This is a genomic window from Polymorphospora sp. NPDC051019 (genome assembly GCF_040683055.1).
In the GTDB taxonomy this organism is placed as follows: Bacteria; Actinomycetota; Actinomycetes; order Mycobacteriales; family Micromonosporaceae; genus Polymorphospora; species Polymorphospora lycopeni.
This window is the reverse complement of the sequence record NZ_JBFBCH010000006.1, coordinates 287,436-342,390: the sequence shown is the minus strand read 5'-3', so window position 1 is coordinate 342,390 and position 54,955 is coordinate 287,436. Positions and strand designations below refer to the sequence as shown.

Sequence of the window (54,955 nt, the reverse complement as noted above, 5' to 3'; positions counted from 1 at the left end):
CTCACGTCGACACAGGCCGGCACCGTCCACCTGGCTCCCGACCCGCGGGCCGCCGACGACCTGCTGGGCCTCGACGGCCTGGTGGAGAGCGTCTACGCGGTGATCGAGCTCCCCACCTCCGCGACGGTCGGGACCGGCACCCCGCCGGACCTGACCCCGCCGCCGGACCCGGTCGGCCTGGCCAACGACCGGCTCGCCCTGGCCGACGCCGACCCCAGCGCGGTCGCCCTGCACCGGGCCATCTCGACCGGGGGCGACGCGGCGGTCCGCGCGGATCCCCACCCGCCGGACAACGGGGCGGCGGCACCGCCGCCGCCCACCACGGCACCGGTCCGGCTGCCCGAGGTCACGCCCCTGGACCTGGTCGGCGCCGCCGCCGGCCGGGTCTCGGCCAGCGACCTCGCCCCCGGCCTGCGCCTCGGGCAACTCGCCGACATCCTCGCGTACGCCGGCGGCCACCGGGCCACCACCACCGCACTGGACACCCTGTCCCGGCACCCGCTCCACCCGTCGCTGTGGTGCCTGGTCAACCAGGTGGACGGGCTGCCGCCCGGCGCCTACCGGTACGACCCGCGACAGCACCTGCTGTGGCCATCGGCCGGCACCGGGCCGCAGGCCCCGACCACCAACGTGGTCGACCGCCGGATGGCGACCGCCGGCGTCACCGTCTTCGTCGTCGCCGGGGGAGACCCGCCGGTGGCCGACCTGACACCCGCGGCGTTCCGCCAGCTCCACCTGCTCACCGGTGCCGTCGTACAACTGACCGCCCTGGCCTGCCAGGCGGTCGGCGCGGCGGCCCGCCCGATCGGCGGGTTCTCGGCCCGCGACGCCGCCGAACAACTGGGACTGCCCCACGGACACACCCCCGTGGTGCAACTCCTGCTCGGTGCGCCGAAACCGCGCGCCGGACTGCTGGCCGTGGCACTCACGGAAGGAACCTCGGATGCATGACGACCAGATACCGGTGCTGACCGGCCAACCGGCACCGGACACGGTCCTGGCGACCCTGGCCCGACACGGCGCGGCACTGCTGCGCGACGGCGGCTGGCGGCGCGAGACGTTCGTACGGCTCGGCGACGCGTTGATGACGCCACTGCCGTACGACGGTGCGTTCCACGACGAGCGGGACGTCGTCGGTGACGACCCGACCACGACCACGGTCACCCGGGGCACCCGGGGAATGCCGCTGCACCGCGAGGCGTCGTACGCCCCGGGCTCACCCGACCTGCTGACCTTCCTGTGTGAACGACCGGCGGCCGACGGCGGCGGCACGACGCTCTGCGACGGGGTCGCGCTGCTGGCCGCCCTGCCCGAGCCGGTGCGTGAGCGGTTCGAACAGATGGAGATCACCTGGGAGAGCCGGATGTCGACCGCCGCCTGGCAACAGATGTTCGGAACCACCGACCGGGCCACGGCGCAAGGCTTGCTGCGGCGGTGGGAGCCGTACCTGCGGCCGTGGGAGTCGATCCACGTCGACTTCACCGACGAGGTGATGACGACCGGCTTCGGCACCCGCTGCACCCCGCCGACCAGGTTCGGCGCCGTCCCCGCCTTCTGCAACTCCCTGTTCATCAGCCGGCCGCGCGACGACGAGTACCGGGACCAGCGGCTGCGGGTGCGGACCCCGGCCGGGACACCCGTCGACGACGATCTCGTCGCCACCGCCGCCGCGGCGGCCGCGGACCTCACCGTCACCGTGCCCTGGCAGGCGGGCGACATCCTGCTCGTCGACAACTCCCGGTACCTGCACGGCCGCCAGGCATTCCAGGACACCGGACGCGCCGTCCTCGTCCGGATGGGCATGCTCGACCGGGCGGCGGTGACGGCATGAGAGCCAAGCTGCGCGACGACCTGATGTACGTGGCGACCGACGCCGGCGTCTACCTCGAGACGGGCACGACCAGCACCGAGATCAGCGGCGGGGCCGCGTACGGACTGATCCGACGGATCGCCCCGCACCTGGACGGCAGCCGGACCGTCGCGGAACTGACCGAAAGCCTGCCCGCCAACCAACAGCGGCTGGTCACCGACCTGGTCGCCATGCTCGTCCACCGTGGCATCGCCCGTGACCTGGACCGGGAGCCGCCACACCGGCTACAGGACTGGGAACTGAGCCGATACCGGCAGGCGATCTCCTTCGCCGAACACACTGCCGACGCCCCGCTGCACCGCTTCGAATCCTTCCGCAACAGCCGGGTCCTGCTCATCGGCGCCGGACCGGGCCTGGCCGCACTGGTCCAGACCCTCTTCGACCTCGGACTGCGGACGGCCACCCTGGTCGAAACCGCCGAGTCGCCGACCGAACAGGCGGCCTGCCAGCGGATCCTCGACCGCTGCCGGGCCGATGACCCGACCGTCGAGCTGAGTCTGCGCCCGGAACTCGCCGACGGCGCCGCGCTCGCCGCCGTGGTCGGTGAATACGACGCCGTACTGCACTGCACCGACCGGCTGATGGCCGGCCGGGCGCTGACCCTGAACCGGGTGGCCCGCGCACACGGGGTACCGGTGCTGCACGCCCTCGCCACCGCCGGCAGCGCCTGGGTCGGCCCCACCGGCGGTGGAGCTGTCGGCGGCTGCTGGGAATGCGCGGTCCGGAGCCTGCACGGCACCAGCCCGTCCGGCGAGGCACCGTTGGAAACGGACCACCCGGACGCCGTCGCGGAATACCTCACCGCTCCGGTGGGCGCACTCATCGGAACGGCGCTCGGATTCGGCTACTTCCGGCACGCCGTCGGCGCCGAGACCACCGCCACCAACCGCATGACCCACATCGACCTGGAATCGGCGGTCACCAGCGAACACCTGCTCGGCGTCCATCCCCGCTGCCGCGCCTGCCGCGGTTCCGTACCGGCGGAACCGCTTGCCGAGCGGATCGCGGTGATGGCCCGCCGGACCCCGGTCGACGCCGAGACGTTCGCGACCCGGGTGGCCACGCTGATCGATCCTCGGCTGGGGCCGATCCTCGACATCGGTACCGGCCGGCAGTCACAGATGTCGGTGAGCTGCATCGAGGCGACCGTCGCCGACGTGGCCGGCACCGGGACCGGACCGACGACCGTCACCGCCATCGGTAACAGTCGCCGGCAGGCTCTGAGCCGTGCGGCGGTGGCCGCGGTGGAGTCGCTCGCCGAGCGGGCCCCCACGGTGACCGACACCGCGCCGGCCGGCACCACCGACCTGCCCCACTGGTGGGACCCGGCCACCGGCGAGGTCGTCCCGGCGGAGCCCACGGGACCGCTGGTGGCCGCCGGGTTCACCTGGGCGGAGGCCCAGGGCCGGGCGCTGCTCAGGCTACGCCGTTCGGCGGCGACGGCACCGGACGCCGGCCACCTGCCCGGCCCTCCCGACCCGGCCGGCTCCACACCCGACCCGGCGGTTTCGGTCGGCTCCACACTCGACCCGGCCCACTGGCCCGAACCGGTCCGGACCATGGCGGCGGACATGAGCGTCCTCGGGCACGACCTGCACGCCTGGCGCGACGCGTCCAGCACCCCGACGGTCTTCGTCGGAACCGCCTCCGGCTGGCTCGCCCACACCACCGCCCCGGACACCGACACCGCCCTCGGACAGGCGATGCAGGCGGCGGTAGCCGGCCTCACCGGTCGCAGCCCGGCCGGCGCGGACGTCGGTCCGGATCTCGGCGCGGGAGACTGGGACAGCTGGCTCGCCCCACTGCTGAAGGAGCTGACCGACTCCGGGCAGCGGCTGCTCCTGCGGCCGGTCGACCATCTCCCCGACACCCACGTGCTCCCGTTCCTTGTCGAAGCCATGCTGGCACCCGGACCCGGGAGTATCGGATGACCGAGACGATGACCGCGCCGACACCGGCCGTTCAGGTCCACGGGGACGGCCTCCTGTTCCAGGCCGTGGCGGCGGCGACGGACCGGTTCCGGACCGACCACGGCCGCGCCGTCGACCTGTTCGTCGTCGACGGCGTCGACCAGGCCGACCAGGTGTTGGACGCGGCCCGCGCGGCCTATCAGGGCGGGCGGGACTTCCTGCCGGTCTACCCGACCCCGCGTGGCGTCCGGATCGGTCCGCACACCGTCGCCGGGCAACCCGGATGCCACCACTGCGTACGGGTCCGCGAAGGCCGGGCGCGGGTCACCGGAACACTTCAGCGGTCGGCTCTCTGGCAGGGCCTGTACGAGGGATCCGTCACCGCGCCGGCTCCCGTTCTCGGCCCGCCGGTGCTCACCACCGTGGCCGCGTTGGTGACCGATGAGCTGGCGCGCGTGGCGCGCGGTGCCACACCCCGCTGCGCCGACGCGGTACTTGAGGTCACCACCGCCACCCTCGCGGTCAGCCGGCACCGGTTCATCGCCGACCCCGAATGTCCGATGTGTTCGACCCTGCCCGACGACGGTCCCGAGGCCGGCACCTTCACCCTGATGTCCCGGCCGAAACAGGCTCCCGACAACTACCGCGCCCGCAGTCTCGCCGCCGAGCACGAGCGGCTGCTGGAAACCATGGTCGACGTCGAGACCGGACTGATCTCGTCGATGACCATCCACCACAACCACCCCATGATCCTGGCCGCGGCCATCGGCGGACCGGCGTGCTGCACCGACCTGTCCGGCTACGGGCGCACGTTCAGCTATCCCGCCAGTGTGTCGGTCGCCATCGCCGAGGCGCTGGAGCGGCTGGGCGGCACCCTGCCCCGGTCCCGCCGGACCCGGGTAACCGCCACATTCGCCGAACTCGGCCCCGAGCGTGCGGTCGAACCGCCGACCCTGGGACTACCCGACGCCCCGCCGCACGAACACGCCGTGCGCTACCACCCAAACCTGCCGGTGGAGTGGGTGTACGGCTACTCCTTCCGCCGGGGCGGCCCGGTCCTGGTCCCGGAGAGTTCGGCCTACTACGGCTCCCATGCGACGGCCTTCGGGCTGGAGAGCTCCAACGGCTGCGCGCTCGGCGGAAACCTGGAAGAGGCCATCCTGCACGGCATCTTCGAGGTGGCCGAACGCGACGCCTTCCTGGCCACCTGGTTCGCCCGGCTGCCGGTCCCACGGGTCGACCCGCTGACCTCCGCGGACCCGATGACCCGGCTGCTGGTGCGCTGGCTGGAACGGTCCACCGGAAGTCGGCTGCACGTCTTCGATATCACGATGCCGGAGGGGGTTCCCGCGCTCTGGTTGATGCTGGTGGACGAGACAGGCCGTCCGGGTCAACCCAAGGCGTTCTGTGGCGCGGGTGCGCACCTCGACCCCGAGCGGGCGCTGTGGTCCGGGCTGATCGAACTGGCCAGTGTCGCCGACGCCACGAAGGAGATGGTGGCCGGCGACACCACGGCACCGGGGTTGGTCGCCGACTCCGACCTGGTCCGGTCGATGGAGGACCACGCGCTGGTCGCCGCCTCTCCGGACAGTTGGGACCGGTTCGGCTTCCTCTACCGACGCGACGAGATCGTCTCGATGGAGACCGCGTTCCCGCACTCGAAGCGTTACCGGCCGGCCACCGATCTGCTCGCGGATCTGCGTTGGATCGTGGACCGGTATCTCGACAGCGGTCTGGACGTGGTCGTCGTCGAGCAGACAGCCCGGGAACAGGCCGCCGTCGACCTCACCTGCGTCAAGGTCATCATTCCGGGCACGCTGCCGATGGTCTTCGGGCACCGGAACCGGCGGGTCGACCTGCCCCGGCTGCGGGAGCTTCCGGTACGGCTGGGGTACCGGTCCACACCACTGCCCCCCGAAGAGATCAACCCCTATCCGCATCCATTCCCCTGACTTCCGTCCTGAACCCAGGGTGGGTGCGTCGCCGGCTGGACCACGACGTCGCACCCACCCTGCCGGGGATCGTTTCTGGGTCGGCGTCAGAAGAGCGGTCCCGCACAGGCCGCCATACTGTCGCTCATGAGCCTGGCCGTGCGCACCGACGACAACTGCCGGCTGTGGGTCGAACAGGCCGGCACCGGGCGGCGACCTCGCCGTATGGCGCCCAAGGCCATGACTCGAACAGCCTGGGCGGGGCCACGCAGGCTTTGCGCGGCCCCGTCGGAACCTACGCCAGCGGGGTGGTGCGGGTGCCGTGGCGACGGCGGCGGGTGAGCACCAGCAGGGTGGCGCCGACCAGGACCACACCGGCGCCGGCACCGGTCAGCAGGGCGGTGTTCCCGCCGGTCACCGGCAGGCCGCCACCGCCACCGGAATCCACCGCGGTGAACACGGTGAACGTGTCGGTGTTGTCGCTCGGATCCCGGTCCGGCGCAGCCTCCGGGTCGGCACGTACCGGGCTCGCCTGCTGAGGCAGTTCGGCGGGGACGTTCCGGGGGGTCTCCTCGTCGACCAGCGCCCGCACCTCCAGCCGTCCGCCTGGCAGGTGCGCCGGGGCGGGCGCGGACTTCGCCACCCGTACCGGGAACCGGAACCGCAGCCCCGAATACCGGTCGTCGTTCGGGTCGGTGTCGTCCTTGGCCGGGATGAGTGACAGGCCACGGTAGACGCAGGTGGCCTCGCGGCGGCCGGCGCCGTAGTCGCACCCGGACACGTCGCCCTCGAAACTGACGTGCTCGGGCAGCCGGACTGTCAACTCGATCTCGCGGACCACTGTCCTGCCCTGGTTGCCGATCTCGAACCGCAGGTCCCCCCGCCCACCCGGGACGACCGTGCCGACCCGCCCGGAGGCGTCGGCTGGTACGTCCCGGGCCAACGCGTACAGATCCGCGCCGACGACCGCGTCGCTGCCGGTGAGCCGGCTGAACACGCTGTTGTTGGCCGGCACCGGATCGGTCCCCGCGTGCCAGACGTATGTGGTGAACTCACCGAACGTGGCGATCACACCCCCGCCGAAGATCGGGAACGCCATGTCGAGGGTCAGCGACCGGCCCGGCCCCAGGTCCGGCAGGTCGCACTCCGTGCCGACGGGCACCAGACGGTGGCCGGGCGGGATCGTCGGCATCGGCGACGTCACCGGCCCGGGCCGGTCACACCAGGTGATCTCGCCCGCGTCGGTGGATTCGCCGTCGACCCAGCCGACCAGCCGCAGCCGGATGCCGGTGGCGGTGGCCGGGCCGTGGTTGGTGACCTTCAGAGTGGCGATCTTGCGTTTCACGGGGTTGGTGACCGTAAGGCCGCGGGCGGTGACCGACAGGTCGGCCGAACCGCTCGACACGGCGGTCGCGGTGCCGGCCGTTCCAGCCGGGGGCGCGGTGTCCGTCGTCGCGGTGTCGGCCGTCCCGCCCGGCGTGGGGTCGGCCGGTGCGCCCGGTGGGGACCCGGGGGCCGCCGAGGCGGCGCTCGCGGCTCCGGCGACCAGGCCGGCGAGGAGCAGCATCGCGGCTCCGGCGCGGTGGAACAGGGGACGGGTGTCACTCATGAATACGCACTGTAACCAAGATCGTACGGTGGCGTTGTCCCGTGCCGGCCGCTGCGTAATCTCCCATCTGCGGGCGTCGGCTTGCCGATGGTTGCCGAGGCCCGGCAACGAGCGGACCTGGTTGTTGACCGGGAGTCGCCCCTGTCGACCGGGGTGACTCCCGGCGCACGCTGGTGGTTCCATGCGCTGTTCCCGACTCCGTCAGGAGGCGGTGGACACCCGCCGTCCGGTGGTCCAGCGTTCGCACAAGGAGAGATGAGATGCCCGCCACCACGTCCGGCAACCCCGCACCGCGACACGTTGCCGTCATCGGCGCGGGAATGGTCGGCCTGGCCACCGCATGGTTCCTGCAGGAGCGGGGGATCGAGGTCACCGTTCTCGATCGGGACGACGTGGCCGCCGGCGCCTCGTGGGGCAATGCCGGCTGGCTGACACCCGGCATCACCACTCCGCTACCGGAACCGGCGGTGCTCCGTTACGGTCTGCGCGCCCTGCTGAGCCCGGCATCGCCGGTTTACGTTCCGCCCCGTGCGGATCCGCACCTGCTGCGTTTCCTGGCCGGGTTCGCGCGGCACAGCACCGCCGGCCGGTGGAAAACCGCGATGCGCGCCTACATCCCGATCAACCGACGCGCGTTCGAGGGCTTCGACGCCCTGGAGGCCGGCGGGGTCGCGTCGACGGTCAACGAGGCGAAGTCCTTCATCGCCGCATACCGGACCGAGACCGAACGGTCGAACCTGCTGGACGAGTTGGAACACATCCGCTCCGCCGGACAGGAGATCGAATTCGACGTCCTGACCGGCGCCGGGGCACGCGAGCTGGAGCCGGCACTGTCCGATGACATCGGCGCCGCCATCCGCCTCCACGGCCAGCGATTCGTCGACCCGGGGCACTACGTTCACGCGCTCGCGGCCTCGGTCCGGGCCCGGGGCGGCTCGCTGATGCCGAAGACGGACGTCGTGGAGATTCGCGATGACAGGCCGGGGGTGCGGGTCGTGACCGGGGCCGGCCCATCTGACAGATATGACGCGGTGGTACTGGCCGGTGGTGCGTGGATCGGCAAGCTGGCACGCCGTTTCGGGGTCCGGACGACCGTACAGGCCGGTCGTGGATACAGCTTCAGCGTCGGGATCGAACATCTCCCGGCCGGCCCGGTCTACTTTCCCGCGCAACGGGTGGCGTGCACTCCGCTGGGAGACCGCCTCCGGGTAGCCGGGATGATGGAATTCCGTTCGGCCGACGCGCCCCTCGATCCGCGACGCATCGCGGCCATCGCCGACGCGGCACGCCCGCTGCTGAGGAACGCCGACCTGAACGCCCGCACCGACGAGTGGGTCGGCGCCCGTCCCTGCACCCCTGACGGAATGCCCCTGATCGGTCCGACCAGGTCACCGCGGGTCTACCTGGCGGGCGGCCACGGCATGTGGGGTATCACCCTCGGCCCGATCACCGGCAAGCTGCTGGCCGAGCAGATCGCCACCGGCAGACAACCCGCCGAGACCCGCCCTTTCACCCCGCTCCGGTGAGGCCTGTCCCGTCGAGGCCACCTGTTCGAGTTGCCGGCCGTCGACAATGCGCACGGTGGTTCGCGGACGGATCCGGCGATGGCCGGACGGGGGGCGTGGGCGGTTACCGACCGCTGGTCGTCGCGGACGTCACCGGAGCAGAAAGGTTCAGGCATTCGAGTACGAACCGCAGTCGGTTGCGCGGGTCGACGCGAGGCAGTTCGATCAGCTGGTAGCCGCGCCGGCTGTAGGCCTCGACGATCGCCTCGGAGGTCTGCCGCGCCTCCACGAGGGTCTGGCGTCGCTCGGCATCGTTGCGGTAGATCTCGGGCCACCACGGCGCGAGGAAGACCTGAGGCCGGTACCGGAAGGCCGCGATCGCGGCCTCGACGTGTGGGGGTACCGGGCCTGAGGCCAGCCGGTAGTGGGCCGCCAGGCTCGGCAGCGCGTGGTCGAAGAACACCGGCTCCGGCTGGTTGAGCGCCCAGCGGTAGGAGCGCAGATCCCAGCACAGGTTCAGTTCGGCGCGTAGCGCCGGGTCGGCCACGGCCGGCCCACCGATTGCGGTCTGATCTTGGATGATCGCCCGCCCGGCCTCCGGTGCGGTGGCGAACCCAGCCTCGTGCAGCAGGCTGATCAGAGTGGTCTTGCCGGATCCGGGACCGCCGGTGATGACGACCAGGCCGTTCTGGGGAGAGGTCACGATGCTTCCGTTCTCGCGGGTGGGATCCGCGCGGCGGCATGCCAGCGGGAGGGGCGACGTTCGCGGCAGGGAGGAAACGCCAGCGGGGGACGGGTCCACAGAGAGCTGACCGGCCGATCTGCGCGGCGATGAAGGTCGATCGCCAGCGTGAGGCAGAGGCCCAAGTCCCGACGGCGACGAGCACACGCCGTCATTCACCAACTTGCCATACCCGGAGAATTCTACCGCCACCGACGGATGGCACTCGTCGCGGTCATCGCAAGGTATGGATGGGGTTGTATATTTCCGCCATGGCTTCTCGGGTGCGCCTCGTGGTCCTTGCCGTACTTGGTGTGATGGCGGTGGTGTTCGGTGCCGCACCGGCGAGCGCGGTGCCGGCGGACGAGCCGCCACTGTTGTGCCTCGTCACGACCTCGACGGTCGCGTGGGACGGCGGCTACCAGGTGGACGTCACGATCAAGAACATCAGCTCCGGCCGGATCACGTGGCGGGGCAAGGTCGCGCCGCCGACCGGGACCATCACCGGGTGGGGCGCCACGTTCAACGGGGTCGGCGGCCAGCACACCATCGACCCACCCGCCCACGCCCCCGTACTCGGATCCAATGCCATCTCCAAGTTCGGCTACACCGGTACGGGCAGCAGCGTGGCCCTGCCCACGATCACCTGCAAGACGTCCGCCTGAGACCAGCGGTTCAACTGCCCGGACTTCGCCCACCCCGGTCGCGATGGACCGATGTTGTCGCTGGCATCGACCGATGTCAAGGTGATCCCGGGGCGTCATCCCGCGTCTGCGCGGCAGGCAAAAGTGGCGACGGCCCGTGGCAGCCCCCTCGTCGGGTGCCGCCACGGGCCGTGTGCGGGCGTCGGATCAGCCGGCGTTCGCCGCGCTCTCCGATGCGTTGTACAGGCTGTCGCCCTGGTAGCGGGCGGTCACCGGCTGGTCGAGGCCGCCGCTGACCGTGCCCTTGAACTGGGCGACCCCGTTACGGACCGGCGCGGAGCCGAGGTACGTGTCGCCGGCGTAGAAGTCGACCTTGCCGGACGGCGCGCGGTCACTGACCGTCACAGAGTCGACCTCGGCGGTCGCGGTGACCTTGGTACGGTGCGAGTTGCCGGCCGGGGTGCTGTCGACGTCCAGGCTCGTGGTGGTGGTACGGAACGCCACGGTACGCAGGTAGTCGTTGAGCATCTGCCGCCAGATGTCCCAGACGTGCACACCGTCGACGTTGTGCTCGGTTACCTCGATGCCGGCCGCGCGCCAGGCCTCGGTCCGGGCGACCGAGTTCGGGGCGATGTTCGCCAGCCAGTCCTGCAGGCCGGTGCCGACGTGGATGCCGCCGGGCACCGCCTTCAGCCGGTCGACCTGCTCCTGCGTCGGCGTCACCGCGCCGCCGGCGGCACCCCAGGCGGCGTGGTAGCCGACCAGGTCGGTGTTGTCGTAGAGGAGCGTGAGGGCGCGGGCGCCGCCCGCCGAGAGTCCACCGAAGGCGCGGTCGACGGCGCGGGTGGAGACGTTGTAGTTCTGCTCGACGAAGGGGATGACGTTGTCGCGCAGCTCGTCGACGTAGCCCTGGTTGCCGTTCGGCAGGCCGTTGAAGTCGGTGGAGACGATGACCATCTGCTGGGCCGCGCCGTCCCGTACGGCGTTCTCCAGGATCTGGTGGGCCACGCCCTCGACGGTCCAGTCGGTGGCGTTACCGCCGCCGCCGTGGCTGAGGTACAGCGTCGGGTACGGGGTCGAGCGCTTCGGGTCGTAGCCGTGCGGCAGGTAGACGACGACGTCGTGCTTGCCCGCCGGGCTGGTCGACAGCGGGGAGTCGTACCAGCGCTGCTCCAGCTTGCCCGCCTTGTTGGCGGCGACCGGTGCCTGGTAGTCGTTGTCGTAGCTGGGGAAACGCTTGCTGTTCGGGACGTAGACGCGGCTGAGCAGTGCGCCGGTGGCCTCGTCGTGGGGCAGCACCTCGAGCGGGTTGGCCGGGTCGGGGTGCAGGGTGCAGCCGCTGGCGGTGGGGCTGCTGCAGTCGTGCGTGAACGCGTACCGGAAGGTGCCGGACGGCAGCGGCGTGGTGAACGTCCACACGCCGTCCGCGCCCTTCTCCATCGGCAGGGTGCGCCACGGGTCGGCCACGATGTCACCCGGCTGCCACTGGGCGCCGGGCCGGGCGTCACCGCAACCCTGGCAGGTGACGCTCTCCGCCTTGGAGAACCACCACTCGCCGTAGATCTGGACCGACTCGACGCCGGCCGGGGCCTGGTATCTGAAGGTGACCGAGTTGCCGGTCGGTGCCTGGTTGGTCTGGACGACCTTCGGCCCGAGATCCGAGGCCGGTGCGGCGGTCGCGGCGGGGGCGGCGAGGGCGCCGGCGGCGGCCGTCAGGCCGGCGGCGAGCGACACGGTCAGTCCTCGCCGGAGTCGGCGTGCCGGCGCTGGTTGTGGGTGTGTAACGGGCATGTGCCTTCCCTTCATCGGCTGGTCGACCGAAGCGTTCGGGGGATGCCGCTCCGGGGACCGGTGGTGGACGTGGCGAGGTGACGGTTCGCCCCGGCCGCGGGTGAGCCCGTCCACATCGTTCGGTGTGGGCGTGGGCGGCCATGGCCGTCGGACCCGTCGCGGTGCGCGGTCGCGTCGGGTCGTCGGGCGTCGTCCACCTGGTGGTTGGCATGATCGTCACACAAAGGTGTTACCTTTGTAAATAGAAAGGTAACACCTTTGAGAAGGCTGGGGCCGGTCGCCGGACCGGGCCGCGGCGGCCGCCCGCTAACCTCTTCGCAGGACGGAGTGATCGGGGATCCCTTGATGGCCGAGGCGAGTCGCGACGCGGCGCGGGCCGCGGCGCCGGTGATGCACGGCGCTGTGCTCGATGCCCTCGGGCTGGAAATCACCGGCGGGCAGCACGCCCCCGGTACCGCACTCACCCTGGAACACCTGCAACAGCGCTTCGGCGTCTCGCGCACCGTGATGCGGGAGGTGATGCGCATCCTCGAATCGCTGAACCTGGTCGCATCCCGCCGCCGTGTCGGCCTGGTGGTGCAGCCGATGCACCGGTGGCGGGTGCTCGACCCACGGGTCATCCGCTGGCGTCTCGACGGCCCCGGCCGCGCCGACCAGCTACGTACCCTCACCGACCTGCGGGTGGCCGTCGAGCCACTCGCCGCCGCGGGCGCCGCCCGGCACGCCACCGCCGACGTGCGCGAGCGGCTGTGCACGTTGGCCACACGGATGCGGCAACTCGGCGAGGCGGGCGAACTCGACGCGTTCCTGGCCGCCGATGTCGAGTTCCACGCGCTGCTGCTGCAGGCGTGCCTCAACGAGATGTTCACCGCGCTGACCGGCGTGATCGCCGAGGTGCTCGCCGGACGGACCGAGCACGGCCTGATGCCGAAATGTCCCCGGCCGGTGGCGCTCGACCTGCACGACCGGGTCGCGGACTGCGTTGCGGCCGGCGACGCCTGGGGCGCCGAGACCGCGATGCGCGAGCTGGTCGAAGAGGTGCGCGACGCGATCAGCACCACCCCGGAAGCCGCCGCCGGCTGACCGGTCGGCTTCCTACGGGCTCATCCCGGACGCGGACCAGTCACCCGCCTCACCGGCCTTCGTCGAGCGTCTGCCGCAGGGTCACGGCGAACGCGTCCGGCTCGCCCGCCCAGCCGAACTCCCCGCCGAGGAAACCGCCGTGGTGGCTGGGGAAGACCACCGCCTTCGTGCCGAGCCGGTCGGCGACGGCGAGCCCGCTGCGGTGGGCCATCTCGCCCTCCGACTCGGCCCCGACGCCGACCACGATCCGGGTCGACGCCGCCCGCAGCGCCTCGAAGTCGTGTTCGTGGTGCGTGCAGGTGACGAGGTTCTGCCGGAACATCACGTCGTCACGGGAGCCGTCGTCGTCGGTGGGCAGGCCGAACGCGGCCGGATCGGGCGCCGGCCGGCCGGTGTAGTCGGCCGGGATCTCGCCCCGGAAGCCGCTGAGCGCCATGAACCTCGCCATTCCCGCACCGAAGCCGTCCTGTTCGTATGCCCGACGGACGTCGGTGATCGCGGCCAGCGCCGGCTCCCGATCCGGCAGCACCTGGGCGGCGGGAGGCTCGTGCGCCACCAGGAGGCGCACCTGCTCCGGGTGCCGGGCCACCAGCACGAGCGCGTTGACGGCACCGCCGCTGCTGGCGAAGATGTCGACCGGGCCGCCACCGAGGGCCTCGATCACCCGGTGCAGGTCGTCTGCGTGCTGCTCGGGTGTGGACTCGCCGCCGGTTTCGACGCGCGTGCTGCGTCCGGCCCCGCGCGGGTCGACGGTCACCACCGTACGGTCCGGGAAGTGGGCGGCGAGGCTGGTGAAGCCGGTGGCGTCCATCGGGGACCCGATCATCAGCAGCGTCGGTGCCGCAGCCGCCGTGCCCTCGCGGACGTCGTAGTGCAGAGTCGCCCCCGGCACGTCCAGGGTGTGGGTGCTTGCCTCGGTCATGGTGCGGCCTTCCATATACGTGAAGATGATGGGACGGTCGGCTTGGCCCGCGACGGGACCCGCAGGACGCGGTCGAGCGATTCGACGCGAAGCTATCACCCGCCACCGACGGAAACCGCGCTGTTCGACGGCTTCCACCCACGGGGCGACCCCTTCCCGGGCCGCCGGGGCGGGCCGCCGTCGGCATCCGGTGGGTTACGACGAGCCAGTCGGCTGGGGCTGCTTCGCCGCGTCGGGGGCGGTCGTCGCCGGTGCGGTGCAGCGCCGGAACTCGGGCAGCGCGAGCGCGATCAGGGCGGTTCCGGCGACGACCGCCGACCCGCCGATGAAGGCACTGGCGGCGGGGGAGACGAGCGAGGCGACCGCGCCGGCCCGGAAGTTGCCCAAATGCGGCACGCCGGCGCCGACGACGAACTCGGCCGCGCCGACCCGGCCGCGGTAGTTGTCCGGGGTGGCGAGTTGGACCAGCGCGGTCTGCATGATGACACTGAGTACGTCGGCCACCCCGGCGACGACGAGCAGGGCGAGCGCCAGCCACAGGTAAGTCGTCAGCCCGAAGCAGGCCAGGCTCGCCCCCCACACCGCGGCGGCGACGAGGATGCCCCGGCCCGGCCGTCTGATCCGGCCGATCGGCCCGGACAACAGCGCCCCGATGACGCCGCCGACCGCTGGCGCCGCGGTGAGCAGTCCGAGCGTCTGCGGGCTGCCCCCGAAGTGGGCGGCGTTGATCGCCGGGAACAGGGCGAACGGCATGCCGAGCAGGGTGGCGTTGATGTCGGTGAGGAACGCGCCGGCAATCACCCGGCTGCGGCGGATGAAGGTCAGCCCTTCCCCGATGGCGCGCAGGTTCGGTCGCGCGGTCTCGCCCTCCGGCTGCATCGGCGGCAGCCGGAGCAGGCCGTCGAACGCGGCCACGAACGTCAGCAGGTGGACGAGGTAGGCGACCGTGATGCCCCACCCGGCGACCAGCGCGCCCGCGACCATCGGGCCGGTGGTGAGGCTGGCGTGCATGGCGAGCATGTTGAGGGCCGCGCCGGCGGGGACCAGGCGGGGGGCGAGCAGCCGGGCCAGGAACGTTCGCCGGACCGGTCCGCCGACCGCGTTGACCGTCGCGCCGGCCGCCACCAGCAGGTACAACAACCAGAGCTGCTCCAGGCCGGCGATCGCCTGCGCGACGAGCCCGGCGGCGATGACCGCCTGGGCCACGCAGGCGACGAGCGCCAGCCGCCGGCGGTCCATGCTGTCGGCGATCGCCCCGCCGACAAGACCGAACAGGATCGCCGGCCCGGCGACGGCGAGGCCGACGGCACCGACCGCGAGCGAGGATTCGGTGAGGGTCCAGACCTGGAACGCGACCGTGAAGCTGGTCATCTGGCTGCCGAAAGCCGACAGCGTCGACCCGATCCACAGCCGGCGGAAGGCCGGTGCCTCCCGCAGCGGCGCCAGGTCGATCATGATCCGTCGCCACGTCATCGATCGCTACCGCCAGTTCCCGATCGTCGGGCCGCGGCCCGGGGAGATGTCCGGGAGACATGGTGGCGGTCGGACGGACCGAGATCCACGGATTTTCCGCCGCCGGAGCGGGAGCGGCCGGCGGCGATCGCCCTGCGTGCGGTCGCCGCGCGGTCCGATGTCGACGGTTCCGATCCCGGCGCGGTGGCGTCGACGAAGTGGCGCACAGGGCACGAAGATATTGATAAACTTGCATGTATTGCCGCTCCTCGTGTAGTAAGGCGGGAAGCACGTCTGGGTGCTGGTTTCCTGGAGAGGAGCGACGATGAACCTTGCCTTACGCCGCCTGCGAACGGCATCGGTGGCGCTCGCCGCCTGCACGCTCGGGCTGAGTCTGCTGCCGGTATCCGCCGCCGCCGAGGAGTACCCGGCCGCACCTCTTGCGCCGCAGTCACAGCGGGCACCCGAATCGGACCAGTTCTCGGCCGAGGGTGTCACCACGATCGGTGAACTACGCATCGTCGACGGCACACTGTCCGCCGCCGGGGACAGCCGGACACAGCTCATCCAGCACCCCGGCGCGACGTACATCAAGGTGCACTTCAGCTCTCTGCAACTGGCTGACGGCGACTACGTCACCGTGTCGAGCCCCGATGGCAAGGAGAGCTACCGGTACGACCGCCACCTGAACCGGGCGACCGGCTCGGACTACACCACCGACGGGCAGCCGGGCTTCTGGGCGATGTCGGTGGAGGGTGACACCGCGGTGGTGACGCTGCACAGCAGCCGCCCCTCCCGTGGCAACGTGGCGACCGTCGACCGGTTCTGGCGCGGCTACGACCGCGCGGAGATCGCCCGGCACAACCCTTCCACGCAGTCTGTGTGCAGCACCGACGCCCGCCGCGACGCGGTCTGCTACCAGAGCAGTCACCCCACCGAATACGCTCGCGGCCGGGCGGTGGCGCGACTGCTGATCAGCGGCGGTGGGCTGTGCACCACCTGGCGGATCGGCAACACCAACCGCATGCTGACCAACAAGCACTGCTTCTCGACGCAGGCCCAGGTCAGCGGCAGTGAAATGCAGTTCAACTACCAGTGCGCCACCTGCGGCGGCGCGAACCCGGGCGCCGGCACCAAGGTGAGTGGCGCCACCCTCTACAAGGTGAGCAGCGGCGGATCGAACCAGCTGGACTACACCCTGTACTCCGTGAACAACTTCGCCAGCATCCAGAGCTTCGGCACGCTCTACCTGGCGACGACCGCCACCACCACCGGCACGCGGATCTACATCCCCGGGCACGGCGACGGCAGCCCGAAGCGGCTGTCGATCTACGAGGACAGCCAGGGCGGCCCGACGTGCACCGTGCGGAACGCGAACTACAACACCTGGAACATCAGCTACAGCTGTGACACCTCCGGCGGAAACTCCGGCTCGCCGGTGCTGAACGCCAACCACCAGGTCATCGCCCTGCACCACCTCGGCGGTTGCCCGTCGAACCAGGGCGCGAAGGCACACCTGATCTACAACGAGATCGCCAGCCTGATCGACAACGGCTGACGCCGGCCGGCCGCCACGCCTTCCGTGTCGGCGTGACGCCCCGCCACCCTTGCCGGGGTGGCGGGGCTGTCGCCGGCCGGGCTCAGCCCGCGTCGGCCACCTCGTCCCAGAATCCGCACTGGTGCGCGGCCCGGACGTCGATCGGAACGACGCCGCCCGGCCCGGGGGCCAGCCGCAGCGCGTTGGCCCGGGCCGGGTCGTGGCGTGACCAGCGCGGGGCGTCCCGGTGGTTCGGGTCGCCCCGCTGGGCGTACCCGGTCCAGTAGTCGACCATCAGCGTGGAGAGCGCCTTCTGCTGCGGCGTGAAGGCTGCGGGGAGGCCGAAGCTGGCATCCGTCATCCGCAGGTACGGCAGCTCCGCGCCGTAGGTGGGGCCGGCCGGCGTGACTGGACCACCTACGGCGAGGAGATCGACCTCGACACGGCCGCGCACGAACTCGTCGTCGCCTTCCACCTCGCCACCCGGCGCGACCCCGGCGACCACTGGGCTTGCCCGCCACCCACGGTGCCGGTCGGGCGTCTGTCCCAGACGGTTCTGTCGGTGGCGGGCCATGCGGCGGCGGGGATGCTCAGAGGACCGCGCCGGTGACGATCAGCAGACCGAGGACGCCCACGACGGCATTCCCGACCAGCACGGTGACCCGCTGCGCGCCCTGTCCGGTGTGCGTCTTGAGAGTGCTCCCGACGGCGACGAGCAGGATCTGCCAGGCGACGGACGCGAGGCCGACACCGACGATGAACGCCGTGGACGTCGCGCGCGTCTGCGACACGGTGCCGAGCCCGGTGGTGATCGCCGCGAAGTAGACGAGGGTTGCCGGGTTGATCATCGTCAGGGCGAGGAACGCCGTGAACCTCCGTCGCGGACCCGGGGAACGGTCGGGCGCCGCGGGCGCTGCCGTGCTGGAGAGTCCACGGACGAGTCCACGGGCGGCGATGCCGACGAGGGCGAGGCCGCCCACGACGGCGGGCCAGGGCGCGAGCCCGGTGACGACAGGGGCGGTGACCGCTCCGAAGAGGACCGCGACGGTGCAGTAGACGACGTCGGCGGCGGCGACCCCCGCTGCCGCGGTCCAGGCCCGGCGGATGCCGTGCTGGACACCCTCCTTGAGCAGCAGGACGCCGATGGCGCCCAGGGGGACGGCGACGGCGAGGCCGGCGAGGATGCCGCCGAGGAACGCCTTACTGATCTCCATACCGGGCAACGATCGGCCATCCCGCCGGAAGCGGCAGAGATTTTCGCGGTGTGACGGCTAGATTTGTGGTGTGGATGCGGTGGACGAGCAGATTCTCAGTATCTTGCGGGCAGACGGTCGCGCATCGTTCACCGCGATCGGTCGCGAGGTGGGGCTGAGCACGAATGCCGTCGCGGCCCGGGTCCGCCGCCTGCGAACGGTGGGGGTGATCGCCGGATTCACGGTCGTGCTCGCCGACGCGCAGCCGGATCCGGCAGTGGGGATGGAGGCGTTCATCGACGTACGGCTGCATCAGGACCGGGACTCCGAGGAGTTCCTGACCTGGGTGAGACGTGTCTCGAGCGTGGTGGACGCCGTCCACGTGACCGGCCCCTACGACTACCTGCTGCGCGTCCGGGTGCGGGACATGCCCGCGCTGGACCGGCTGTTACGCGCGCTCAAGCGCGACGGCGGCGTCATGCAGACACAGACGAGGATGGCGCTGCGCTGACGTCGGTCGGTGCTGCCGACCCGCCCGGGGCCCCCTTCACCGGCTGACCGCCATGGGGATGGCGTCCGACAGCGCACCGGGGCACACTGCGTACGTGCCCGGTGCGCGGCACCGTGGAACCACTCCCGTCCGTGGTGCCACACCGCCCGCTTCACGTGCGGGCACCGACCGTCCCGCCAGGCCCGGTACCGCCGCCGAGGAGTTACCGTGAACGAGCCCCGTACCCCCGCCCGGTACAGCGAGATCTTCCGCCTCGACGGCGTCGCCGACCCGTTCCCCGCTTACGCCGACCTGCGGCAGCGGGCACCGGTGCACCGGCTCGTCCAGCCCGACGGGGTGGAAACCTGGTTCGTGTGCCGGTACGAGGAGGCACGGGCGGCGCTGACCGACCCCCGGTTGGCCCATCACCTGAGCCACGCCCGTACGGCCCTCGAGTCCGCCGGTATCGAACTGACCGAGGAGCGGATCGAGTTCGGCGCCGCGCACCTGCTGCACAGCGATCCGCCGGACCATACGCGACTGCGCGGCGTGGTGAAACGCGCCTTCACCCCCGCGGCCATCGAGCGGCTGCGCCCCCGTGTCCAGCAGATCACGGACGATCTCCTCGACGGCATCGCCGACCGGGCCGGCGCCGATCTCGTGGAAACGCTGGCCCATCCGCTGCCGGTCCTGGTCATCTGCGAACTGCTCGGGGTGCCGGTAGCCGACCGGGACAGGTTCCGGGTCTGGGCGGAGGCGGCACTGACCCCGTCGTACGTCGAAAACCGGCCGATGACCAGGGCCGCGGGAGACGCGGCACTACGCGAATACCTCACCGAACTGGTCGAGCGAACCCGCCGCGACGCGACCGTGGACGACGCCGCCTTCGATGACCGTCCGGACCTTCTCCGGACGTTGATCACCGCCCGGGACGAGCAGGGCCTGCTCGCCGAGCGAGAGGTCGTCGCGATGCTCTACCTGCTGCTGGTCGCCGGCTTCGAAAGCACCACCAATTTTCTCGGCAACACCATTCTGCGCCTGCTCCTGGAGCGGGTCAGCCTGGACCGTCTCCGTGACGATCCGGCGCTGCTGCACGCCGCGGTCGAGGAGTCGCTGCGGCTGGACGGACCGGTCCAGCGCAGCACCCTGCGGACAGCCGTCCAGGATCTGACCATCGGCGGGGTGGCCGTACCCGAGGGGAGCGTCGTCAGTATCGGTCTGGCGTCGGCCAACCGGGACCGGACCCGCTTCGCCGACGCGGACGCCTTCCACCCCGACCGGTCCGACCAGGCACATCTGGCGTTCGGTCACGGTCGGCACTTCTGCCTCGGCGCGCCGCTGGCCAGACTGGAGGGCGAGATCGCGCTCAGCTCGCTGCTGCGCCGCTACACCACCATTCGGCTGGCCGTCCGACCGGAAGAACTCAGGTGGCGACATACGTTCCTCCGGGGGCTCACCACACTGCCCGTCGTGTTCACGGCGGATTGACGGGCACGGCAACCGCGTTCGCTCCATGGCTGGCCGCTGCCGACGTCACGACATGGCGGCCTCGATGCCCTCGGGTTTCGGATGACATCGCGCCGGCTCGTCGTCGTTTCCGTACAAGACCGCCACGGTGGGCGCCGCCTAACCTGCCGTCAGTGCTGCGCCACGCCAGGTCAGGGTGGGGCAGCGGCCGATTGCCGATCTACCCGGCGACCCCGTCGCCCGGTTGCGAGGAGTACAACCATGCGTGATCTCGTTTATACCGCGTTCGTCTCGCTCGACGGCGTTGTGGACTCCCCGGGCGGTGGGCCGGGCGAGGAACACCGCAGCGGAGGCTGGGTGGTCAAGGACATCGAATTCCTGCCCGAGGCGTTCTCGCTCAAGGGCGAGGAACTGGAGCAGACCACGGCACTGATGTTCGGCCGCCGAAGCTACGAGGCGTTCGCGCCGATCTGGCGTGACTCGGACGACCACCTCGCCTACAAGGAACTGCCCAAGTTCGTGGTTTCGACCACGCTGCCCGAGGAAGCCCTCGTCGAGGGATGGGGTCGGACGACGATTCTGCGCTCGGTCGATGACGTCGCCGCGCTCAAGCGAAGCGAGGGCGGCGCGATATTCATTCACGGCAGCGCGGAACTCGCCCGCCGACTGTCGGAGGCGAAACTCATCGACCGGTACCACCTTCTCCTTTTCCCCGTGCTGCTCGGATCCGGCAAGTAGGTCCGACCGGGACAAGCAGATGCTGACCCTCCGGTCGTCCGCCGCCTATCCCAACGGCGTCATGAAGCTCATCTACGACGTCGTCGGATGATCCAGATCCAAGGCGATCGCACCACCGGTGCCCGTACGCAGATCTCGGGCCGTACGCCCGACGTACCGGCGTAGCGCACGGGCCAGGTGGGGCTCGTCGAAGTATCCGAGCCTGACGACGACATCGGCGACCGGGACGCCGGCGGCCAGGATCGCCGCCGCCCGGCGTGCGCGCTCGATCTGTCGCACGGCGCCCCGGGTGAGCCCGGTCGCCGCCCGGAACCGGCGTTCGACCGTGCGCCCCGAGACCGCTGGACGGTGGGCCCGGCGGACCTCGGCGACGAGTGGGTCACGGACCACGGACCCGGAGCGGACCAGACGGTCGACCAAGGTCTCGGCGTCGTCGGCGCGGGGCGTCTCCCAGCGGACGCCGTCGAGCCGAAAGGTCCCGCGCGTGACCTCCGGAAGTTCGACGCCGCCGTCGACCAGGGCCGCCGTGGGCACGGCCCGCAGCGACGTGCCCACGGCGAATTCGATGCCGACGAACGTCGCGCCCTCCGGTACCGGTGCGGGCGCGGCAATGTCGCGCACCGATGAGAAGATCGCAGCACCGCCTACGGCGACGGCGCACGAGGCACGACGACCGGCGCTGCAAGCCTGTCGGATCGCGAACGCCGGTGGAACGCATGGAACCTCCCGGTTCGGGAACAGACGGACACGACGTTCGGGACTGAGAAGCCGGAAGCGGGTGGCAAACGTGACGACAAATGTCAAGCACGACGTGGTCGATCTCCTGGTCGACCAGCACGGTCAGATCAAGAGCCTGTTCGGCCAACTCGCGCGCGCCGGGGGAACACAGAAGCGTGAACTGTTCGAGGACCTCGTCCGGCTGCTCGCGGTGCACGAGAGCGCCGAGGAGATCGTCGTACATCCGAGCGCCCGGCGCCGGATCGACGGGGGCGACTCGGTCACCGAGCGGCTCCGCCACGAGGAAGACCAGGCCAAGCACGAACTCCACGCCCTATACGAACTTGGGGTCGACCACCCCGACTTCGACGCGCGGCTGGCGAAACTCTCCGACGCGGTCATCGCGCACGCGACGCGGGAGGAGACCGAGGAGTTCCCGTCGCTACGGAAGAGCCTGTCCTCGGCCCAGTTGAGCCGGATGGCCGGCGCGTTGCGCGTGGCCGAGGCGACGGCCCCGACCCGGCCCCACCCGCATACGGGTGAATCCGCCGCGGCGAACCTGGTGGCCGGCCCGCCGCTGGCCGTCTTCGACCGGGTCCGGGACGCCGTACGCGACTGGCGCGAGAAGCACCGCGACCAGGAGGACTGACGCTCGCACCGGCAAGGCGGTGCCCCGGGGTAGGGCTAGAGCAGGCCGGCGCTGCCGGCGAGTGCCGCGGCCTCGGCACGGCTGGAGACCCTGAGCTTGCGCAACAGCGCGGCGGTCAACCGTTTCACGCTCCGTTCGGAGATGTGCAGCGTGTCGGCGATCTGCAACGTGCCGCTGCCCTGTGCGATCAGCCGCAGCAGCGCCCGCTCCTGGTCGTCGAGGATCGCCGCGACCGGACGGCCGGTCCGCGCCGGCGCGACGACCGCCGCCAACAGGTCCATGGGCAGCACCGACCATCCTTCGAGGGCGGCGAGAAGAGGCGGTAGAAGATCTTCGGGCTCGCTGCTCTTGGGCAGGTAGCCCTCGGCCCCCGCCCGCAGCGCCGCCACCGCGGTGTCGGTGTCGTCGATGCCGGACATCGCGAGGATCCGCAGGCCGGGACTGGTACGCCGGATCGCCATGATGGCACGGACCCCGCCGGGAGCAGGCATGTGCAGATCGACCAGGGCCAGATCGGGCAGGCATCCCCGGACGAGTGCGGCCGCCGTCGCGGCGTCGCTCGTCGTGCCCGCCACCTGGATCCGGCCGTTGCTGGTGGTGGGCAGCAGCAGTTCGAGTCCTCGGACGAACAGGGCGTGGTCGTCGACGAGCGCGATACGGATCGTCGCCGGGCCCGACATCCCGCGACGTTACCCCGGACGGGACTGACCATGCCGTCACGGCGGGCGGTCGGCGCCGTTGTCGCTCGGCTGCGGGGCCTCCGGGGCGCGAGCGTCGACGCCCGGCCCACCGACGGTGCGGACGCGCTGATGCTACGGGCGCTGTGCCACGAGTTACGAACCCCCATCAGCGCCCTCACGTCGTTGACGCGGGCACTCACCGACGATTCGCGACGGTTCACTGCCCAGGACCGGCAGGCGCTCCTGCGCTTGGCCAGAGATCAGGCCGCGCATCTCGACGGCGTGTGGCAACAGGCAGCTGCCCTGGCACGGGACGCCACGACCGGCGACGACGGCGCTCGGATCCCGCTGACCCAGGTCCTGCACGCGGTCCTCGCCACCGTGCCGTCAGAACGGGCCCGGCTGCATCTCAGCCCGCGCGCAGCAGACCGGCTGGTCGACGGCCAGCGCGTACGCCAGATCCTGATCAATCTTGTCGACAACGCCCTGCGGCACGGACCGGCGGGCGGACAGGTGTCGATCTCCGCCCGGATCCCCGCCGACGACCTGGTGATCGTGGTCGCCGACGAAGGTACGTCCTGCGCGGCCGTGCGCGCGATGCTGCGCCGGCGCGAGCCCTCGGCCGGCATGTCCGGTCTGGGGCTGTGGATCGTCGGGTGCCTGGTGGCCGCGCAGGGTGGACGTGTCCGGGCCTATCCACTGCGGCCGCGGGGCGTGGCGGTCGAGGTGGTCCTGCGTCACGGTCCCCGGGGCGGGCGGGTCCGACGATGGCCCCGGTGGGCCGCCGGTTGGCCCCGCCGGGCCAGCGAGATGGGAATGAGCCTGGTGTCTGCGATCCGTCACCGAGGAGGACACCATGTTCAGTCACGTCAAGGACCTGCAGTTCGAGGCCAAGCCGGACGCCCCTGACGCCGAATTCGCCAACCGTCTCCAGGAGGTGCTGGGGGGCAAATGGGGTGAGATGACGGTGGCCAACCAGTACCTGTTCCAGGGCTGGAGCTGCCGGTTGCCGGGCAAGTACAAGGACCTGCTGCTCGACGTGGGCACCGAGGAGATGGGGCACGTCGAGATGATCTGCACGATGATCGCCAGACTGCTGGACAGCGCGCCGCTGTCGGCCCAGGAGGCGGCGGCCGAGGACAACCCGATGCTCACCGCGATCTACAGCGGCTCGAACCCAGCGCACTTCATCCACGCCGGTGGCGGACCGCTGCCGGTCGACAGCAACGGCGTGCCGTGGAACGGCGCCTTCATCACCGCCAGCGGCAATCTGCTCGCCGATTTCCAGCTCAACGTCACCGCAGAGGCCCAGGGCCGGCTTCAGGTCGCGCGACTGTTCAACATGACCGACGACCCCGGCGTGAAGCAGATGCTGCGCTTCCTCCTGGCCCGCGACACCATGCACCAAAACATGTGGCTCGCCGCGATCGAGCAGCTCAAGCAGGACGGACTGGAAGAGATGCCGGTACCGGAGGCGTTCCCCGACGCCGAACAGGAGAACCGGTTCTCCTACCAGTACATCAATTTCTCCGAAGGGGAGGAAGCGGCCGAGGGCCGCTGGGCTTCCGGCCCCAGCCCGGACGGCAAGGGCGAGTTCAGCTACCAGGCGACGCCGACCGCGCACGCCCCCGCGCCGGTGCTCGCCCCGGCGGATCCGCGGCTGCACGGGACTCCGCCGCCCGCCCCCGTCGGTTCGTCCGGCGGTCGCCACTGACGCCGGCCGTGCCCGGCCCGGTGGACCACCGGGCCCGGCACGGCCCCGACCGGAGGGGGGCCGATGATGGTCGAGCTTGTGGTCCGCCCGCTCGCGGACGCGTTCATGCAGGTCGGCGTGTACGTCGCCGTCCTGGTGGCGGTGTTCGGATGGCTGCGGTGGCGGTACGGCGATCGTGTCACCGACGGCCTCACCCGCCGTCCCCGAATCGGGCCGCTGGTCGGCGCGCTGCTCGGGGTCAGCCCCGGCTGCGGCGGCGCGATCATCCTGATGCCCCTCTACGCCCGGGGCAAGGTCTCGTTCGGTACGGTCGTCGCGGCCCTGACAGCGACGATGGGCGACTCGTCCTGGGTGGTCATCGCGGCGAACCCCGTCTTCGCACTGAAGATCCACGCACTGCTGTTCGTCGTGGGTCTGGCCACCGGATACGTGGTCGACCTGCTCGGAATCGATCCGGCGAAGGCTCTCGACGACCGTCCCGCCAAACACCCGATCAAGGAAACTCCCGCTCCGGCACAGCCGACGGGCGCGCTCGCCGTCCTGGCCGACACGGTTCCCAGGCGGACCCGCCTGATGTCGGCCGCGTTCTGGGCGCTGACGATCCCGGGGTTCGTCGTGTCCGTACCCGTGGTCTTCCATGCCGTCGACCCGTCGCTCCTGGCCACCGCACTGGCTGGGATCGACCCGTACCTCGTCATCGGCTGCTGCGGAACCCTCGCCGCCGCGTTGATCTTTATGGCTGGCCGGGGACGCTTCGCCGACGACACCGTGGAGACCGCCGAGCCGCGCAGTGCCCGTGCCGCCCTGCGGCACAGTGCCCACGAAGCCTCCTTCATCACGGTCTGGGTCGCCGTCGCCTACCTCGGTTGGCAGGTGCTGAGCACGACGACCGGCTTCGACGGGACCCAGTTGGCCCTCACCGGAGTCCTCGGCGTGCTGCTCGGCGCCGTTGTAGGACTCATTCCCGGGTGCGCGGTACAGATCGTCTTCACCGGGCTGTACGTCAGCGGTGGGCTACCACTGCCGACCCTGGTCGCGAACGCGGTCAGCCAGGACGGGGACGCGCTCATCCCACTGGCCGTACTCCGCCGCAGATCCGCGGTGATGGCCACCCTCATCACCACCGTTCCGGCCGTCACCGTCGGCCTCGCCGTCCTGTGGCTCCTGTGAGGCGGCCTTGTGGTGGCTGCGGCGATGAACGAGAAGAGGTGCCCGATGCCCAGAACCGGCCCAACGACCGACGGTGGATCGATCCCGGTGGCCAAGCTCAGGTTCAAGCTCTGCGTACCGGTCGTCCTGTCGATCATGACGGCGCTTGCCGGATTCCCGTTGTGGTGGCAGGTCGGACTGCTGACGTCCGCGGCGATGATTGCCGCGGTGGCGGCGGCGCAGGGCGGACGTTCCCTGCTACGTCGCCTGCTGATGGGAGGGCTCGGGCCGATCCGCTCCACGAGCCGCGCCGGCGCCGTCCCGGCGCCGGTGTTCGGTGCTCGGCCCACGCGTCGTCCGCCCGAACCCAGCCCTGATCCCTTGGCCCGGTCGGAAGAACAGGTCAGGCCTTGACGGCCGCCATCGCCCGCTGCAACGCCCGCGGCGCCGTCGGCTTGCGGGGAGCCTTCTTCTTCAGCTCGACCATCCGGGCGCCGATGTCCTGCAACTGCTCGCGGCTGAGACCCTCACGAACCGTCGGGAACCATTCCTGCTCCTCCTCATCAAGGTGGTGGGTCACCGACTCGATGAGGACCATCGTCTTGGCCTCGAAGTTCTCGTCGTCGGGGTCCATCATGGCCAGTTCGAAGCTGAGGACGTCCGCCACGTGGTGTTCCTCGTACGACTCCAGGATCTCCTCGTCGAGGTCGGGCAGAAGCCGGCGCGTCTCCGGGTACATGCACTCGTTCTCGATGTAGGTGTGCACCGTGAGCGCCTCGAGAATCTGACCGACCAGCTTCACCTTCTTCGTCATGTCGTCCCCGGCGGCCTGGAACTCCTGGAACATGCGCCGCATCTGCTGGTGGTCGTTGGTCAGCAACTCGATGGCGTCGGTAGACACTGATATACACCTCTGACTGGTTGGTCGGTCCAGATCGTCATGCCGGCAGGATGAGGCGGCGAGGCCGGTAGTGCCCGGAAAGGCCTCGACCTCGCCCCCGTGCCTGCCCCACAGCTCCCGCCCGTCACGTTTTCCGAGGATGAGCGAACCATGGCCGACGGTCAGTCGTCAGGCGTATTCGGTGCTGTCGACGTGGAAAGGCACCCGGCTGCGCGGTGTGCCGGCCGGCCCTAGTGTCGGAGATCGGTCCGGCTCTGTCGCACCTCGTCCTGGAGGTGGTGGGCCGCCGTCGTGCCCTGGTCGCGTACCGTCGAGGCGCCGCGTGTAGCCGCGCCCTTAACCGCGTCGGCTGCCTGCTGCGCGGGCTGGCGCAGGTTCTCCTGCACCTGGTGTGCCATCCCACCGACCTGCTGTTTGACCTCGTCCGCGTGCTCCGAAGCCTTCCGCTTCGCCTGACCGGCCACATGCTGTTCCTGTTGGCTGGGTGGGATGAGCGCCGAGACGAGCAGCCCGACGCCGAAGGCGATAAGGCCGGCGGCCAGCGGGCTGCCCTCAGCGCGGTGCAACGTCTCCGCCGGGACCCGCCGAGCCTGGCCGGCGGCCGAGGACGCGGCATGGGACGCCTGGTGGGCCAGGTTGGAGGCGAGGTCGGACGTGTCGTGCGCCGCTTCACCCGCCATGCCCGACGCATGGTGCGCCGCACCGGAGACCCGGTGGGCGGCGTCCTGTGCCGCGCCCGAGACGCGCTGTGTCGCCGCGGAGGCCCGGTGACCGGCAGAGTCCTGGGCGTGGCCGGCGGTGCCCATCACCTTCTCCCTGATCATGGCGAGCCGGCCGCGGGCGCGGTGTACCGGTTCCGCCGCCATTCGTTTCGGGTTCACCTTGTAGGTGAGCGCGTCGACATCGCTGCTCAGTTCGTCCCTGGTGGTTTCGATGTCCCGGCGAATACGGTCCGGATCATTGGACATGTCGATCCCTCTCTGCTGGTCAGCGGCCCCTGACCGCGTCCGGTATCTCCCGGGCGGTCTGCTTCGTGCGCGGCAGGGTGTGCATCTTCCTCATCCGGTCGCGGGCTCTGCTGAGCAGGACGCTTCCGATCAGCGCCCAGATCACCGCGACGATCAGCGCCGCCCACCCCTGGTCCATGACGTTGGAAAGGCCCCACCACAGCGCGCAGGACAGGAAGAACAGGGTCAGCAGTACCGCCAGTGCCGCGCCGCCGAACATCGCACCGACCGTGCCGGCGGAACGTACCTCTTCGCGGAGTTCGGCCTTGGCCAGGTCGGCCTCCTGCCGCAGCAACGTCGAGAAGTCCCGGCTGACCTCGCCGATCAACTCGCCGATCGACGCTTCGGACCGTTCGGCGGTGTGGCTGGAACCCTGGCGAGCAGAGTCGCTCATCAACCCGCCTCCCCGCCGGTGACGCCGGTGGTCGTCTGCGCTCCGCCGGTCACCCGCGGTCGCGCGTGCGGGCCCTCGGTCCGCTGCCCGACGGGTGGCTGGTGGTCCGGGGAGGGTTGCCGGCCGGCGCCGTCGTCACCGGAGGTGAGTGCCCGACCGAACCGGCCGACGATCAACCCCGCCACCGTGGCGCCGGCGAGAAAGACGCCGGGATGCCGTCGCGCGTAGTCGCGTACCTCCTGTACCAGGGCACCGGGCTCACGGTCCTCCAGCCAACCCGCGGCCTGGTTCGCGGCATCGGCTCCCCGACGGACCACCTCGCTGGCCACGCCGTCCTGCCCGCTGCTGTTCGCCATCGACTCGAGTTGTGTCCCGAGCGCCCGGAGCCCTCCCGCGGCCCTCTTCTGCTGCTGTTCCGCCTGCTCCCGCATCTGTTCGGTGGCTTCCCGGGCGAGGTTGCGGGTCTGCCGTCGGGTCTCGGCGACAACCTGCCCGCCCTGATCCGCCGCCTGCTGGGCGACCTCCCGCCCGGTGTGCGCCGCCTCGTGGCCGACCTGGGTGGCCTCGTCCTGGGCCTGGTGGTATTTCTGGGTCGCCGGACCGGGCGGCGATCCCGAGCCACTTCGCGTCGTCATCCAAACTCCTCCATGTCGGGTCCGTTCAGGCGTCGCCGCGGCGACGGCAGCGTCTACCCGAACGCACCGGAGGCATTCACCCCGCCGAGGAGCCGGAATCGGGCACCACCGACAGGACGGGACAGGAGATGCCAAGAAGCAGTACGAGGGCGGCATTCCGCGGAATGACCGCCATGCCGTTCCGCGACGCTGTTACTGATCAGCCTGGTCGGTGCGGTGCAGTGGGCCCCACTCGTCGGAGTGCTGCTCCTGGATGACCAGTTCCGCCTCGTGCAGTGCCTTCTCGCCGACGCGGGCGATCGGCCGGCGGCATTGCACCAGCGGCTCGTTGTCGGGCCCGCGCCCGCACCGTTCTCCGACGAAGACCCAGGGGAAGGTGCCGGCTCCGCGAAGTTCCCGCATGTGGCAGTAGTCGTACAGGCGGCGGGCGACCCACAGGCGGATGGACCGATCGCCCCACCACGGCTCGGGTCGCAGCGGATTGGCCGACAGACCGGGCAGCGGCACCCCGGTCAGCCCGTCCCGGCTGGTCTGCGTCTGCTCCCCACCACCGACACCGTCCGCGACCGGCCCGTGCGACCACCGCACGTACAACTCCTGATCCTGGCGTCGAACCAACTCGGCCAACTGGTCGAGATCATCAAGGCGGTCCATGCCCACTTCTTCGGCCCCGTGATCCATTCCGTCATCTTCCCCCGGCCCGACCGGCCTCAATCCCCGTTCGCCGACCCGGATCCGGCCGGCGTACGCGGCCCCGACGGTGTTTCGCGGCGCTCTGACCAGGGCACATTCGCCGGGAGGAGACTGCTGTCCGGCCCGTGACGTCACGGCGGGACGAAGAAGGTGAGCAGCATGACACGTTAAGTGCCGGCGAAGGAGCCGGTGTTACCAGGTGGACCACGCTCCGGCGGTCATCGTCGCGGCCCGGTGGACGGCGGACCGCCGTTCCGCAAGCCCCGCTGGTCGAAGGCGTACGCGTTCGGGCTCGTCACCGGGGCGATGTTCCTGTTCGCATGGGCCGGCCAGTTCGTCTTCCAGTTGATGGCCGAGACCAGTCAGGCGGAGCAGCACGGCCAGTCGTTCTCCTGGGGTGACTTCCTGGCACAGTTCCTGGCGTCCACCTTCGAGAACTGGCAGTCCGAATTCCTGCAACTGGTCTGGCAGGCTGCCGGCCTCGCCATCTTCTACTACTGGGGCTCGTCGCAGTCGCGGGAATCCGACGAGCGGATCGAGGCCAAACTCGACGCGTTGCTACGAGACCGGAACATCGACCCGGCTCGACCTTGACCACACCGCACCGCACGCTGGTACACCCAGTTGTTCCGGTAAGCGGCCCGTCCCCGTAGGACGGGCAGGACGGGCAGGACGGGCCGCCGCGCAAAAGGGTGGACCGGCGAGGAACGGTCAGATGTTGAAGCCGCCGTCGACGTTGACGGTCGCGCCGGTGATGTAACGGCCGTCCGGGCTGGCGAGGAACGCCACCGTGGCGGCCACGTCGGCCGGCCTCGCGTAGTGGCCGAGGGCGGTGAAGCCGTTGATCGTATCGGCGTTGGGGCCGTCGGCCGGGTTCAGTTCGGTGTCGGTGGCCCCCGGATTCACCAGATTCACGGTGATCGCCCTGCCACCGAGTTCGCGTCCGAGTGCCTTGGTCAGGCCGATCAGCGCGGCCTTGCTCATCGCGTACAGCGAGAAGCCGGGAAAGACCACCCGCTCGGCCATGTTGCTGCCGATGTTGATGATCCGCCCACCGGCCGACATGTGGCACACCGCTGCCTGTGCGGCGACGAACGGGGCCCGGACATTGACCGCGACGGTCTGCTCGAACTCTTCCAGGCTCAGTTGCTCCAGCGGCCCGAGCAGGAACGCCCCGGCGTTGTTGACCAGGATGTCCAGCCGGCCCAGCTCACCGGCGGCCCGATCGACCGCGGCAACCACCGCCGCCGGGTCGGCACTGTCCGCCTGTACGGCGACCGCCCGCCGCCCCGTGGCCTTGATCTGTTCCACCACGTCGTCGGCGCGTTGCTGGTTTCGCTGGAACGTGAACGCCACATCGGCGCCCTCCTGAGCCAGACGCAACGCCACCGCGGCGCCGATGCCGCGACCACCACCGGTGACCAGAGCCACCTTGCCATCAAGCACGTCGTTCATGACCGAAAGCCTGCTCGACAAGCGCCGGAGGGTCTGGCGGTAATCGGACGACGCATTCGCCACCGGCCACAGCGGTCCGCGAGCCCGGCAGCAAGGTGAGCCCGGCCACCCTGCACCGGCGCTTCCGGGCGCAACTGGGCACGACGCCGCTGGCGTGGCTGACCCGCGAACGCCTCTCTCTGGCAGCCCGACTGATCGAGCGAGGTGAGTCACGCTTCGAGATTGTCGCCCGGCATAGCGGCCTGGGCACCGCCGCCAACCTACGTGCCCTGCTGCGCCGCGAGACGGGGCTCGCCCCATCGGCGTACCGGCGCCGCTTCGGCCCCGGGCCGGCCGACGACCCGCGGAACACCGACTGACCGGTGGTGCCCGCACCGATCCGGGATGCGTCGGACAAGCGGCAGACTGCGGTAGCGTCCGCAACAGTCGGTCAAGATCGCCGACATGTATCCCAGCCCCACCGTTTCCTCCGCCGAAGTGCGCCCCGGCCGGATCTGGTACCTCGTCGCCGCCCTGATCGTCCTCATCGGACTGGTCGCCGGCCCGGTGTTCTTCCTGGTCGGCATCTACAGCGCCAACGAGCGGACCGATGGCCTGGCCGACAACCTCGTGGCCGACCAGGTCTTCCAAACCGGTGACACCGTACGGGTCGACCTCGACGACGCCGGGAAGCTCGTCTGGGTCGACGCCTCCGCCGCCGGAAGCGACCCGACCTGCGAGGCACACCCGGTGTCGGGCGTCGAACCGGCCCGGGTGATTGTGTCCGCGACCATATGGAACCTGACCAACGCGGCCGGCGAATGGCGGAGTGTCTACAACATCTCCACCGGCACCGCCGGCAGCTACGAGTTGACCTGCCGTGCGGACGGCGACGGAACACCGGTCGCGCTCGCGCTCGGCGACGCGCCCACGGCGGGCGATACGCTCGGATCTCTCGGCGCGATGGCCGCCGGGGTCGGTGCCCTGAACCTGTTGCCCTGCCTCGGTGTGGTCGCCGGAGCTGTCCTGGCCATGGCGGTCGCTCTCTACCGCAACTCGCACCGCAAGCGTCTTCTGCGGGAGCGGGCGGCGGCCCAGGGCTACGGGTACGGTCCGCTCCGGTAGCGATCATGCGGGTATCACCGCTCGCCCGGGGACGTCGGGGCGTGCGAGGCGGCAGCGGACGGCGCCGTGACCGGCGCCGCCGCTTCAGTTCGGCACCGGCTCGGGCTCCCCGCCCCGACTGATCTTCAGGGTCAGAACGTCGGTGCGGACCGTGATGTGCCCGTGGAAGAGAGCCGCGCCGCTCGCTCCGTAGCCGATCTGGGTCGCGGTGACCAGCGGATGCCCGACCGCCACGTCGAGCCGGGTGGTGGCCTCCTCGTCGGCGAGTACGGCGGCGAGTTCGATCTCCGCCCGCCGTACCGGCATGCCGGTCGCACTGGCCAGGAACTCGAACATGTCCAGGTCGATGCTGACCAGTCCGGACGGGTCGAGGTCGCGGCCGTCGAAGCGCAGCGGCAGGTGGTCGCGGATCCAGGCCGCCGCGACGCCGTCCACGGCGAAGAGCCGGTCGACCCGCCACACCAGCGAGTCGGGTTCCACCCCGAGCACCTTGGCGCAGTCAGCCGGGCATCTTGCCCGGCTGACCGCCGCGTCCTGGAGGGTCGGCCGGTGGCCGGAGGCGGTGATCCGGTCGCGCAGGGCGGTGACGTCACCGATCGACACCGGCACCCGCTCGGCGCCGCCGTGCACGAAGGTGCCGATGCCCCAGGTGCGGGTCACCACGCCCTCGACGGCGAGCCGGCCCAGCACCTCGCGTACGGTGGCCCGGCTGACCTCCAGCCGGTCGGCCAGGTCCCGTTCGTTGGGCAGCTTGTCGCCCGACCGGAACTCACTGCTGATCAGTTGCCGTAGCCGACCGTGTGCGGTCTGTAGCGCGGTTTCGCGCCGAGCCATCCGCCCTCACCTCATCGCTCCCGCCGCTGTCAGCGGCGTACGGAGTGTAGTTCGTCGGTGCCCGATCGGCCGATCGGCCGGAAGGGCATTACCAGACCTGCTCGAGCACCCGGATGGTGTTCCCGCCGATGACCTTGGCGATCTCGTCGTCCGAGTAGCCGTGCTTGACCAGCCAGCCGACGATGTTCCCGAACGCCTCGCCCGGGTTCTCCAGCCCGGACACGTACTCCACCCGGGGGTGCTCGGGCCGGTTGCCGGCGTCGTGGGCGTAGTTGCCGGCGTACGTGTTGTGCACCCCGACGTGGTCACCGAACATCGTGTCCGGACCGAACGTGACGTGGTCGATGCCGACCAGGTCGACGCAGTACTGGAAGTGGTCCATCACCGACTCGATCGAGTGGTGCTTGTGCGTCTCGGAGAGGGTGGTGTGCGGAGCGGCCTCGATACCGATGACGCCACCGCGTTCGGCGCAGGCCCGGATCACCTCGTCCGGCTTCATCCGGGAGGTGTCCCAGACCGAGCGGGCGCCGGCGTGGGTGATGAACACCGGTACCCGGCTGGCCTCGATCACGTCCAGCGAGGTCTGGTCGCCGGAGTGCGAGATGTCGATGGCGATGCCGAGCTTGTTCATCCGGTCCACCGCACGCCGGCCGAAGTGGGTCAGCCCACCGTCGTGCCGCTCGGAGAGACCACCGCCGAGCATGTTCGCCTGGCTGTACGCGATCCCGAGCTGGCGGACGCCGAAGCCGTAGAGGATGTCGATGCGGTCCAGCTCGTTCTCGATCGGGCTGCAGCACTCCAGCCCGGCGACCAGGGCCAGCCGGCCGTCCTGCTTGGCGGCGCGGATGTCGGCCAGTGACGTGGCCAGGAAGACGTGGTCCTGCTTGTAGAGGTCACTCATCCGCATCCCGAGGGCGTAGATGAGGTCGTTCCACTTCCAGCCGTTCTCACTGGTCACACAGGAGGCACCGGCCATGAAGTTGTCGAAGACCGCGGTCAGGCCGGAGCGGGCGAGCCCTTCGTAGCCGGTGCGCTGGCGCGCGGTGCGGTTGTAGGTCCGTAGCTCGCGGACGTCCTCGGGCAGGATCACCGGGTGCTCGTGCAGGGAGATCGCGGTGTGCTCGGTGAGCAGCCGGGTGACCCGCGCGCGCTGGTCGCCGGTCAGGCCGAGGTCGTGCTCCGGTACCCGGCCGACCTCCTTGGCCAGGTCGAACACCCGGTAGTCCGAGTGCGGCTCCAGGTACGAGTACGACCGGTGGCCCTTGTAGCGGGCAGCGGGTTCTTGCAGCAAGGCACCTTCTCCTTTTGGGGCGGATCGCCGGGCCCTATGCGGCCAGCGGGTAGTGGCAGGCGACCGGATGTTCACCGGCGGCCAGCGGCGGTTCGGTGGTGGCGCAGGTGTCGGTCGCCTGCCAGCAGCGGGTCCGGAACCGGCAGCCCGACGGCGGGTTGACCGGGCTGGGCGGGTCACCGGCGAGCAGGATCCGCTTGCGTTCCCGGCGTCCGACCGGATCGGGCACCGGTACGGCGGACAGCAGCGCGCTGGTGTACGGGTGTCGCGGCGACTCGTAGAGGCTCTGCTCGGGGCCGGTCTCCACCAGCTTGCCGAGGTACATCACGGCGACGCGGTCGGAGATGTGCCGCACCACGGACAGGTCGTGGGCGATGAAGACGTACGCCACGCCGAGCTCGTCCTGGAGCCGCTCCAGCAGGTTGACCACCTGCGCCTGGACCGACACGTCGAGCGCGGAGACCGGCTCGTCGCAGACGATCACGTCGGGGTTCAACGCGAGCGCCCGGGCGATGCCGATGCGCTGGCGCTGCCCGCCGGAGAACTGGTGCGGGTAGCGGTCCAGGTGCAGGCTGGCGTCGAGGCCGACCAGGTCGAGCAGTTCCTTCACCCGCTCGATCCGGCGCTTGCGGTCCAGCACGTCCGGGTGGATCTCGAAGGGCTGGAGCAGGATCTCCCGGATGGTGCGGCGCGGGTTCAGCGAGGTGTACGGGTCCTGCAGCACGATCTGGATCCGCCGGCGCAGCGCCCGCAGCTCCCGCCCCTTGGCCCGGTGCACCACCGACTCGCCGAAGCGCACCGCGCCGGAGGTCGGCTGTTCGAGGCCGACCAGCATGCGGGCCAGGGTGGTCTTGCCGCAGCCCGACTCGCCCACCACACCGAGCGTCTCGCCCCGGCGCAGGTCGAACGAGACCCCGTCGACGGCCTTGACCACGCCGCCGGAGGTGAACGGGATCCGCCCCTTGAGCGGGAAGTGCTTGACCAGGTTCTCGACCCGTAGCACCACGTCATCGTTGGGTGGCACCGAGCACCTCCTCGTAATGGTGGCAGGCGCTGCTCCGGTTGGCCGGAACGGCCCGCAGCGGCGGCAGGGTCACCAGGCATTCGTCGGTGGCCCGGGGACAACGCAGGTGGAACGGGCAGCCGGCGGGGAGCCGGGCCGGGTTGGGCGGGGCGCCCGGGATCGCGTAGAGCTGCTCGTCGCGCCGGTCCACCCGGGGCATCGAGGCGAGCAGCCCTTCGGTGTACGGGTGCGCCGGACCGGCGAAGATCTGCTCGACCGTGCCCCGCTCGACGATCCGGCCGGCGTACATCACCGCCACGTCGTCGGCGACCTCGGCCACCACGCCGAGGTCGTGGGTGATCAGCAGCAGACCCATCCCGCTGTCCCGCTGGATCTCCGCGAGCAGTTCCATCACCTGGGCCTGCACGGTCACGTCCAGGGCGGTGGTGGGCTCGTCGGCGATCAGCAGGTCCGGTTCCAGCGAGATGGCCAGCGCGATCATGATGCGCTGGCGCATACCGCCGGAGAACTGGTGCGGGTAGTCGCGGATCCGGTCCTTGGCGGCCGGGATCCGGACCCGGTCGACGAGTTCGATCGCGCGGCGGCGGGCATCGGCCTTGGACATGCCCCGACGGACCCGGAGCACCTCCGTGATCTGGTCCCCGACGGTGAAGACCGGGTTGAGCGCGGCCATCGCATCCTGGAACACCATGCCGATCTCTTCGCCGCTGACCCGGTCGCGCTGCTTACGCGGCAGGGTCAGCAGCTCCCGGCCGCGTAGCCGTACCGAACCCGTGATCTTCGCCGGCGGGACGTCGAGGATGCCCATCACCGCCTGCGCGGTGACGCTCTTGCCGGAGCCGGACTCGCCGAGGATGGCCAGGGTCTGCCCGGAGTCGACCTTGAGCGACACCCCGTTGACCGCGTTCACCGGCCCGGACGGGCCGGGGAACGCGACCCGCAGGTCGGCGATCTCCAGCAGTGTCATCGCAGCACTCCGGCTCTGCCGAGGAAGTCCCGCACGACCCGCTGGAACTTCTCCGGCTCCTCCAACTGCGGCGAGTGGCCGGACTTCTCGAAGACCACCAGCTCACCGTCGGGGACCAGGTCCGCGATCACCTGTGAGGCCTCGACCGGGGTACGCCAGTCGTGCCGGCCCACGGTGACCAGGGTCGGGCAGGTGATCGACGGCAGCTTCGGCTTGAGGTCGTACCTGGGCATGTTCTGGCCGAAGGCCGCGTTGTGGGTCCGGTAGTGGAAGCGGGTGGCGGCCAGCCGCGCCTCGTCCTTGGCCGGGTCGTGCTGGTGGTCGTACAGCGGCAGGATGGCCCGCCAGTAGTCCCGCAACTGCTCGTTGCTCTCGAACCGACCGGTGCCGATCCGGTCGATGACCCACTCCGGAATCACCGAACGGTCGGTGTTGCGCGCCCGCTCGACCGCGAGGTGGTCGTGTGCGGTGTCCGCCGCGGTGTCCCGCAGCACCAGCGCGGAGACCCGGTCCGGGTGCGCGATCGCGTACTCCAGGGCGATGAACCCGCCGTACGACCCGCCGGCCATGACGATCTTCTCGTAGCCGAAGTGCTCCCGGATCGCGTCCACGTCGGCCACCCACTGCTCGTGGGTGAACGGCTCGTCGTCGCTGGATTCGCCGGATCCGCGGGCGTCGAAGACGATGACCCGCATCCGGTCGGAGAACGGACCGAAGGAGCGCTTCGGCTCGCTGCGCGAGCCCAGGCCGGGCGCGCCGTGGTGCACGATCATCGCCGGCGCGTCGGTCGGGCCGAATGCCTCGACGACCAGTTCCGCTCCGTTGATCTTCATCGGACCCCCTCGATGACGTTGGATGCCAGGTCGCGTGGGTAGCCGGTGAGCCGGCGCGGGCCGGTCTCCTCCACCAGGACCGTGTCGGAAATGCGGTAGCCGGCGTGGCCGGGAACGTAGACACCGGGCTCGCTGGAGAGCAGCATCCCGGGGGCGAGCACGGTGTCGTCGCCGTCCTCGACCCACGGCGCCTCGTGGTTCTGCAGCCCGATGCCGTGCCCCTGCCGGTGCCGGATGTAGTCGCCCAGTCCCTGCTCCCGCAGCACGTCCAGGCAGATCTTGTTCACCTCGGCGCAGGTACGGCCGGCGGTCATCGCCCGGGTACCGACCTCCTGCGCCTCCCGGTCGGCCTCGTAGTAGCGCACCTGCTCGGCGGTGGGCTCACCGATGATGAAGGTGCGTTCGCTCTCCACGAACCGGCTGGCCACCGCGGCACCGAGGGAGAGGATCAGCGTGTCGCCCGCCTGGATCCGCCGACGCGTCGGCAGGCCGTGCGGCAGCGCCGAGTTCGGGCCGGCGTAGACCAGCCCGCCGGCCAGCTTGGTGGTGTAGACGACCATGTCGTACTCGGCGTACATCCGGTCGGTGCCGTAGCCGATCACGTGCCGGGCGATCTCGTCCTCGCGGGGGAGTGGCCCGCCGCTGGCCAGCGCCTCCTCGATCAGCGCCCGGCCGGCACCGAGCATCTCGTCGCAGATCCGGGCGGCGGCCTCGTGGAACGGGATCTCCTCGGGGAACTTGCGCAGCCGCAACTTCGCCACCGCGTCGGTGGTCTCCAGCGTCGCCCCGGCGATGGCCCGCGACAGCGCCTTGAACGCGCCGACCGACACCCCGGCGCCCACCCCGATCCGGCGGACCGGGCCGCCGGGACGGGACAGCGCCGAGGCGAGGGTCTGCTCGGCGGTGACCACGCCGGGGAACTCGAAGTAGCTGACCGTCGGGATGGTCACGCCCTGCTGGGCGGCGTACTCCTCGTCGAGGCGGGGGATGACCAGCAGCGGATCTCCCTCCCGCGGCATCCAGAGGTAGACCGGTCGCTCGGTGGCGATGTAGAAGAAGCCGCTGAGGAAGGCGACGTCCGCCGGGGACGTGGCCAGGAACCCGTCCAGGCCGCGCTCGTCGAGCGCCTCGCCGAGCCGGCTCCGGACGCTGGTGTAGAAGCTTTCGGGCAGTCGCATGGGTCAGCCTCCGTTGCGGCGGGGGTCACGGGAGTCGTTGAACCGCGTACCGGCCAGCGTCGCCGCCAGCACCAGGAACAAAATCGCCAGCGACGGGAAGAGCGTCTGCCACCAGGCGATCGCGATCGTGCCGCTGCGCTGGGCGTTGAGCAGGATGCGCCCCCAGGACCAGGCGTCCGGGTCGCCGAGGCCGAGGAAGCTCAGGCCGGCCTCGGAGATCACCGCCCGGGAGGCGGTGAGCAGCACGCTGACGACCATCAGCGCGACGACCGCGGGCAGGATCTCCCGGGTGACGATCCGCCAGCCGGTGGCGCCGAGCACCCGGGCCCCGTCGATGTAGGGCATCGCGCTGATCACCAGGCCCTGCGACCGGATCAGCCGGGCCACCTCGGGCCAGGCGAAGAACCCGATGATCAGGGTCAGCGTCCAGACGCTCGGGTTCACCACCGCGGCCAGCATGATCATCAACGGCAGGGTGGGCAGCGCCAGCATCACGTCGGTGATCACCGTGGCGACCGCGTCGATCGGGCGGAAGTACGCCGCGGCAAGTCCGATCGCGGTTCCCAGCACGATCGCGATCAGCGAGGCGGCCAGGCCGATCACCATGCTGGTCCGGGTGCCCCAGACCACCTGGGCGAAGATGTCCTGCCCGAGGTCGTCGGTGCCGAACCAGTGCGCCCCGGACGGCGGTTGCAGCACGTCCGGGCCGGCGCCGGCGGGCTCGTCGGCGATCAGTGGCGCGAAGATCGCCATCAGCGCCATCACGAGCAGCACCAGCAGCGACAAGGCCACGGTGGGCTGCCGCAGGTAGTTGGACCAGGAGGACCGCTTGGGCGCGGCCGGGACCGGCGGCAGTGCCTGCTCGGCCAGCACGGGGGCACTCACGGCGCCCTCCCTTCTGTCTTCACGAAGGCGGGGTTGCGCTCCGCCGCACTCCTCGCGCTCACGGTGACTTCTGAGTTCGCGACTGCGGGGCTTCGCTCCGCCGCACTCCTCGCGCTCGCGGTGATTCCTGAGTTCGCGACTGCGGGGCTTCGCTCCGCCGCACTCCTCGCGCTCACAGGCGGATCCTGGGATTGAGGACCGCGTAGAGCATGTCGGTCAGCGCGTTGGCGATCACCACGGTGACGGCGAGCATGATGAACGCGCCCTGGATCACCGGGTAGTCCTGCTGCCCGACCGCCTCGTAGATCAGCCGGCCGACCCCGGGATAGGCGAAGACCGTCTCGGTCAGCACCGCGCCGCCGACCAGGGTGCCCAGTTGCAGACCCATCAGGGTCAGCGCCGGCAGGATCGCGTTGCGCAGGCCGTGCTTCCAGACCCGACGCCGGGCCGAGAGACCACGGGCCTGCGCCGCGCGGATGTAGTCCTCACCGAGGACCTCGATCATGTTGGTACGCAGGGTCAGCGCGTACGGGCCGAGCTGGACCAGGACCAGGGACAGCACCGGTAGCGCCAGGTGGTGGAACAGGCTCAGGTAGGCGGCGGCGCCCCGGGTGTCGGGGTCGATCGCCCCGCCGATCGGGAACCAGCCGAGCTGGGCTCCGAGGAAGACCAGCAGCAGGATGGCGACGCTCGGCACGAACAGGGCGTTCGCGCTGATCCCGAAGCCCTGCAACGCGCGGTCGAGCCACTTGCCGCGGTTGACCGCGGCGGCGACACCGATCGGGATACCGACGGCGACGGTGAGGACGAACGCGCTGCCGGCCAGCAGCAACGTCCAGGGCAGCCGGTCGAGGATGATGTCGGTGACCGGCTGGATCTGCCGGAACGAGATGCCCAGGTTGCCCTGGACCAACTCGCGCAGGTACGACACGTACTGCTCCCACAACGGGCGGTCGAGGCCGTACGTCTTGAGCAGTGCCGCCTGCATCTCCGGCGTCATGTCGCCCTCGACCATGAGGGTCGTGGGGTCCCCCGGCAGGAGCCGGAGCAGGAAGAACGTCGAAGTGATTGCAATCCATATGGTCAGGACGGCCTTCAGTGCCCGGCTGAGCACGAAACGCGCCATGGGGGGACCCCTCCTTTCCCTCTGGTTCGGGTTACTTGACCGGGGTGACCTGGGCCAGCGAGTACGCGGTGACCATGCCGAGCAGGTCCGACGGCGACGGAACGAAGCCGGTGAACTTGCTGGCGTTGTAGGCGAACTGGAAGTTCTCCACGTACAGCGGGGTCAGGTACGCCTGCTCGTGCACGACCTTGTCAATGTTCTTGATCTTGGTCTTGAACGCCTCCGGGTCGGTGGTGCCGGCCGCGTCGTTGATCAGCGCGTCCATCTCCGCCGACTCGAGCAGGTTGTAGTTGATGCCACCCGGGTTGCTGGACAGGTAGGTGCTGCGCAGCTGGTCCATCGGGTTGTCGAACACGCCCCACTGCGAGGCGTCGATGTCGTACTCGCCGTTCTTGGTGCGGGTGAGGAACGTGTTCCGCTCCACGCACTCGTTCTCCAGCTTGATGCCGGCCTGGGCCGCGCTCTCGCGGAACAGCTGCACCACGCGGGTCATGTTCGCGTTGGACTGGTCGCACGCCACGCCGAAGTTCAGCTCGTCGAAGAAGCCGTCGTTGTTGGCGTCCTTGTAGCCGGCCGCGGTCAGCTTGGCCTTCGCGCCCGCCGGGTCGAACGCGTACGGCTGGATCTCGGTGTTGTCGTACTCGGAGAAGATCGGCGAGATGGGACCGGCCATCTGCTGGCCGTCACCCTGCAGCACCGCCGAGATGATCGCCTTGGTGTCGACCGCCATCGACAGCGCCTGCCGGACCTGCTGGTCGGCGAGGTACTCGTTCTTCATGTTGTAGGTCAGGTGCGCGAAGCCGAGCGCCCCGACCTTCTCGAGCTTGATCTTCTCGTCGTTCTCGAAGGTCTTCGCCGCCGAGACCGGCACCGGGGTGCCCATCATGTCGATGTCACCGTTGCGCAGCGCCAGCATCATCGTGTTCACGTCCGGGTAGACGCGGTACTCGACCTGGCTGACCGCCGCCTTGCCCTCCGGCGCCAGCGGGTAGTTGTCGTTGCGCTTCATCACGTAGCGCTGGCCCTTGGTCATGCTGTCCAGCACGAACGGACCGGCGCCGACCCAGTTCGAGTCGTTCGGGAACTTGGACAGGTCCCCGGCGTTCTCGAAGATGTGCTTCGGCACGATCGACATCCAGAACCCGACGCCCTCGGCGAACGGCGCGTACGGCTGGGAGAGCTTGAACTTGACCGTGGTCGCGTCCGGCGCCTCGATCGACTCGACCCAGGTCAGCTTCGCCGCGACGTTGCCGAGCTTGTACTTCATGATCATCTCGGCGCTGAACTTGACGTCCTCGGCGACCACCGGCTTGCCGTCGGTCCACTTGAAGTCGTCCCGCAGGTCGAAGACGGCCGTCTTGCCGTCGTCCTCGTAGCGGTACTCCTTGGCCAGTTCCGGCGCCTTCTTCGCGTTCTCGTCGATCCGCAGCAGGTGCGGGTACATCGCGTTGAGAATCCACGAGTCGGTCTTGCTGAGCGACTGGAGCGGGTTGAAGTTGCTCACGTCGGTGGTGGTGCCGATCCGCAGCACCGCGTCCGACGACGAGCCGCTGGAGGACCCGTTGTCCTCGTTCAGGCCGCAGCCGGAGATACCCAGCGTGGCCGCCACGCCGAGTGCGACAGCGAGCCGCCACCGACCCTTGACTGTCTTTTTCACCAAACCTCCTGAAGAACCCGGATGATGTTGCCGCCGATGACCTTGGCGATCTCGTCGTCGGAGTAACCGTGCGTGACAAGCCACCCGACGATGTTGCTGAAGCACTCCGCCGGGTTCTCCATGCCGCTCACGTAGGGCACCCGTGGGTGGTCCACCACGCCGTGGGCCTTCCCGATCGCCAGGTGCTGGGTAAAGCTGTCGTGCAGCCCGACGTGGTCACCGAAGTTGGTGTCCGGACCGAACGCCACGTGGTCGATGCCGACCAGCTCCACGCAGTAGGTGAAGTGGTCCATCACCGACTCGATCGAGTGGTGCGGGTGGTCCGCCGAGAGGGTGGTGTGCGGAGCGGCCTCGATGCCGATCACCCCACCCCGTTCGGCGCAGGCCCGGATCACCTCGTCCGGCTTCATCCGAGGGGTGTTCCAGACCGAGCGGGCGCCGGCGTGGGTGATGAACACCGGTACCCGGCTGGCCTCGATCACGTCCAGCGAGGTCTGGTCGCCGGAGTGCGAGATGTCGATGGCGATGCCGAGCTTGTTCATCCGGTCCACCGCGCGCCGGCCGAAGTGGGTCAGCCCACCGTCGCGGTCTTCGGAGAGGCCGGAACCGAGCATGTTCGCCTGGCTGTACGCGATGCCCATCTGGCGGACGCCGAAGCCGTAGAGGATGTCGAGCCGGTCCAGCTCGTTCTCGATCATCGTGGCCGCCTCCAGACCGGCCACCAGGGCGATCTGGCCGTTGCGCTTGGCCTCGAAGATCTGCTCCAGCGTGGTCGCCACGACCACGTGGTCCTGCTTGGCGACGTCGGCGAAACGCAGGCCGATGTCGTAGATGACGTCGTCCCACTTCCAGGCGTGCTCGCTGGTCACGCAGCCGGTGCCGTTCATGAAGTTGTCGAAGACCGCGGTCATGCCGGAGCGGGCCAGGCCCTCGAAGCCGAAGGAGTTGCGGCCGGTGCGGTTGTAGTCGCGCAGTTGCGACACGTCGGCCGGCAGGATCTTCGGGTGCTCGTGCAGCGAGATGGCCATGTGTTCACGGAGCAGCCGGGCCACCCGGGTTCGCTGGTCGTCGCTCAGGCCGAGGTCGTGTTCGGGCACCCGGCCGAGTTGCGGCGCGAGTTCGAACACCTTGTAGTCGGCGTGCGGCGTCAAGTAATCGAAGGACCGGTATCCGGCATAGCGGGGGGCAGATTCCTGCACTCGTCAACTCACCTCGTCAGAGTAGAGGCATGAGGAATGAGGTCTGACCTCATGCCTGCTGGGAACCTAGTCCAGGGGTGGCCGTCCTCGTAATAGCTGTGACCTGACTGTTATGGAGGGCAAGTGGCAAGGGTAAGTTAGACCTATTTGCGGAACTTTGTCATGCCGGATGAAGTTAAGTCAGCCTCGCGAGGGTCCAAGCCTCGACCCACCCTCCCTCGGGGAGTGGTCTGACCAATTTCGTCGGCGATCCGCTACGCCGTCCGCCAGTGGCCGCTCTCGGCACCCGTCCGGGGCCGCGGCGGTATCCTGACCCGGTCGGGCGCCCGCCCGCGGGTGACCATCCGACCGCGTCACGTCGGAGTGGGCACCGGGAGGACGGAGCGGGCATGGGTGGCGGGCGACGAGCCGGCGACGCGGACGTCGCCTGGCTCGACCGGGTCGCGCAGGCGGCCGCCCGGGACGCCGGTGACGTGCCGGTGGAACTGCTCGGCGACTACCTCGGGCTGCTGGTGGACGCGGCGGTGACCGGCCGACGCCCCAGGCGAGCCGAACTGGAGGCCGTCGGCCTGCTCGGCCGACGCGCCGCCGAGCAGGGCGTCTCCGCCGGCCGGGTGGTGCAGCTCTACCTGTCGGCCGCCCGCCGGATGTGGCAGGACCTGCCCCGGCTGACGCGTTCCGGTGACAGTGACGCGGTCCGCGCCGCCGCCGAGGCGGTGCTGCACGTGCTCGACGACGCGGTGGCGACCCTGGCCGAGGGGTACGCGGTCGCGCGCCGGGAACTGGTCCGGCGGGAAGAGGCGCTACGCCGTGAACTCGTCGACGACCTGCTGCGCGGCGAGTCGGACCTGGGCGGGTTGGTCCAGCGGGCCGAGCCGTTCGGCCTGGACCTGGCGCGGGTGCACCAGGTGGCGCTGGCCGCGCCGAGCCGCCGGCTTCCGGACACCGAGACGGCCATCAGCGCGCTCGAAGGGGTCATCTTCGACCGGTTGGGGGACCGGGACGTACTGGTGGCCACCAAGGAAGGGCTGCTCGTGGTGCTGGCACCGGCGCCGGGCGGGGCCGCCGAGAACGCCGGCGCCGGTCCGGGGACCGGGTTGGGGCGGCTGATGCTCGCCGAACTCGACCGCCTGCCCCGGGGAAGGCCGTGGCAGATCGCGGTCGGCCGGTCCTACCCCGGGGTGTACGGCATCGCCCGCTCCTACGAGGAGGCCCGGGACGCGCTCACGATGGCCCGGCGGCTGCGGGTGGAAACACCGGTGGTCGACGCCCGCGACCTGTTGATCTACCGCGTGCTGTTGCGCGACCAACCGGCGATCATCGACCTCATCCAGGCCGTACTCGTCCCGTTGAATCGGGCCCGCGGCGGCGCCGGCCCGCTGCTCGAGACGCTGGAGGCGTACTTCGCCAGTGGCGGCACCGCCACGGTGGCGGCCCGCCGCCTGCACGTGTCGGTCCGCGCGGTCACCTACCGGCTGGCCCGGATCAGGGCGCTGAGCGGTTACGACGCCGCCGACCCGACCGACCGGTTCACCCTCCAGGCGGCGGTGCTCGGCGCCCGGGCGCTGGACTGGCCGAACCAGCCGCTGCCCGCCGGCGCCTGAGTCCGCAGCACCCCGTCGAGACACCTGCTCACGACGCGACCTCGCCGGGCAGGTCGACGACATCCGGCAGACCCAGAAGCCCGGCGAGGGTGAGCGCCTCGGCCCGGGTCAACGCGAGACTCCACATCCGGTCCGGGTCGCCCGGATCGTCGTAGAGCAGGTCCCGTCGGCCACCGGCGAGGTGGGTGACCACACCGACCTGCCGGCCGTCGGCGGTCGTGATGACCTGACGCAGCCCGATCCCGGGCAACTCGGTCCGTTCGACGTGCATGGGAACTCCAATCGGTGGGGAAGGTGCCGCGGATCAGGCGGTGAGCAGCAGGCCGAGCCCCCGGATGGTGGCCAGCCAGGGGTTCTCGGGCACGGTCACCGACCGGCCGGTCAACGCCGCCAGCCGGCCGGCGACCCCGACGGTCGCGGCGCCGCCCCCGGTGACCAGTAGCCGGCGGCGTCCCCGTCGCCGGGGCGGACCGGCCAGACCCCGTACGGCCCGGGCGATCGCCGGGACCTGGTCGACGTGGTTGACCGTGTCGACCCGCAGGGCGGCCAGCACCTCGCCACCGTGGACCTGGACCACCTCGGTCCGCCCGTGTCCGATGTCGACGGTGACCAGTTCGTCGTCCGCGTCGAGACTCGGGCCGCAGGCGAGGCTGGCCGCCAGGGGTTCCTCCACCCAGGACACCCGCCCACCGGTGGCCCGCCCGGCCGTCGCGATCAGCATGTTGCGCTGCATCAGGGTGGCGGTGGCCGGCACCCCGACCAGCACCGGGGACGGCTTCGGATCCGGCCCGGCACCGAGCATGCTGCGCAGCAGATACGCGCAGGCCGGCAGATCGGCGATGACGCCGTCGCGGACCGGCCACACCAGCGGGGTACCGGTCCGCTCGGCGAGGTCCAGGGCGTCCCGCCCGGCCGCCAGGTACCGGCCGGCGGAGGCCCGGGCGACCACGGTCGGCGCGACCAGCGTGTCGTGACCGGCCAGCCAGATCCGTACGTTGAGGGTGCCCAGGTCGATGGCGATCGGGCAGCGGCCCCGCGCGCGGGCGTACGCCCCGGGAGCGAGCACTTTGTTCGGCCTCCGTTGTTCGACGACAGCACCGAACACGAGAGTCACCACCAGCAGGGGAGTGGGCCGGACCGCGCGCGGGCGCGATCCCGCCGGTCACCGGCCGGGGCGGCACGTATCGGTGGATGGGGAAGGCGGCCGGTAACCGGCCGAGGAAGACGTGGTCCGGTCCGGCGACCGCGGTCAGCCGGTGCGGGCGTACCCCGGTGGAGCCCGGTCGGCGGACCAGACCGGCCGGCGGCCGGCTGTCCACCGGTGCCGTGGTGACCCGACCCGACACCACGGCGCGCGGCCGGCCGGGGCGGCCGACACGAGCACGGACAGCACCCACAACATCGACAGCATCCGCTGCTCGTCGATGGTTGTCCGATGCTTCCGGCCAGGCATGGCGCCACCATAGCCCGGTTGCCGGACCCTGCCTACCGATCTCGGCGCGATGGGCGTCGGCCCGACCGATCGTTGCCGGACCCCGGCAACGAGCGGACCGGGTTGTTGGCCGGCGGCCACCCCTGTCGACCGGGGTGACCGCCGGCCACGCTGGTGGCTCCAGGTGCTGTTGCGACCCTGCCAGGAGGCGGTGATGACGACCCGTGTGGCGAAGCCGTGGCCCGCTACCCCCGGTCGCCCCGCCGGCGGTCCCGGACCGGGGCCGTCCCGCGCCCGCCGCCCGATAGGGCGCGCGGCAGGCGGTCCGCCCGGTCCGGGACCGCGTCACCGTCGGCGCGTCCGCCGCGCCGTCGTGTCCGGCAACTGATTCCAGCCGTTCCGGTTCGCGCCGACGGCCCGGCGGGCGTATCCGCCCGTGGCCCCGCGTTCCACCACCGCCGTCGTACCCGAAGTCGAGAGGGGATCGGCATGACGACACACCTCGGCACCCGCCGCCCGGCCGCCGCCCGGCGATCCGCGCCGCACGGCCCGGCAGCGGCCGTCATGACGTCGCCTACCCCGGTCGCGGTCGACCTCGGTAGCGCGTACCTGACGCTCTGGGCCGGAGAACGAGGGGTCACCGCGGCGCCGACGAACGAGGGCCGGACGCCCCTGATCCGCCGGGCCCGGATCATCGACGGACCCGGAAGCGTCGCGCTGCTGTCCCGCCTGCTGCTCGACTACCACGACCCGGTACCGGCCGGCGCGGTCGTCGTGGCCTGCCGCCCGGTGCTGGCGACCCCGGCCGACCAGCAGTTGACCCGCCGGGTGCTCACCCAGGTGTTCGCCCCGTCGCGGCTGCTGTTCATCGACACCCTGCGTGCGGCGGCGATCGGCGCCGGCGCGGCGACCGGCCGGTTGCTCATCGCCGACATCGGGGCGGAACTGACCGAGGTCGCGATGCTGGACGGCGGCCACGTCGTCGCCGCCCGCCGGGCCGACCTCGGCACCCGCGACCTGGCCCGGGGCGCCGGAGTGGACATGCTCGCCGACACCGTCGTGCGCGCACTGCGCGACGTGTGTCAGCAGGCCGACACGCACCGCTTCGCCTCACGGGCGCTGACCCGCGGCCTCGTTCTCGTCGGCGACGGAGCGACCCGGCCGGACCTCACCACCCAATTGGTGAGCCGGCTACGTACCTCGGTGCACCCTGCCGCGGCACCGCACACCGTGGCGCTCACCGGCGCCAGCCTCGCGGCGATGGCCGCGATCCGCCACCCGACCGCCGGCTGACCCACCTGGCCACCCGGCAACCCGAGGCTCCGGCCCCCGAGGCCGAAGACCACCAGTCCCATCCAAGGAGTACGCCGTGACCGACACCGTCCAGGACCCCGTCGAGCGCCTACGGGTCCGGCTCGAGGAACAGTTCCAGCAATACACCGAACAGCTCACCGAACTGACCGTGCACAGTCGACAGCCGGGGCGTGGGGGACACGACCCGGACACCCTCAACGGGCTGCTGACCACCGCCCGGGACGGGCTCGCCGGGACCGCCGAAGCGTTGCGCCGGATGTCGGAAGGCACCTACGGCCGCTGCGACCGGTGCGGTGGGGAGATCCCGATGGGACGCCTGGAGATCCTGCCGCACGCCCGGTACTGCGTCACCTGCCAGCGGGCGTAGCCCAGGAACTCCGGGGCATGATGGGAGCACCGCGTTCGTCTACCGGGGGAGCAGAGGATGGATCATCAGGCCGCGCTCGCGTCGCTGTTCCTGCCGGAGGGACGCCTCGACCCGTACCCGGCCTATGACGTGGTCCGGGCGCACGCGCCGGTCTTCCAGGCGTTCGACGGCCGCTGGTTCGTCACCACCCACGCGCTCACCAGCCGCCTGCTGCGCGAACCGAGTCTGCGGGTCGCGGACGCCGCCGACTACGACGCCTTCTGGCCGGACTGGCGGCATAACCGCGGCGTCGCCTCGATCGTGCTGTCCATGCTGCAGACGAATCCACCGGACCACACCCGGATGCGCCGGGCGGCCGCGGCCACCTTCACCGCCCGCCGGGTCGCCGCGATGCGCGACGTCATCGCCGGCCAGGCCGAGGATCTGATCAAGGCGATGCCGGGCAGCGCGGACTTCATGAGCGCGTTCGCGTACCCGCTGCCGGTCGGCGTGATCTGCGCGCTGCTCGGCGTCCCGGAGGCGGACCGGGCGTGGTTCCGGCAGCGGGCCGCCGACCTGACCGTGGTGCTGGAGCCGATCAGCACCGACGAGGAGATGCGGCTCGCCGACGTGGCCGGCCGCGAACTCGAGGCATACTTCACCGGCCTGATCGGGGAGCGCCGCCGGGCCCCACGGGAGGATCTGACCAGTGCGCTCGTCGCCGCGCGCGACGACGACACCGCCGGTGCCGCGCTGACCGGCGAGGAGTTGCTCGCCAATCTGGTGCTGCTGCTGGTCGCCGGTTTCGAGACCACCACCAACCTGCTCGGCACCGGCATCCGGATCCTGCTGGAGCATCCCGAGCAGGCCGACCGGTTGCGCGCCGACCCGGACCTCGCGCCCGCGTTCGTCGAGGAGATCCTCCGGTACGACTCCCCGGTGCAGCTGACCTCCCGGTTCACGACCAGCCCGCTGGATCTCGGCGACGGGCTGCGGGTCGACAGCGGCGCGGAGTTGACCATGCTGCTCGGATCCGCCAACCGGGACCCGGCACGCTACCCCGACCCGCACCGCTTCGACCCGGACCGGCCGAACATCCAGCCGGTCTCGTTCGGTGGCGGCGCCCACTACTGCCTCGGCGCGCCACTCGCCCGGCTGGAGGCCCAGGTCGCGTTTCCGCTGCTGCTGGCGATGCTGCCCCGGCTGAGCCTGGCCGGCCCGGCGAAGCGCCGTGACCGGCTGGTGCTACGCGGCTTCGCCGCGCTGCCGGTCACCACCGGCTGACCCGGCCGCACCGTCATTCCTCAAAGGCGGTCGGCCGGGTACGGCGTGCCGTTGTCCCACCACCTCGCCTCAAGTCCGAGGTCCTCGATCCGTGCGGCGGTGTCGTCGGCCAGGCCGGCTCCGACCGCCAGGAGGATTCCGCCGGTTCCCGGTTGCCGGCGGGCGAGTGCGCCGGTCAGGCGCTCCACCGGTTGCAGGTGGATCCCCCGGTGACCGAGGCTGGGATAGGTGTCGGCAATGGCGACCAGCGTCCCGCGCCGGCCACGGAGCAGACCCGCGGGCATCGCGAAGTGCCCGGTGCGCCACGGGTGTGGGGTCAGTGCGCTGTCGTCTCCCGCGTCGAGGTAGCGCTGAAGGCCGGCCGCATCGGTGCTCCCGGTCAGTTCGGCGGTGTCGAGGTTGGCGACGGGTGTCGCGGGCAGCCCGCTCGCCAACATCGCCAGCACGGCGGCGAGCCGGGGCACCGTCCACTGCCCGGTGACCGGGACCGCGGCCAGGGCGCCCCGGGACGCCGCGACGACGGCGGCGCCGACCCCCCGCGCCGAGGTGCCGGCGTGGCCGGACGAGCCCGCGCGGGGCAGGCCGGGCCAGGCCGACGTCGCCGGTGGCTCCCCGGACGGCCGGCTCCCCGGCAGGTCGTGGGGCCAGATCCTGGTGCCGGAGGCGAGCGCACAGGTCCGTACGTCGGTGCCGGTGGCGAGTGCCGCCCAGAACGGGCCGCAGAGTTGGTCGGGCTGGGGCAGCGCCCGGGCGTGGTGTTCGAGAACACCGGCCACGCCCGGGAACCACTCCACCTGTTCGATCAGTACTTCCACAGATGTGCCTCGACGACCTCTTCCGCCGAGCGTTCGGCGGCCCAGGCCCGGTCGGCGTCCCGCACCGCGCGGAACGCCCCGTAGGCGGCCGGGCCCAGCGCCGCCTGGAGCAGGGTGCTCCGCTCCAGTGCGGCCGCCTGTTCGGCAGGGGTGGCGGGAAGCCGGTGGACACCGGCGGCCGCCCGCTGCTCCTCCGACCAGGTGCCCGGGTTGTCCTGGACCGGTGCCGGCAACGAGAGCTTCTCCTCGACCCCGGCGAGACCCGCCGCGATCACGGCGGCCAGCGCCAGGTAGGGGTTGGCGGAGGCGTCCGACGGTTTGAGCTCGACGTTGGCCTGGTCGGCGCCGAGCAGCGGGGTGCCGGGGATGTAGCGCAGCGCGGCCTCCCTGTTCTGCAGACCCCAGATCGCGTACGCGCTGGACCAGTAGCCGGGCCGCAGCCGGGCGGACGACGGCACGCTGGGTGCGGTCAGCGCGGTCAGCGCGGGCAGCTCCCGGAGCAGGCCGGCCAGGTATCCCTCGCCTTCGGGCGAGAGGCCGTGGTCGCCCGTGCCGGGCAGGAGGTTCCGGCCGTCCCGCCACACCGAGGTGTGCAGGTGCCAGCCGTTACCCACGCCGGTCGTGGTGACCAGCGGCGCGAAGCTGGCGCGTAGTCCGTGCGCACGGGCGGCGGCATGGACGGTCTGGCGGGCCAGCAACTGTTCGTCGGCGGCCCGCAGCGGGTCGGCCGGCGCGAGGCTCAGCTCGAACTGGGCCGGACCGTACTCCGCGTGCAGTTGTCCGATGCGCAGACCGTTCGCCTCCAGATCCTTGAGGAGGTCGGCGGCGAACTCGTCGACCGACAGCAGCGCCACCGGGCCGTAGGCCGGACCGGTCGGCAGGGGCCGGCCGTCCGCCGGGGAGAGGACGAACTCCAGTTCCCAGCCGGCCTGGAACCGGAGCCCGCGCTGGGCCGCGGCTTCCACCTGCCTCGCCAGGATCGAACGCTGGTCGTAGGGCCACGGCGTGCCGTCGGCGGCCACGTGCTGCCCGATCGTCCAGGCGAAGGCCGGCTGGCCGCGCAGGGCGACGAGCCGTTCCATGACCGGCATCAGCCGGACGTCTCCGGACGGTGTGGACAGTCCTTCGTGGCCGAAGGTGATGCTGTCGTGGGAGTTGAACACCGAGAGGAGGGTGGTGACGCCGACACCGCGCTCGGCGACCTGTTCCAGCGCGGCGACGGGTACGGTTCGCGAGCGTGGGATGCCGTTGTTGTCGGCCCAGACGATCGTGACACCGACGATGCCCTGCCGGCGCAGTTCGCTGGCCCGGGCGGCGAGATCGGGCGGGTTGTCGGGCATACGGTTCGCTCCTTCGATCGTGTGCGTTCGTCAGCGGGCGGGAGGGCGGGGGAGCCGGGTCCCGGTGGAGGATGCGCCCGGTGCGGCGATGTGCGGATTCGGCCACCGCATGACCAACTTCTCCTATGGTTTTAGGAGGTTAGGGTAGAGATCTGAACTATCCGCGGCAAGGATGCGATCACCTTCGAACCGGATGATAGTCAGGATCGGCCCACCGCTCCCTCCCGGCATCATCCCGCCGGACCGACCCGCCGCTCCGTCCGGAGTGGACGGACATCTACCGGCCGGCGCCGGCCGCCGTGCGAGGTGGGACCGCGGGTCGGGTCCAACGACCGGGTCATCCGTCGGGTGATGCCGGCGTGGTTGGTCCCCGGATTGGGTAGGAGATGGTCATCGGGGGTGCCGGAGTTGGGAGGCGGCATGCGACGGCTCGTTGCGGTCCTGGTGGCCCTCCTGCTGCTGGCCACCGGATGTCGGGGCTGGCCGGCTGACGCCGGCGACACGTTGGCACACGTGCGTGACGGTGTGTTGCGGGTCGGCGTGACCGAGAACCCGCCGTGGACGACCGTGGCCGACGACGGCGTCGTGGCCGGTGCCGAGGCCCGACTGGTACGCCGGTTGGCGGGGCGCCTCGGGGCGCGGGTCGAGTGGTATCCGGGTTCGGAGTCGACGCTGATGGCCGCCGTCAAGGACCGGGTGCTCGACCTGGTCATCGGCGGGCTGGACGCGAAGGCGCCGTGGACCGGGTCCGCCTCGTTCACCCGCCCCTACGTGACGACGCGGACGGTCGTGGCGGCCCGGCCCGGGGTGGCCGTACCCGACGATCTCGACGACGTACGGGTAGCCGTCCCGGCCGGCACCGCCGAGGTCGCGGCGCTGGCCGGCGAGGGGGCGGTGGTCGTACCGGTTCCGGAGGTGACCGGCGCGGAGACGATTCCGGTCGTCGTCGGCGAGTGGCGGGTCGCCGCGCTCGGACTGGACGAATCCGGGCACGACCTGGGCGGGCAGGACCACGTGTGGGCGGTCCCGCCGGGGGAGAACGGCTGGCAGGTCGAGGTGGAGCGGTTCCTGCTTGGTTTGTCGCACGCCGAGGTGACGCGGCTGCTGGTCGAGGCGGAGCGGCCGGGGGCCGGCTCATGAGGGTCTACGACCGGTTCGAGATGCCCCCGGACCGGGCCGAGCTGCACCGCCGCGCGGTGCGGCTGGAGTGGGTGACGATCGCGTTCTTCGTCGTCGCGGTGTCGCTGCTCGCGGTGACGCTCGGGCAGTCGCAGGCGATGAAGGCGGCGTGGATCGAGGACATGCTGGGGCTGGTGCCGCCGGTCGTGTTCCTGATCGCCGCCCGGTACCGCAACCGCAGACCCAACCGGCGATTCCCGTACGGCTACCACCGGTCGGTCAGCGCCGCGTTCCTGGCCGGCTCCGTCGCCCTGCTCGGGCTCGGCGGGTACGTCGTCTACGATTCGCTGACCCGCCTGATCGCCCGCGAGCGGGCACCGATCGGTCTGGTCGAGGTGCTCGGGTTCCAGTTCTGGCTGGGCTGGCTGATGGTGGCGGTGCTGCTCGTCACGATGGTTCCGGCGATCGTGCTCGGCCGGATCAAGCAGCGGATCGCCCGCGAACTGCACGACAAGGTCCTCTACGCCGATGCCGAGATGAACCGGGCGGACTGGCTCACCGCCGGTGCCGCGATCCTGGGCGTGCTCGGCATCGGCGCCGGACTCTGGTGGGCCGACGCCGTAGCAGCCCTGGTCATCGGCGGGGACATCGTCCGCGACGGAATACGTACGACCCGCAGCGCGGTGGGGGACCTGATGGACGAACGTCCCAGGGTCGTCGACGGCAGCCGCCCCCATCCGCTGCCGGACCGGTTGCTGGCCGCGGTCCGCGACCACGACTGGATCAACGACGCCTGGCTGCGGGTCCGCGAGGAGGGTCACGTCTTCGTCGGTGAACTTCTCGTGGTCCCCCGGACCGACACCGACCGGCTGGTGCACCGCCTCGAGGAACTGTCGGCGTTCGTACGCGACTTCGACTGGCGTATGCACGACCTGGTGGTCGCCCCGGTCTCCCGCATCGAGCACGACTGAGCCGGTCTGAGGACAAAGCCGCTCCTGGGCGGGTCGGGACGCGGTGCGGCGGGATCGTGCGGTCCCGGTCCCGCGGTGAGGGCGGCACGGAGCGGTTTGCGATCGATCCGCCTCGGGCATCTGCCCAGGTGAGAGCCGGGTGAGCGGACGCTGCCCGGATGGACACCGGAGAAGGGGATCGACATGGACGGCATCGTGATGCTGCGTGAAGACCACAAGACGGTCGAGGACCTGTTCAAGAAGTTCGAGAAGACCCACAAGGATGCCACGCCGAAGGCGAAGCGTGCCCTGGTCGACAACATGATCAAGGAGTTGACGACACACGCGTTCATCGAGGAGACCATCTTCTACCCGGCGGTCCGCGAAGAGGCACCCGACACGACCGAGCACGTGCTGGAATCGGTGGAGGAACACCACGTGGTCGCCTGGCTGCTGTCGGAGTTGCGTGACCTCGACCCGGGTGACGAGACCTTCGACGCCAAGGTCACCGTGCTGATCGAGAACGTGCGGCACCACGTGGAGGAAGAGGAGAAGGAGTGGTTTCCGGAGGTTCGCAAGAACCTCGGTCGTAACCGCCTCGTCGAACTCGGCGAGCAGATGACCGCCGCCAGGTCGAAGGCGCCGGCCGACCCTCTGGCACTCACCTCGGCGAAGGCCTGACCGCCCGGCACCCGGCGTGCGTCACGGCCCCACCGGACGGCGGGAAGGAACCGTGACATGAGCGGGCAACAGCAGTTCGAGGACCGGCAACAGCCACCGGGCACCCTGGCCGCCATGCGGCACAAGCCCGACCACGGCGAGGACTCCTATCAGGGCTCGGGACGCCTGCGGGACAAGAGGGCGATCGTGACCGGCGGCGACAGCGGCATCGGCCGCGCGGTCGCGATCGCCTTCGCCCGCGAGGGCGCCGACGTGCTGATCTCCTACCTCGACGAACACGACGACGCCGAGAGCACCGCGAAGCTCGTCGAGCGGGCCGGCCGGCGGGCGGTGCCGGTGCCCGGCGACCTCGCCGACCCGGCACACTGCCGGAACGTCATCGCCCGGGCCGTCGAGGAACTGGGCGGCATCGACGTGCTGGTCAACAACGCGGCCTACCAGATGACCCACGAGACCATCGAGGAGATCACCGACCACGAGTGGCAGCACACCTTCGACGTCAACATCACCTCGATGTTCCGGCTGGTCCACGCCGCGCTTCCACACCTGGGCCCCGGCGCGTCGATCATCAACACGAGTTCGATCAACTCGGACATGCCCCGCCCCACCCTGCTGCCGTACGCCACGACCAAGGGCGCGATCGCCAACTTCACCGCAGGGCTGGCCCAGATGCTCGGTGAGCGGGGAATCCGGGTCAACAGCGTCGCCCCGGGCCCGATCTGGACCCCGCTCATCCCGTCCACGATGCCGCCGGAGCAGGTCGAACAGTTCGGCCGCAACGGTCCGCTCGGCCGCCCCGGACAGCCGAAGGAGGTCGCCCCGGCCTACGTGCTGCTCGCCTCCGACGAGGCCAGCTACATCTCCGGGGCGATGATCCCGGTGACCGGCGGCAAGCCCATCCTCTAGCTACGGCGCGAGCACGACCTTCACACAGCCGTCCGTCTTCTTCTGGAAGATCTCGTAGCCCTCGGCGGCGCGCTCCAGCGGCAGCCGGTGGGTCCGCAGGTCCGCCACCCCGAGCGGGTCGGCGTCCCGCGCGAGGACCGGCAGGATCTCCTCGGTCCACCGGCGGACGTGTGCCTGCCCCATCCGCACCTGGACGCCCCGGTCGAACA

General features: G+C 70.8%; 56 protein-coding genes and 2 pseudogenes (2 of these 58 only partly in view). 27 read left to right on the top strand and 31 right to left on the bottom strand.

All coding sequences use genetic code 11. The features are described from left to right. The 4 genes in view from AB0M79_RS14700 to AB0M79_RS14685 are tightly spaced (each overlapping or abutting the next) and all read left to right on the top strand, a layout consistent with a single transcriptional unit that may run on beyond the window. Positions 1–951, top strand: the 3' portion of a protein-coding gene (locus AB0M79_RS14700; protein WP_364212789.1) for a nitroreductase family protein. Its footprint begins 636 nt before the window's first position; the window shows 951 of its 1,587 coding nt (coding positions 637–1,587); the start codon falls outside the window, past its left edge; the stop codon is at positions 949–951. Then, positions 944–1,831, top strand: a complete 888-nt coding sequence (locus tag AB0M79_RS14695) for a TauD/TfdA family dioxygenase (protein ID WP_364212786.1) — start codon at positions 944–946, stop codon at positions 1,829–1,831. The genes AB0M79_RS14700 and AB0M79_RS14695 overlap by 8 nt, the downstream gene beginning before the upstream one ends. Beyond that, positions 1,828–3,801 (top strand): TOMM precursor leader peptide-binding protein, encoded by a 1,974-nt coding sequence (locus AB0M79_RS14690; RefSeq protein ID WP_364212783.1) that lies wholly within the window; start codon positions 1,828–1,830, stop codon positions 3,799–3,801. Before AB0M79_RS14695 ends, AB0M79_RS14690 begins: the two co-directional genes overlap by 4 nt. After that, positions 3,798–5,732 carry a TOMM precursor leader peptide-binding protein gene (locus AB0M79_RS14685; RefSeq protein ID WP_364212780.1) on the top strand — a complete coding sequence of 645 codons (1,935 nt, stop codon included), beginning with the start codon at positions 3,798–3,800 and terminating at the stop codon, positions 5,730–5,732. Before AB0M79_RS14690 ends, AB0M79_RS14685 begins: the two co-directional genes overlap by 4 nt. A 274-nt stretch (positions 5,733–6,006) precedes the next feature. Here the strand turns inward: AB0M79_RS14685 and AB0M79_RS14680 are convergent, their stop codons facing one another. Then, a complete protein-coding gene (locus AB0M79_RS14680; protein ID WP_364212777.1) occupies positions 6,007–7,320 on the bottom strand; it encodes an LPXTG cell wall anchor domain-containing protein in 1,314 nt (437 codons plus the stop codon). Positions 7,321–7,580: 260 nt separating this feature from the next. On the opposite strand from AB0M79_RS14680, the gene AB0M79_RS14675 reads away from it, so the two are divergent. Beyond that, positions 7,581–8,846, top strand: a complete 1,266-nt coding sequence (locus AB0M79_RS14675) for an FAD-dependent oxidoreductase (RefSeq protein ID WP_364212774.1) — start codon at positions 7,581–7,583, stop codon at positions 8,844–8,846. A 103-nt stretch (positions 8,847–8,949) separates the two neighbouring features. Here the strand turns inward: AB0M79_RS14675 and AB0M79_RS14670 are convergent, their stop codons facing one another. Further along, the gene (locus AB0M79_RS14670) at positions 8,950–9,528 is read right to left on the bottom strand and encodes an AAA family ATPase (protein ID WP_364212771.1); all 579 of its coding nucleotides are present in this window, start codon (positions 9,526–9,528) and stop codon (positions 8,950–8,952) included. Between the two features lie 290 nt (positions 9,529–9,818). On the opposite strand from AB0M79_RS14670, the gene AB0M79_RS14665 reads away from it, so the two are divergent. Then, on the top strand, positions 9,819–10,211 hold the full coding sequence (locus AB0M79_RS14665; RefSeq protein WP_364212769.1) for a hypothetical protein: 393 nt from the start codon (positions 9,819–9,821) through the stop codon (positions 10,209–10,211). Positions 10,212–10,397: 186 nt separating this feature from the next. On the opposite strand, the gene AB0M79_RS14660 is transcribed toward AB0M79_RS14665, so the two are convergent. Next, the gene (locus AB0M79_RS14660) at positions 10,398–11,924 is read right to left on the bottom strand and encodes an alpha/beta hydrolase-fold protein (protein WP_364212766.1); all 1,527 of its coding nucleotides are present in this window, start codon (positions 11,922–11,924) and stop codon (positions 10,398–10,400) included. Between the two features lie 402 nt (positions 11,925–12,326). Here AB0M79_RS14660 and AB0M79_RS14655 point away from each other — a divergent pair, with 402 nt between their 5' ends. Further along, complete coding sequence (locus tag AB0M79_RS14655) at positions 12,327–13,064, top strand: FCD domain-containing protein (RefSeq protein WP_364212763.1); 738 nt, start codon at positions 12,327–12,329, stop codon at positions 13,062–13,064. Between the two features lie 49 nt (positions 13,065–13,113). On the opposite strand, the gene AB0M79_RS14650 is transcribed toward AB0M79_RS14655, so the two are convergent. Next, entirely contained in the window at positions 13,114–13,986 is an 873-nt protein-coding gene (locus tag AB0M79_RS14650; protein WP_364212760.1) for an alpha/beta hydrolase, read from the bottom strand. A gap of 195 nt (positions 13,987–14,181) precedes the next feature. Further along, positions 14,182–15,459 carry an MFS transporter gene (locus tag AB0M79_RS14645; protein ID WP_364212757.1) on the bottom strand — a complete coding sequence of 426 codons (1,278 nt, stop codon included), beginning with the start codon at positions 15,457–15,459 and terminating at the stop codon, positions 14,182–14,184. Positions 15,460–15,763: 304 nt separating this feature from the next. Here AB0M79_RS14645 and AB0M79_RS14640 point away from each other — a divergent pair, with 304 nt between their 5' ends. Continuing rightward, positions 15,764–16,996: a trypsin-like peptidase domain-containing protein gene (locus AB0M79_RS14640; RefSeq protein ID WP_364212754.1), complete on the top strand. Its 1,233-nt coding sequence runs from the start codon at positions 15,764–15,766 to the stop codon at positions 16,994–16,996. 82 nt (positions 16,997–17,078) lie between these two features. Here AB0M79_RS14640 and AB0M79_RS14635 read toward each other — a convergent pair whose 3' ends face one another. Both AB0M79_RS14635 and AB0M79_RS14630 read right to left on the bottom strand, forming a co-directional pair. Then, positions 17,079–17,450: a hypothetical protein gene (locus AB0M79_RS14635; protein WP_364212751.1), complete on the bottom strand. Its 372-nt coding sequence runs from the start codon at positions 17,448–17,450 to the stop codon at positions 17,079–17,081. Positions 17,451–17,565: 115 nt separating this feature from the next. Continuing rightward, positions 17,566–18,189 (bottom strand): LysE family transporter, encoded by a 624-nt coding sequence (locus tag AB0M79_RS14630; RefSeq protein ID WP_364212748.1) that lies wholly within the window; start codon positions 18,187–18,189, stop codon positions 17,566–17,568. 70 nt (positions 18,190–18,259) lie between these two features. On the opposite strand from AB0M79_RS14630, the gene AB0M79_RS14625 reads away from it, so the two are divergent. The 3 genes and pseudogenes from AB0M79_RS14625 to AB0M79_RS14615 all read left to right on the top strand — a co-directional run bounded on the left by AB0M79_RS14625 (position 18,260) and on the right by AB0M79_RS14615 (position 20,954). Beyond that, positions 18,260–18,679, top strand: coding sequence for an Lrp/AsnC family transcriptional regulator (locus tag AB0M79_RS14625; RefSeq protein WP_364212745.1), 420 nt, complete (start codon positions 18,260–18,262; stop codon positions 18,677–18,679). Between the two features lie 207 nt (positions 18,680–18,886). After that, positions 18,887–20,146: a cytochrome P450 gene (locus tag AB0M79_RS14620; protein ID WP_364212742.1), complete on the top strand. Its 1,260-nt coding sequence runs from the start codon at positions 18,887–18,889 to the stop codon at positions 20,144–20,146. Positions 20,147–20,386: 240 nt separating this feature from the next. Beyond that, positions 20,387–20,954 (top strand): annotated as a pseudogene (locus AB0M79_RS14615) (dihydrofolate reductase family protein). On the opposite strand, the pseudogene AB0M79_RS14610 reads toward AB0M79_RS14615, so the two are convergent. After that, positions 20,936–21,463: pseudogene (locus AB0M79_RS14610) on the bottom strand (helix-turn-helix domain-containing protein); the annotation flags it as partial. The pseudogenes AB0M79_RS14615 and AB0M79_RS14610 overlap by 19 nt on opposite strands. A 187-nt stretch (positions 21,464–21,650) precedes the next feature. Between AB0M79_RS14610 and AB0M79_RS14605 the strand changes: the two are divergent. After that, positions 21,651–22,229 (top strand): hemerythrin domain-containing protein, encoded by a 579-nt coding sequence (locus AB0M79_RS14605; protein WP_364212739.1) that lies wholly within the window; start codon positions 21,651–21,653, stop codon positions 22,227–22,229. Positions 22,230–22,264: 35 nt separating this feature from the next. On the opposite strand, the gene AB0M79_RS14600 is transcribed toward AB0M79_RS14605, so the two are convergent. After that, complete coding sequence (locus tag AB0M79_RS14600) at positions 22,265–22,909, bottom strand: response regulator transcription factor (protein WP_364212736.1); 645 nt, start codon at positions 22,907–22,909, stop codon at positions 22,265–22,267. A gap of 249 nt (positions 22,910–23,158) precedes the next feature. Between AB0M79_RS14600 and AB0M79_RS14595 the strand changes: the two genes are divergently transcribed. The 4 genes from AB0M79_RS14595 to AB0M79_RS14580 all read left to right on the top strand — a co-directional run bounded on the left by AB0M79_RS14595 (position 23,159) and on the right by AB0M79_RS14580 (position 26,186). After that, positions 23,159–23,818, top strand: coding sequence for an ATP-binding protein (locus AB0M79_RS14595; protein WP_364212733.1), 660 nt, complete (start codon positions 23,159–23,161; stop codon positions 23,816–23,818). Next, positions 23,766–24,623: a manganese catalase family protein gene (locus tag AB0M79_RS14590; protein ID WP_364212730.1), complete on the top strand. Its 858-nt coding sequence runs from the start codon at positions 23,766–23,768 to the stop codon at positions 24,621–24,623. The genes AB0M79_RS14595 and AB0M79_RS14590 overlap by 53 nt, the downstream gene beginning before the upstream one ends. A gap of 63 nt (positions 24,624–24,686) precedes the next feature. After that, the gene (locus tag AB0M79_RS14585; RefSeq protein WP_364212727.1) at positions 24,687–25,793 is read left to right on the top strand and encodes a putative manganese transporter; all 1,107 of its coding nucleotides are present in this window, start codon (positions 24,687–24,689) and stop codon (positions 25,791–25,793) included. Positions 25,794–25,838: 45 nt separating this feature from the next. Further along, positions 25,839–26,186: a hypothetical protein gene (locus AB0M79_RS14580; RefSeq protein WP_364212724.1), complete on the top strand. Its 348-nt coding sequence runs from the start codon at positions 25,839–25,841 to the stop codon at positions 26,184–26,186. Here the strand turns inward: AB0M79_RS14580 and AB0M79_RS14575 are convergent. From AB0M79_RS14575 to AB0M79_RS14555, 5 genes are all read right to left on the bottom strand, one after another. Further along, positions 26,176–26,673, bottom strand: coding sequence for a hemerythrin domain-containing protein (locus AB0M79_RS14575; protein WP_364212721.1), 498 nt, complete (start codon positions 26,671–26,673; stop codon positions 26,176–26,178). The two genes, AB0M79_RS14580 and AB0M79_RS14575, sit on opposite strands and share 11 nt — an antisense overlap. A gap of 230 nt (positions 26,674–26,903) precedes the next feature. After that, positions 26,904–27,641 carry a DUF3618 domain-containing protein gene (locus AB0M79_RS14570; protein WP_364212718.1) on the bottom strand — a complete coding sequence of 246 codons (738 nt, stop codon included), beginning with the start codon at positions 27,639–27,641 and terminating at the stop codon, positions 26,904–26,906. Positions 27,642–27,660: 19 nt separating this feature from the next. Beyond that, positions 27,661–28,074 carry a phage holin family protein gene (locus AB0M79_RS14565; RefSeq protein ID WP_364212715.1) on the bottom strand — a complete coding sequence of 138 codons (414 nt, stop codon included), beginning with the start codon at positions 28,072–28,074 and terminating at the stop codon, positions 27,661–27,663. After that, entirely contained in the window at positions 28,074–28,709 is a 636-nt protein-coding gene (locus tag AB0M79_RS14560; protein ID WP_364212712.1) for a hypothetical protein, read from the bottom strand. Before AB0M79_RS14560 ends, AB0M79_RS14565 begins: the two co-directional genes overlap by 1 nt. 192 nt (positions 28,710–28,901) lie before the next feature. After that, positions 28,902–29,363, bottom strand: a complete 462-nt coding sequence (locus tag AB0M79_RS14555) for a DUF6098 family protein (RefSeq protein WP_364212709.1) — start codon at positions 29,361–29,363, stop codon at positions 28,902–28,904. Positions 29,364–29,636: 273 nt separating this feature from the next. Here AB0M79_RS14555 and AB0M79_RS14550 point away from each other — a divergent pair, with 273 nt between their 5' ends. Beyond that, on the top strand, positions 29,637–29,996 hold the full coding sequence (locus AB0M79_RS14550; protein WP_364212706.1) for a DUF6766 family protein: 360 nt from the start codon (positions 29,637–29,639) through the stop codon (positions 29,994–29,996). Between the two features lie 117 nt (positions 29,997–30,113). Here the strand turns inward: AB0M79_RS14550 and AB0M79_RS14545 are convergent, their stop codons facing one another. Further along, the gene (locus AB0M79_RS14545) at positions 30,114–30,857 is read right to left on the bottom strand and encodes an SDR family oxidoreductase (protein WP_364212853.1); all 744 of its coding nucleotides are present in this window, start codon (positions 30,855–30,857) and stop codon (positions 30,114–30,116) included. Positions 30,858–30,952: 95 nt separating this feature from the next. Here AB0M79_RS14545 and AB0M79_RS14540 point away from each other — a divergent pair, with 95 nt between their 5' ends. Further along, the gene (locus AB0M79_RS14540) at positions 30,953–31,216 is read left to right on the top strand and encodes a helix-turn-helix domain-containing protein (RefSeq protein ID WP_364212703.1); all 264 of its coding nucleotides are present in this window, start codon (positions 30,953–30,955) and stop codon (positions 31,214–31,216) included. Between the two features lie 85 nt (positions 31,217–31,301). Then, positions 31,302–31,961: a hypothetical protein gene (locus AB0M79_RS14535; protein ID WP_364212700.1), complete on the top strand. Its 660-nt coding sequence runs from the start codon at positions 31,302–31,304 to the stop codon at positions 31,959–31,961. 84 nt (positions 31,962–32,045) lie between these two features. On the opposite strand, the gene AB0M79_RS14530 is transcribed toward AB0M79_RS14535, so the two are convergent. From AB0M79_RS14530 to AB0M79_RS14485, 10 genes are all read right to left on the bottom strand, one after another. After that, entirely contained in the window at positions 32,046–32,795 is a 750-nt protein-coding gene (locus AB0M79_RS14530) for a GntR family transcriptional regulator (RefSeq protein ID WP_364212697.1), read from the bottom strand. 88 nt (positions 32,796–32,883) lie between these two features. Then, on the bottom strand, positions 32,884–34,086 hold the full coding sequence (locus AB0M79_RS14525) for a membrane dipeptidase (RefSeq protein WP_364212694.1): 1,203 nt from the start codon (positions 34,084–34,086) through the stop codon (positions 32,884–32,886). A 34-nt stretch (positions 34,087–34,120) separates the two neighbouring features. Next, entirely contained in the window at positions 34,121–35,110 is a 990-nt protein-coding gene (locus AB0M79_RS14520) for a dipeptide ABC transporter ATP-binding protein (protein WP_364212691.1), read from the bottom strand. After that, a complete protein-coding gene (locus tag AB0M79_RS14515) occupies positions 35,094–36,077 on the bottom strand; it encodes an ABC transporter ATP-binding protein (RefSeq protein ID WP_364212688.1) in 984 nt (327 codons plus the stop codon). Before AB0M79_RS14515 ends, AB0M79_RS14520 begins: the two co-directional genes overlap by 17 nt. Continuing rightward, on the bottom strand, positions 36,074–36,910 hold the full coding sequence (locus AB0M79_RS14510) for an alpha/beta hydrolase (RefSeq protein ID WP_364212685.1): 837 nt from the start codon (positions 36,908–36,910) through the stop codon (positions 36,074–36,076). Before AB0M79_RS14510 ends, AB0M79_RS14515 begins: the two co-directional genes overlap by 4 nt. Beyond that, positions 36,907–38,088 carry a Xaa-Pro peptidase family protein gene (locus tag AB0M79_RS14505; protein WP_364212682.1) on the bottom strand — a complete coding sequence of 394 codons (1,182 nt, stop codon included), beginning with the start codon at positions 38,086–38,088 and terminating at the stop codon, positions 36,907–36,909. Before AB0M79_RS14505 ends, AB0M79_RS14510 begins: the two co-directional genes overlap by 4 nt. A 3-nt stretch (positions 38,089–38,091) precedes the next feature. Continuing rightward, positions 38,092–38,973: an ABC transporter permease gene (locus AB0M79_RS14500; RefSeq protein WP_357539253.1), complete on the bottom strand. Its 882-nt coding sequence runs from the start codon at positions 38,971–38,973 to the stop codon at positions 38,092–38,094. Between the two features lie 172 nt (positions 38,974–39,145). Beyond that, complete coding sequence (locus AB0M79_RS14495; RefSeq protein WP_357539252.1) at positions 39,146–40,099, bottom strand: ABC transporter permease; 954 nt, start codon at positions 40,097–40,099, stop codon at positions 39,146–39,148. Positions 40,100–40,130: 31 nt separating this feature from the next. Continuing rightward, complete coding sequence (locus tag AB0M79_RS14490; RefSeq protein ID WP_364212678.1) at positions 40,131–41,756, bottom strand: ABC transporter substrate-binding protein; 1,626 nt, start codon at positions 41,754–41,756, stop codon at positions 40,131–40,133. After that, positions 41,753–42,907, bottom strand: a complete 1,155-nt coding sequence (locus tag AB0M79_RS14485; RefSeq protein WP_364212675.1) for a membrane dipeptidase — start codon at positions 42,905–42,907, stop codon at positions 41,753–41,755. The genes AB0M79_RS14490 and AB0M79_RS14485 overlap by 4 nt, the downstream gene beginning before the upstream one ends. Positions 42,908–43,344: 437 nt before the next feature. Between AB0M79_RS14485 and AB0M79_RS14480 the strand changes: the two genes are divergently transcribed. Further along, positions 43,345–44,559, top strand: coding sequence for a helix-turn-helix domain-containing protein (locus AB0M79_RS14480; protein ID WP_364212672.1), 1,215 nt, complete (start codon positions 43,345–43,347; stop codon positions 44,557–44,559). A 28-nt stretch (positions 44,560–44,587) separates the two neighbouring features. Here the strand turns inward: AB0M79_RS14480 and AB0M79_RS14475 are convergent, their stop codons facing one another. The 3 genes from AB0M79_RS14475 to AB0M79_RS14465 form a co-directional block, all read right to left on the bottom strand. Further along, a complete protein-coding gene (locus AB0M79_RS14475) occupies positions 44,588–44,830 on the bottom strand; it encodes a potassium transporter TrkA (protein WP_364212669.1) in 243 nt (80 codons plus the stop codon). A gap of 33 nt (positions 44,831–44,863) precedes the next feature. Further along, a complete protein-coding gene (locus AB0M79_RS14470) occupies positions 44,864–45,625 on the bottom strand; it encodes a rod shape-determining protein (protein WP_364212666.1) in 762 nt (253 codons plus the stop codon). A 183-nt stretch (positions 45,626–45,808) separates the two neighbouring features. After that, on the bottom strand, positions 45,809–46,012 hold the full coding sequence (locus AB0M79_RS14465) for a hypothetical protein (protein ID WP_364212663.1): 204 nt from the start codon (positions 46,010–46,012) through the stop codon (positions 45,809–45,811). A 468-nt stretch (positions 46,013–46,480) separates the two neighbouring features. Between AB0M79_RS14465 and AB0M79_RS14460 the strand changes: the two genes are divergently transcribed. The 3 genes from AB0M79_RS14460 (at position 46,481) to AB0M79_RS14450 (ending at position 48,935) form a co-directional block, all read left to right on the top strand. Beyond that, positions 46,481–47,284: a cell shape-determining protein MreB gene (locus tag AB0M79_RS14460; protein WP_364212660.1), complete on the top strand. Its 804-nt coding sequence runs from the start codon at positions 46,481–46,483 to the stop codon at positions 47,282–47,284. Positions 47,285–47,360: 76 nt separating this feature from the next. Continuing rightward, positions 47,361–47,672, top strand: coding sequence for a TraR/DksA C4-type zinc finger protein (locus AB0M79_RS14455; protein ID WP_357539245.1), 312 nt, complete (start codon positions 47,361–47,363; stop codon positions 47,670–47,672). A gap of 57 nt (positions 47,673–47,729) precedes the next feature. After that, a complete protein-coding gene (locus tag AB0M79_RS14450) occupies positions 47,730–48,935 on the top strand; it encodes a cytochrome P450 (RefSeq protein WP_364212656.1) in 1,206 nt (401 codons plus the stop codon). A 20-nt stretch (positions 48,936–48,955) separates the two neighbouring features. On the opposite strand, the gene AB0M79_RS14445 is transcribed toward AB0M79_RS14450, so the two are convergent. Both AB0M79_RS14445 and AB0M79_RS14440 read right to left on the bottom strand, forming a co-directional pair. After that, positions 48,956–49,750, bottom strand: a complete 795-nt coding sequence (locus tag AB0M79_RS14445; protein ID WP_364212653.1) for a hypothetical protein — start codon at positions 49,748–49,750, stop codon at positions 48,956–48,958. Next, positions 49,738–51,090, bottom strand: a complete 1,353-nt coding sequence (locus AB0M79_RS14440; RefSeq protein WP_364212650.1) for a glutamine synthetase family protein — start codon at positions 51,088–51,090, stop codon at positions 49,738–49,740. Before AB0M79_RS14440 ends, AB0M79_RS14445 begins: the two co-directional genes overlap by 13 nt. Before the next feature lie 420 nt (positions 51,091–51,510). On the opposite strand from AB0M79_RS14440, the gene AB0M79_RS14435 reads away from it, so the two are divergent. The 4 genes from AB0M79_RS14435 to AB0M79_RS14420 all read left to right on the top strand — a co-directional run bounded on the left by AB0M79_RS14435 (position 51,511) and on the right by AB0M79_RS14420 (position 54,746). Further along, positions 51,511–52,230: a transporter substrate-binding domain-containing protein gene (locus tag AB0M79_RS14435; protein ID WP_364212647.1), complete on the top strand. Its 720-nt coding sequence runs from the start codon at positions 51,511–51,513 to the stop codon at positions 52,228–52,230. Beyond that, entirely contained in the window at positions 52,227–53,180 is a 954-nt protein-coding gene (locus AB0M79_RS14430; protein ID WP_364212644.1) for a cation diffusion facilitator family transporter, read from the top strand. The genes AB0M79_RS14435 and AB0M79_RS14430 overlap by 4 nt, the downstream gene beginning before the upstream one ends. 183 nt (positions 53,181–53,363) lie before the next feature. Continuing rightward, complete coding sequence (locus AB0M79_RS14425; protein WP_364212641.1) at positions 53,364–53,840, top strand: hemerythrin domain-containing protein; 477 nt, start codon at positions 53,364–53,366, stop codon at positions 53,838–53,840. A 57-nt stretch (positions 53,841–53,897) separates the two neighbouring features. Beyond that, positions 53,898–54,746, top strand: coding sequence for an SDR family oxidoreductase (locus AB0M79_RS14420; protein WP_364212639.1), 849 nt, complete (start codon positions 53,898–53,900; stop codon positions 54,744–54,746). Here the strand turns inward: AB0M79_RS14420 and AB0M79_RS14415 are convergent, their stop codons facing one another. Further along, positions 54,747–54,955: the 3' end of a zinc-dependent alcohol dehydrogenase gene (locus AB0M79_RS14415; RefSeq protein ID WP_364212636.1), read on the bottom strand. The gene runs 976 nt beyond the window's last position; only the last 209 of its 1,185 coding nucleotides appear in the window; its start codon lies beyond the right edge, outside the window; its stop codon occupies positions 54,747–54,749.

Excerpts from the sequence above, each read along its gene's own strand:
- AB0M79_RS14530 (WP_364212697.1), bottom strand. The coding sequence starts at position 32,795 with ATGGCTCGGCGCGAAACCGCGCTACAGACCGCACACGGTCGGCTACGG.
- AB0M79_RS14655 (WP_364212763.1), top strand. The coding sequence starts at position 12,327 with ATGGCCGAGGCGAGTCGCGACGCGGCGCGGGCCGCGGCGCCGGTGATG.
- AB0M79_RS14645 (WP_364212757.1), bottom strand. The coding sequence starts at position 15,459 with ATGACGTGGCGACGGATCATGATCGACCTGGCGCCGCTGCGGGAGGCA.
- AB0M79_RS14480 (WP_364212672.1), top strand. The coding sequence starts at position 43,345 with ATGGGTGGCGGGCGACGAGCCGGCGACGCGGACGTCGCCTGGCTCGAC.
- AB0M79_RS14565 (WP_364212715.1), bottom strand. The coding sequence starts at position 28,074 with ATGAGCGACTCTGCTCGCCAGGGTTCCAGCCACACCGCCGAACGGTCC.
- AB0M79_RS14545 (WP_364212853.1), bottom strand. The coding sequence starts at position 30,857 with ATGAACGACGTGCTTGATGGCAAGGTGGCTCTGGTCACCGGTGGTGGT.
- AB0M79_RS14560 (WP_364212712.1), bottom strand. The coding sequence starts at position 28,709 with ATGACGACGCGAAGTGGCTCGGGATCGCCGCCCGGTCCGGCGACCCAG.
- AB0M79_RS14495 (WP_357539252.1), bottom strand. The coding sequence starts at position 40,099 with ATGGCGCGTTTCGTGCTCAGCCGGGCACTGAAGGCCGTCCTGACCATA.
- AB0M79_RS14695 (WP_364212786.1), top strand. The coding sequence starts at position 944 with ATGCATGACGACCAGATACCGGTGCTGACCGGCCAACCGGCACCGGAC.
- AB0M79_RS14590 (WP_364212730.1), top strand. The coding sequence starts at position 23,766 with ATGTTCAGTCACGTCAAGGACCTGCAGTTCGAGGCCAAGCCGGACGCC.
- AB0M79_RS14515 (WP_364212688.1), bottom strand. The coding sequence starts at position 36,077 with ATGACACTGCTGGAGATCGCCGACCTGCGGGTCGCGTTCCCCGGCCCG.
- AB0M79_RS14570 (WP_364212718.1), bottom strand. The coding sequence starts at position 27,641 with ATGTCCAATGATCCGGACCGTATTCGCCGGGACATCGAAACCACCAGG.
- AB0M79_RS14535 (WP_364212700.1), top strand. The coding sequence starts at position 31,302 with ATGTATCCCAGCCCCACCGTTTCCTCCGCCGAAGTGCGCCCCGGCCGG.
- AB0M79_RS14680 (WP_364212777.1), bottom strand. The coding sequence starts at position 7,320 with ATGAGTGACACCCGTCCCCTGTTCCACCGCGCCGGAGCCGCGATGCTG.
- AB0M79_RS14450 (WP_364212656.1), top strand. The coding sequence starts at position 47,730 with ATGGATCATCAGGCCGCGCTCGCGTCGCTGTTCCTGCCGGAGGGACGC.
- AB0M79_RS14475 (WP_364212669.1), bottom strand. The coding sequence starts at position 44,830 with ATGCACGTCGAACGGACCGAGTTGCCCGGGATCGGGCTGCGTCAGGTC.
- AB0M79_RS14580 (WP_364212724.1), top strand. The coding sequence starts at position 25,839 with ATGCCCAGAACCGGCCCAACGACCGACGGTGGATCGATCCCGGTGGCC.
- AB0M79_RS14650 (WP_364212760.1), bottom strand. The coding sequence starts at position 13,986 with ATGACCGAGGCAAGCACCCACACCCTGGACGTGCCGGGGGCGACTCTG.
- AB0M79_RS14600 (WP_364212736.1), bottom strand. The coding sequence starts at position 22,909 with ATGTCGGGCCCGGCGACGATCCGTATCGCGCTCGTCGACGACCACGCC.
- AB0M79_RS14505 (WP_364212682.1), bottom strand. The coding sequence starts at position 38,088 with ATGCGACTGCCCGAAAGCTTCTACACCAGCGTCCGGAGCCGGCTCGGC.
- AB0M79_RS14510 (WP_364212685.1), bottom strand. The coding sequence starts at position 36,910 with ATGAAGATCAACGGAGCGGAACTGGTCGTCGAGGCATTCGGCCCGACC.
- AB0M79_RS14630 (WP_364212748.1), bottom strand. The coding sequence starts at position 18,189 with ATGGAGATCAGTAAGGCGTTCCTCGGCGGCATCCTCGCCGGCCTCGCC.
- AB0M79_RS14555 (WP_364212709.1), bottom strand. The coding sequence starts at position 29,363 with ATGGACCGCCTTGATGATCTCGACCAGTTGGCCGAGTTGGTTCGACGC.
- AB0M79_RS14430 (WP_364212644.1), top strand. The coding sequence starts at position 52,227 with ATGAGGGTCTACGACCGGTTCGAGATGCCCCCGGACCGGGCCGAGCTG.
- AB0M79_RS14425 (WP_364212641.1), top strand. The coding sequence starts at position 53,364 with ATGGACGGCATCGTGATGCTGCGTGAAGACCACAAGACGGTCGAGGAC.
- AB0M79_RS14685 (WP_364212780.1), top strand. The coding sequence starts at position 3,798 with ATGACCGAGACGATGACCGCGCCGACACCGGCCGTTCAGGTCCACGGG.
- AB0M79_RS14435 (WP_364212647.1), top strand. The coding sequence starts at position 51,511 with ATGCGACGGCTCGTTGCGGTCCTGGTGGCCCTCCTGCTGCTGGCCACC.
- AB0M79_RS14420 (WP_364212639.1), top strand. The coding sequence starts at position 53,898 with ATGAGCGGGCAACAGCAGTTCGAGGACCGGCAACAGCCACCGGGCACC.
- AB0M79_RS14585 (WP_364212727.1), top strand. The coding sequence starts at position 24,687 with ATGATGGTCGAGCTTGTGGTCCGCCCGCTCGCGGACGCGTTCATGCAG.
- AB0M79_RS14690 (WP_364212783.1), top strand. The coding sequence starts at position 1,828 with ATGAGAGCCAAGCTGCGCGACGACCTGATGTACGTGGCGACCGACGCC.
- AB0M79_RS14440 (WP_364212650.1), bottom strand. The coding sequence starts at position 51,090 with ATGCCCGACAACCCGCCCGATCTCGCCGCCCGGGCCAGCGAACTGCGC.
- AB0M79_RS14675 (WP_364212774.1), top strand. The coding sequence starts at position 7,581 with ATGCCCGCCACCACGTCCGGCAACCCCGCACCGCGACACGTTGCCGTC.
- AB0M79_RS14640 (WP_364212754.1), top strand. The coding sequence starts at position 15,764 with ATGAACCTTGCCTTACGCCGCCTGCGAACGGCATCGGTGGCGCTCGCC.
- AB0M79_RS14460 (WP_364212660.1), top strand. The coding sequence starts at position 46,481 with ATGACGACACACCTCGGCACCCGCCGCCCGGCCGCCGCCCGGCGATCC.
- AB0M79_RS14465 (WP_364212663.1), bottom strand. The coding sequence starts at position 46,012 with ATGCCTGGCCGGAAGCATCGGACAACCATCGACGAGCAGCGGATGCTG.
- AB0M79_RS14665 (WP_364212769.1), top strand. The coding sequence starts at position 9,819 with ATGGCTTCTCGGGTGCGCCTCGTGGTCCTTGCCGTACTTGGTGTGATG.